General features: G+C 62.0%; 53 protein-coding genes (1 of these 53 only partly in view). 22 read left to right on the forward strand and 31 right to left on the reverse strand.

What is annotated here, in order from left to right; all coding sequences use genetic code 11:
* Together AB8A33_RS25285 and AB8A33_RS25290 are read right to left on the reverse strand one after the other, a co-directional pair.
* On the reverse strand, positions 1–880 hold the 5' end (the start) of the coding sequence (locus AB8A33_RS25285) for an amylo-alpha-1,6-glucosidase (protein WP_439095306.1). Its footprint begins 1,322 nt before the window's first position; only the first 880 of its 2,202 coding nucleotides appear in the window; the start codon lies at positions 878–880; its stop codon lies beyond the left edge, outside the window.
* A 75-nt stretch (positions 881–955) separates the two neighbouring features.
* The gene (locus AB8A33_RS25290; RefSeq protein ID WP_439095307.1) at positions 956–2,722 is read right to left on the reverse strand and encodes an ABC transporter ATP-binding protein; all 1,767 of its coding nucleotides are present in this window, start codon (positions 2,720–2,722) and stop codon (positions 956–958) included.
* Positions 2,723–3,024: 302 nt separating this feature from the next.
* On the opposite strand from AB8A33_RS25290, the gene AB8A33_RS25295 reads away from it, so the two are divergent.
* The 4 genes from AB8A33_RS25295 to AB8A33_RS25310 all read left to right on the forward strand — a co-directional run bounded on the left by AB8A33_RS25295 (position 3,025) and on the right by AB8A33_RS25310 (position 7,074).
* Positions 3,025–4,089 carry a glycosyltransferase family 4 protein gene (locus tag AB8A33_RS25295; RefSeq protein WP_439095308.1) on the forward strand — a complete coding sequence of 355 codons (1,065 nt, stop codon included), beginning with the start codon at positions 3,025–3,027 and terminating at the stop codon, positions 4,087–4,089.
* Between the two features lie 186 nt (positions 4,090–4,275).
* On the forward strand, positions 4,276–5,859 hold the full coding sequence (locus AB8A33_RS25300; RefSeq protein ID WP_439095309.1) for a Na+/H+ antiporter: 1,584 nt from the start codon (positions 4,276–4,278) through the stop codon (positions 5,857–5,859).
* Positions 5,860–5,971: 112 nt separating this feature from the next.
* Entirely contained in the window at positions 5,972–6,721 is a 750-nt protein-coding gene (locus AB8A33_RS25305) for a glucose 1-dehydrogenase (RefSeq protein WP_439095310.1), read from the forward strand.
* 173 nt (positions 6,722–6,894) lie between these two features.
* On the forward strand, positions 6,895–7,074 hold the full coding sequence (locus AB8A33_RS25310; RefSeq protein ID WP_439095311.1) for a hypothetical protein: 180 nt from the start codon (positions 6,895–6,897) through the stop codon (positions 7,072–7,074).
* A 7-nt stretch (positions 7,075–7,081) separates the two neighbouring features.
* Here the strand turns inward: AB8A33_RS25310 and AB8A33_RS25315 are convergent, their stop codons facing one another.
* The 10 genes from AB8A33_RS25315 to AB8A33_RS25360 all read right to left on the reverse strand — a co-directional run bounded on the left by AB8A33_RS25315 (position 7,082) and on the right by AB8A33_RS25360 (position 18,305).
* On the reverse strand, positions 7,082–8,446 hold the full coding sequence (locus AB8A33_RS25315; protein ID WP_439095312.1) for an FAD-containing oxidoreductase: 1,365 nt from the start codon (positions 8,444–8,446) through the stop codon (positions 7,082–7,084).
* A gap of 114 nt (positions 8,447–8,560) precedes the next feature.
* Positions 8,561–9,556, reverse strand: a complete 996-nt coding sequence (locus tag AB8A33_RS25320) for a branched-chain amino acid ABC transporter permease (RefSeq protein ID WP_439095313.1) — start codon at positions 9,554–9,556, stop codon at positions 8,561–8,563.
* Entirely contained in the window at positions 9,553–10,419 is an 867-nt protein-coding gene (locus AB8A33_RS25325; protein WP_315840182.1) for a branched-chain amino acid ABC transporter permease, read from the reverse strand. The genes AB8A33_RS25320 and AB8A33_RS25325 overlap by 4 nt, the downstream gene beginning before the upstream one ends.
* A 12-nt stretch (positions 10,420–10,431) precedes the next feature.
* Entirely contained in the window at positions 10,432–11,136 is a 705-nt protein-coding gene (locus AB8A33_RS25330; protein ID WP_439095314.1) for an ABC transporter ATP-binding protein, read from the reverse strand.
* Positions 11,129–11,848: an ABC transporter ATP-binding protein gene (locus AB8A33_RS25335; protein WP_439095315.1), complete on the reverse strand. Its 720-nt coding sequence runs from the start codon at positions 11,846–11,848 to the stop codon at positions 11,129–11,131. The genes AB8A33_RS25330 and AB8A33_RS25335 overlap by 8 nt, the downstream gene beginning before the upstream one ends.
* Before the next feature lie 45 nt (positions 11,849–11,893).
* Positions 11,894–13,138: an ABC transporter substrate-binding protein gene (locus tag AB8A33_RS25340; protein WP_439095316.1), complete on the reverse strand. Its 1,245-nt coding sequence runs from the start codon at positions 13,136–13,138 to the stop codon at positions 11,894–11,896.
* A gap of 209 nt (positions 13,139–13,347) precedes the next feature.
* Positions 13,348–14,295, reverse strand: coding sequence for a glutathione S-transferase family protein (locus AB8A33_RS25345; protein WP_439095317.1), 948 nt, complete (start codon positions 14,293–14,295; stop codon positions 13,348–13,350).
* A gap of 19 nt (positions 14,296–14,314) precedes the next feature.
* On the reverse strand, positions 14,315–14,524 hold the full coding sequence (locus AB8A33_RS25350; protein ID WP_439095318.1) for a hypothetical protein: 210 nt from the start codon (positions 14,522–14,524) through the stop codon (positions 14,315–14,317).
* Positions 14,525–14,657: 133 nt separating this feature from the next.
* On the reverse strand, positions 14,658–15,938 hold the full coding sequence (locus tag AB8A33_RS25355; protein WP_439095319.1) for an MFS transporter: 1,281 nt from the start codon (positions 15,936–15,938) through the stop codon (positions 14,658–14,660).
* An 84-nt stretch (positions 15,939–16,022) separates the two neighbouring features.
* Positions 16,023–18,305, reverse strand: coding sequence for an FdhF/YdeP family oxidoreductase (locus tag AB8A33_RS25360; RefSeq protein ID WP_439095320.1), 2,283 nt, complete (start codon positions 18,303–18,305; stop codon positions 16,023–16,025).
* Between the two features lie 186 nt (positions 18,306–18,491).
* Here AB8A33_RS25360 and AB8A33_RS25365 point away from each other — a divergent pair, with 186 nt between their 5' ends.
* The 3 genes from AB8A33_RS25365 (at position 18,492) to AB8A33_RS25375 (ending at position 22,060) form a co-directional block, all read left to right on the forward strand.
* Positions 18,492–19,604 carry an alkene reductase gene (locus tag AB8A33_RS25365; RefSeq protein WP_439095321.1) on the forward strand — a complete coding sequence of 371 codons (1,113 nt, stop codon included), beginning with the start codon at positions 18,492–18,494 and terminating at the stop codon, positions 19,602–19,604.
* A gap of 80 nt (positions 19,605–19,684) precedes the next feature.
* Positions 19,685–19,876 (forward strand): hypothetical protein, encoded by a 192-nt coding sequence (locus AB8A33_RS25370; protein ID WP_081422070.1) that lies wholly within the window; start codon positions 19,685–19,687, stop codon positions 19,874–19,876.
* Positions 19,877–19,972: 96 nt separating this feature from the next.
* A complete protein-coding gene (locus AB8A33_RS25375) occupies positions 19,973–22,060 on the forward strand; it encodes a molybdopterin-containing oxidoreductase family protein (RefSeq protein WP_439095322.1) in 2,088 nt (695 codons plus the stop codon).
* Between the two features lie 237 nt (positions 22,061–22,297).
* Here the strand turns inward: AB8A33_RS25375 and AB8A33_RS25380 are convergent, their stop codons facing one another.
* The 3 genes from AB8A33_RS25380 to alr form a co-directional block, all read right to left on the reverse strand.
* A complete protein-coding gene (locus AB8A33_RS25380; RefSeq protein ID WP_439095323.1) occupies positions 22,298–23,935 on the reverse strand; it encodes a GMC family oxidoreductase in 1,638 nt (545 codons plus the stop codon).
* Between the two features lie 171 nt (positions 23,936–24,106).
* Complete coding sequence (locus tag AB8A33_RS25385) at positions 24,107–25,360, reverse strand: D-amino acid dehydrogenase (protein ID WP_439095324.1); 1,254 nt, start codon at positions 25,358–25,360, stop codon at positions 24,107–24,109.
* Positions 25,357–26,520, reverse strand: coding sequence for an alanine racemase (gene alr, locus AB8A33_RS25390; protein WP_439095325.1), 1,164 nt, complete (start codon positions 26,518–26,520; stop codon positions 25,357–25,359). The genes AB8A33_RS25385 and alr overlap by 4 nt, the downstream gene beginning before the upstream one ends.
* Positions 26,521–26,673: 153 nt before the next feature.
* Here alr and AB8A33_RS25395 point away from each other — a divergent pair, with 153 nt between their 5' ends.
* Positions 26,674–27,150: an Lrp/AsnC family transcriptional regulator gene (locus AB8A33_RS25395; RefSeq protein ID WP_068737711.1), complete on the forward strand. Its 477-nt coding sequence runs from the start codon at positions 26,674–26,676 to the stop codon at positions 27,148–27,150.
* Between the two features lie 47 nt (positions 27,151–27,197).
* Here AB8A33_RS25395 and AB8A33_RS25400 read toward each other — a convergent pair whose 3' ends face one another.
* Positions 27,198–28,823 carry an ABC-F family ATP-binding cassette domain-containing protein gene (locus tag AB8A33_RS25400; RefSeq protein ID WP_315840170.1) on the reverse strand — a complete coding sequence of 542 codons (1,626 nt, stop codon included), beginning with the start codon at positions 28,821–28,823 and terminating at the stop codon, positions 27,198–27,200.
* A gap of 88 nt (positions 28,824–28,911) precedes the next feature.
* Entirely contained in the window at positions 28,912–29,820 is a 909-nt protein-coding gene (locus AB8A33_RS25405) for a LysR family transcriptional regulator (protein ID WP_439095326.1), read from the reverse strand.
* A gap of 165 nt (positions 29,821–29,985) precedes the next feature.
* On the opposite strand from AB8A33_RS25405, the gene AB8A33_RS25410 reads away from it, so the two are divergent.
* The 8 genes from AB8A33_RS25410 (at position 29,986) to AB8A33_RS25445 (ending at position 38,636) form a co-directional block, all read left to right on the forward strand.
* Positions 29,986–31,038, forward strand: coding sequence for an ABC transporter substrate-binding protein (locus AB8A33_RS25410; RefSeq protein WP_439095327.1), 1,053 nt, complete (start codon positions 29,986–29,988; stop codon positions 31,036–31,038).
* A complete protein-coding gene (locus AB8A33_RS25415) occupies positions 31,038–32,495 on the forward strand; it encodes an amidohydrolase family protein (protein ID WP_439095328.1) in 1,458 nt (485 codons plus the stop codon). The genes AB8A33_RS25410 and AB8A33_RS25415 overlap by 1 nt, the downstream gene beginning before the upstream one ends.
* Positions 32,496–32,702: 207 nt before the next feature.
* The gene (locus tag AB8A33_RS25420; protein ID WP_439095329.1) at positions 32,703–33,752 is read left to right on the forward strand and encodes an ABC transporter substrate-binding protein; all 1,050 of its coding nucleotides are present in this window, start codon (positions 32,703–32,705) and stop codon (positions 33,750–33,752) included.
* Positions 33,753–33,820: 68 nt separating this feature from the next.
* Entirely contained in the window at positions 33,821–34,612 is a 792-nt protein-coding gene (locus AB8A33_RS25425; RefSeq protein WP_439095330.1) for an SDR family NAD(P)-dependent oxidoreductase, read from the forward strand.
* 14 nt (positions 34,613–34,626) lie between these two features.
* Complete coding sequence (locus AB8A33_RS25430) at positions 34,627–36,054, forward strand: dihydroorotase (protein ID WP_439095331.1); 1,428 nt, start codon at positions 34,627–34,629, stop codon at positions 36,052–36,054.
* A 4-nt stretch (positions 36,055–36,058) separates the two neighbouring features.
* Positions 36,059–36,901 (forward strand): ABC transporter ATP-binding protein, encoded by an 843-nt coding sequence (locus AB8A33_RS25435; protein WP_439095332.1) that lies wholly within the window; start codon positions 36,059–36,061, stop codon positions 36,899–36,901.
* Positions 36,898–37,674, forward strand: coding sequence for an ABC transporter permease (locus tag AB8A33_RS25440; RefSeq protein ID WP_439095333.1), 777 nt, complete (start codon positions 36,898–36,900; stop codon positions 37,672–37,674). The genes AB8A33_RS25435 and AB8A33_RS25440 overlap by 4 nt, the downstream gene beginning before the upstream one ends.
* Before the next feature lie 14 nt (positions 37,675–37,688).
* Positions 37,689–38,636 carry an acetamidase/formamidase family protein gene (locus tag AB8A33_RS25445; RefSeq protein WP_439095334.1) on the forward strand — a complete coding sequence of 316 codons (948 nt, stop codon included), beginning with the start codon at positions 37,689–37,691 and terminating at the stop codon, positions 38,634–38,636.
* Here AB8A33_RS25445 and AB8A33_RS25450 read toward each other — a convergent pair.
* The 4 genes from AB8A33_RS25450 to AB8A33_RS25465 form a co-directional block, all read right to left on the reverse strand.
* Positions 38,633–39,652, reverse strand: coding sequence for a carbon-nitrogen hydrolase family protein (locus AB8A33_RS25450; RefSeq protein ID WP_439095335.1), 1,020 nt, complete (start codon positions 39,650–39,652; stop codon positions 38,633–38,635). The genes AB8A33_RS25445 and AB8A33_RS25450 overlap by 4 nt on opposite strands.
* Positions 39,653–39,841: 189 nt before the next feature.
* Entirely contained in the window at positions 39,842–40,153 is a 312-nt protein-coding gene (locus AB8A33_RS25455) for a hypothetical protein (RefSeq protein WP_439095336.1), read from the reverse strand.
* 132 nt (positions 40,154–40,285) lie between these two features.
* Positions 40,286–40,843: a helix-turn-helix domain-containing protein gene (locus AB8A33_RS25460; RefSeq protein WP_439095337.1), complete on the reverse strand. Its 558-nt coding sequence runs from the start codon at positions 40,841–40,843 to the stop codon at positions 40,286–40,288.
* Between the two features lie 254 nt (positions 40,844–41,097).
* Positions 41,098–41,301, reverse strand: coding sequence for a hypothetical protein (locus tag AB8A33_RS25465; RefSeq protein WP_439095338.1), 204 nt, complete (start codon positions 41,299–41,301; stop codon positions 41,098–41,100).
* A 24-nt stretch (positions 41,302–41,325) separates the two neighbouring features.
* Here AB8A33_RS25465 and AB8A33_RS25470 point away from each other — a divergent pair, with 24 nt between their 5' ends.
* The 4 genes from AB8A33_RS25470 (at position 41,326) to AB8A33_RS25485 (ending at position 45,155) form a co-directional block, all read left to right on the forward strand.
* Entirely contained in the window at positions 41,326–42,615 is a 1,290-nt protein-coding gene (locus AB8A33_RS25470) for a sensor histidine kinase (protein WP_439095339.1), read from the forward strand.
* Positions 42,608–43,249, forward strand: coding sequence for a response regulator transcription factor (locus AB8A33_RS25475; RefSeq protein WP_439095340.1), 642 nt, complete (start codon positions 42,608–42,610; stop codon positions 43,247–43,249). The genes AB8A33_RS25470 and AB8A33_RS25475 overlap by 8 nt, the downstream gene beginning before the upstream one ends.
* 99 nt (positions 43,250–43,348) lie before the next feature.
* A complete protein-coding gene (locus AB8A33_RS25480; RefSeq protein ID WP_439095341.1) occupies positions 43,349–43,714 on the forward strand; it encodes a response regulator transcription factor in 366 nt (121 codons plus the stop codon).
* A 136-nt stretch (positions 43,715–43,850) separates the two neighbouring features.
* Complete coding sequence (locus tag AB8A33_RS25485; protein ID WP_439095342.1) at positions 43,851–45,155, forward strand: PQQ-dependent sugar dehydrogenase; 1,305 nt, start codon at positions 43,851–43,853, stop codon at positions 45,153–45,155.
* 63 nt (positions 45,156–45,218) lie between these two features.
* Here the strand turns inward: AB8A33_RS25485 and AB8A33_RS25490 are convergent, their stop codons facing one another.
* On the reverse strand, positions 45,219–46,712 hold the full coding sequence (locus tag AB8A33_RS25490) for a CoA-acylating methylmalonate-semialdehyde dehydrogenase (protein WP_439095343.1): 1,494 nt from the start codon (positions 46,710–46,712) through the stop codon (positions 45,219–45,221).
* A gap of 98 nt (positions 46,713–46,810) precedes the next feature.
* Here AB8A33_RS25490 and AB8A33_RS25495 point away from each other — a divergent pair, with 98 nt between their 5' ends.
* A complete protein-coding gene (locus tag AB8A33_RS25495) occupies positions 46,811–47,698 on the forward strand; it encodes a LysR family transcriptional regulator (RefSeq protein WP_439095344.1) in 888 nt (295 codons plus the stop codon).
* 12 nt (positions 47,699–47,710) lie between these two features.
* Here the strand turns inward: AB8A33_RS25495 and AB8A33_RS25500 are convergent, their stop codons facing one another.
* The 9 genes from AB8A33_RS25500 to AB8A33_RS25540 all read right to left on the reverse strand — a co-directional run bounded on the left by AB8A33_RS25500 (position 47,711) and on the right by AB8A33_RS25540 (position 56,545).
* Positions 47,711–48,157: a CoxG family protein gene (locus tag AB8A33_RS25500; protein ID WP_439095345.1), complete on the reverse strand. Its 447-nt coding sequence runs from the start codon at positions 48,155–48,157 to the stop codon at positions 47,711–47,713.
* A 28-nt stretch (positions 48,158–48,185) separates the two neighbouring features.
* On the reverse strand, positions 48,186–48,890 hold the full coding sequence (locus AB8A33_RS25505; protein WP_439096058.1) for an ABC transporter ATP-binding protein: 705 nt from the start codon (positions 48,888–48,890) through the stop codon (positions 48,186–48,188).
* A complete protein-coding gene (locus tag AB8A33_RS25510) occupies positions 48,883–49,638 on the reverse strand; it encodes an ABC transporter ATP-binding protein (protein ID WP_439095346.1) in 756 nt (251 codons plus the stop codon). The genes AB8A33_RS25505 and AB8A33_RS25510 overlap by 8 nt, the downstream gene beginning before the upstream one ends.
* Positions 49,635–50,558 carry a branched-chain amino acid ABC transporter permease gene (locus AB8A33_RS25515; RefSeq protein ID WP_439096059.1) on the reverse strand — a complete coding sequence of 308 codons (924 nt, stop codon included), beginning with the start codon at positions 50,556–50,558 and terminating at the stop codon, positions 49,635–49,637. The genes AB8A33_RS25510 and AB8A33_RS25515 overlap by 4 nt, the downstream gene beginning before the upstream one ends.
* 80 nt (positions 50,559–50,638) lie before the next feature.
* Positions 50,639–51,505 (reverse strand): branched-chain amino acid ABC transporter permease, encoded by an 867-nt coding sequence (locus tag AB8A33_RS25520; protein ID WP_439095347.1) that lies wholly within the window; start codon positions 51,503–51,505, stop codon positions 50,639–50,641.
* A gap of 18 nt (positions 51,506–51,523) precedes the next feature.
* Entirely contained in the window at positions 51,524–52,774 is a 1,251-nt protein-coding gene (locus AB8A33_RS25525) for an ABC transporter substrate-binding protein (protein ID WP_439095348.1), read from the reverse strand.
* Positions 52,775–52,803: 29 nt separating this feature from the next.
* On the reverse strand, positions 52,804–55,176 hold the full coding sequence (locus AB8A33_RS25530; RefSeq protein WP_439095349.1) for a xanthine dehydrogenase family protein molybdopterin-binding subunit: 2,373 nt from the start codon (positions 55,174–55,176) through the stop codon (positions 52,804–52,806).
* On the reverse strand, positions 55,173–55,685 hold the full coding sequence (locus AB8A33_RS25535) for a (2Fe-2S)-binding protein (protein ID WP_439095350.1): 513 nt from the start codon (positions 55,683–55,685) through the stop codon (positions 55,173–55,175). Before AB8A33_RS25535 ends, AB8A33_RS25530 begins: the two co-directional genes overlap by 4 nt.
* Positions 55,682–56,545, reverse strand: a complete 864-nt coding sequence (locus AB8A33_RS25540) for an FAD binding domain-containing protein (protein WP_439095351.1) — start codon at positions 56,543–56,545, stop codon at positions 55,682–55,684. Before AB8A33_RS25540 ends, AB8A33_RS25535 begins: the two co-directional genes overlap by 4 nt.
* Positions 56,546–56,695: 150 nt before the next feature.
* Between AB8A33_RS25540 and AB8A33_RS25545 the strand changes: the two genes are divergently transcribed.
* Positions 56,696–57,367, forward strand: coding sequence for a TetR/AcrR family transcriptional regulator (locus AB8A33_RS25545; protein WP_439095352.1), 672 nt, complete (start codon positions 56,696–56,698; stop codon positions 57,365–57,367).
* Positions 57,368–57,501 lie beyond the last annotated feature (134 nt).

Below are 57,501 nucleotides of genomic sequence, written 5' to 3' on the forward strand. Positions count from 1 at the left end.
GCGGCGTATTCGTCATCAGGATACTGAGATCGGCCATCGCTTGGCAGAGCACCTCGTTGAAAATATCATTCGAGGTCTCGACCGTCGCCGCGCCCTTACTGAAATTGCGCATCTCGCGGCGATGCGCGAGCAGCCCACGAAAGAACGGCACAGGCTTGTGGCCGACTTCGGCGTTACAACTAGCGGCAACGAACAGCGACGTCGTTTGCTGCGGCTTCAGCTCGAAGTGGTAGGTCGCGGTGTTGGCCGCGAGCCGCGTCGGGCGCGGATCGAAATGCACCATCGTGCTGAGTGGCTTGCCGTCGAGTCCGGTATATTCCAGCGCAACGTCACTGGGGCCGACCAGGCGGCTCGTGGCGATGCCGCGATGCTTGCGTTTTTCGCCGCGCACCTCGAACAGATCGGCAAAGTCATTGTCGAATGTGAGCGTCAGATCGAAACTGGCGCGGTGTTCGCCGTGATTTTGCAGGCCTATCCGCTGATAGGCCGCACCACGCCACAGGAAGACCGTGCGCACGATGTGCAGCATATCTTTCTGCAACACGAGGCGGCCGTTGCGATAGATATCCGGATTGGTCAGATCGACGGTCAGCGACGAGTTGTCATCGCGCAGATTCGAGCCGAGCAACAGCGGCTGAACGTCATTCAGCGCCAATTCCAGCCGCGCGAGATAACGCGTATCGGCATTGAACAGGCCATCCGGCCCACCTGCGGACGCACCAATGTCACCATGGCTGTCGAGCACCACGAACGTATCGTCGTGCTTGAGCGCACGCCGCGGACGCGACGCAGGACCGGTCATCGGAATGTAGAACGGCGATTCGACTGCCTTTTGATCGGCGATAGCGTTCAACTTGGTCGCGGCGGCTTCGATGGGCATGGATGACCTCGGCCGGTTGTAAGGTGAAGACAGGCACGAAGATAAACGCAGCGCCTGGAGAGGATAACTGAGTCGTCAGGCTGCGTGCTGCGCGAGACGGCTCATTTCCTGTGTGACGAGTTCCCGATACGGCCCCTCGCCCTGCATCAGATGATCAGGTTTGCCGTCCTCAATGATCTTGCCGCTCTGCAGCATGACCACGCGATCGAAATTGCGCAGCGTCGCGAGGCGATGCGCAATCGCAATCACCGTGCGACCACGCATCAGACGCGCCAGCGCTTCACGGATCGCCTCCTCCGATTCACTGTCGAGAGCAGCCGTCGCCTCATCCAGCAGCAGAATGGGCGCGTCCTTCAGGAAGGCGCGTGCAATGGCGATGCGCTGGCGCTGCCCGCCGGACAGTTTGACGCCGCGGTCCCCGACCATGGTGTGAAGACCTTCCGGCAGCGTCTCGACGAAGTCGCAACGCGCCGAAATGGCTGCACGCAATACCTCATCATCCGTCGCCTCGGGGCGTCCGTACCGGATGTTCTCCATGATGGAGCGATGGAACAGTGAGATGTCCTGCGGCACCACGGAGATCGCATGACGCAGGCTGTGCTGTGTCACGCGTGAAATATCCTGGCCATCGATGGTGATGCTGCCATCCTGCACATCGTAGAAGCGCTGCAGCAATACAAACAGGCTCGACTTGCCGCCGCCGGACTGGCCGACAAGGCCGACCCGCTGGCCGGCATTGAGACGCAACGTGAACTTGTCGAACACCTGCAGGCCACCGGGATAACGGAACGAGATATTGTTGAAGGCGATCGCTGCACCTGACTTCACCAGCGGCTCGGCCTCGGGATGGTCGCTGAGCTCATGCGGCACCAGCAATGTGGACAGCGCCTCGGACAAGCGCGCAACATGTTGCGTGACATCCACGAGCGCCACCGCAAGATCTCGCGTCGCATGCAGGATCGAGAGACCGAGCGTACAAATCAGAACGACGTCGCCGGTGCTGGCGCCACCGCGCTGCCAAAGCATGATCGCCCAGGCGAGTAGCCCGATCGTCAACGCGACCGTGATGGCCGCATGGGTCAGGCGCAGACGCTCAAGATAGCGCAGGCTGCGACCGCGGGCGTTCAGCTCGCGATCGACCGTTTCATCGAAGCGGTCATGTTCGAAGCTCAATCCGCAGAATGCGCGGACCAGCGGCATATTGTTGATGACATCGACCATTTCGCCATCGACGGCTGCCGCCTTGCTGGCGAAGTCGTCATGCAGTTTCTTGCCGGCCGCGGCCATCTTGAACATCATCACGACCACCGCGCCCGCCACGACTGTCAGTCCCGCCGCCATCGGCAGGCTGACGGTTCCAATCAGCAGGATCGCCGCGAATGTCGCGACGCAGGGCGGCAACACGTTCCAGACAAACATGTTTTCCACGGTGAAGACCGCGTTGGACGTTGCCGTGATGCGGCTGGTCAGCATGCCGGGCAGCCGATCCGAGAAGTAGCTCGGTGCGTGCCCGGTCAGATGGCGAAAGATATCGCGCCTGAGATCGCCGGTGACGCCAACAAATGTGTAGCTCGCGGTCCAGCTGGCCACGCGCCACAGGAACATGTCTGCCGTGATCAGCGAGATCAGAACGCCAAATGCGATCCAGACAGCGTTACCGGCTCCCGAAGGTCCCGATGAGAGGCCATCGACTAAAAATTTAATCCCATATTGCGTGCCCACCGAACAGGCGACGGCAGCAAGCACGGATATCAGGATGATCAGATGCGATGCAGAACGCATCCTGATGTAGCGCATCACGAAAGCGAAGGGGCGATACGCATATCCGGAAAGACTGTCCATGTGATTGTCAAAACCCGTTGAATAAGAACCAGAATCTCGACGGACAGCGTCCCCGCCCGCTGATGGAGATGATGCCATCCCGAATTTCCCACGCTCTCGCCATCTCTGCGCAACATTCGGGCAGCATTAACACTCCGGAAACCGTGGTTGAACGTGATGGCATCAGCAAGACCACAGTGTGGACGAACTACGCAGATCACATAGGAACCTCGCAGATGCGAGAACGTTCCAGCTTCAGGCATACCGGTACCGACACGTCGTCGCTGAAGTTGTTCATCACTTCCAACATGGGAGATATGTAAATGCGCATCGCGCAAGTTGCTCCGCTGACAGAAGCCGTTCCGCCGAAGCTCTATGGAGGCACGGAACGTGTCGTGCACTGGTTGACCGAGGAGCTGGTGGCGCAGGGGCACGATGTTACGCTCTTCGCCAGCGGCGACTCCCAAACGTCAGGCAAGCTCGACGCCGGATGGCCAAAGGCGCTGCGGCTCGATGGCTCTGTCCGCGATCCCAACGCACTCCATATGGAAATGCTTGAGCGCGTAAGGCAGAAATGTGACGACGACGAATTCGACGTTCTTCATTTCCATCTCGACTACTATCCGTTCTCGCTTTTCTCCCGTCAGCCCACGCCATTTCTCACAACGCTGCACGGCCGCCTGGATCTGCCGGAACATCAGCCGACCTTCACGACCTTCTCCAAGATTCCCGTTGTTTCGATTTCGAATGCGCAGCGCCGCCCGGTACCGCAGGCGAATTTCGTGCGCACGATCTATCACGGCCTTCCCGAGAAACTGCTGACGCCGCAACCTATCACGCCGAGCTACCTCGCCGTGCTCGGGCGAATTGCGCCCGAGAAGGGCGTCGACCGCGCGATCAAGATCGCCATCCGCGCGGGCATCCCGCTGAAGATCGCGGCCAAGATCGACCGCGCGGATGAGGACTATTACGAGCAGGTCGTTCGCCCGCTGATGGACCATCCGCTGGTCGAATATATCGGCGAGATCAGCGACCGCGAGAAGCCGGAATTCCTCAGCGGCGCCTATGGCCTGTTGCTGCCGATCGACTGGCCCGAGCCGTTTGGCCTGGTGATGATCGAATCCATGGCCTGCGGCACACCCGTCATCGCCTATAACCGCGGCTCGGTGCCGGAGATCATCGACGAGGCTCTGACCGGCTTTATCGTCGAGGACGAGACCAGCGCGGTCGCGGCGGTGGGACGTCTCGGGGGCATGGACCGCACGGCGATCCGCAAGCAGTTCGAAGCCCGCTTCACCGCCCGGCGCATGGCCCTCGATTATGTGGCTGCCTACCGGAGCATGAGGGAGCAGAAGGTGCCGCTGCGACTGGTCAGCAGCGCGGAGTAGTCTGAAGCGCATGGAAAGCATCAAAGGGCGGCCCGTCGGGTCGCCCTTTTTGGTGCTGGCCTGCCGCAAAATTACCGGCCCGCTGTACAGCCCGCGCGGCATTTGCAAGATAGATGACAGACATCAGATCACGGCATTGGCCCGAATCGACGTCCGACCGTTTTTCTCGCATTTCGACAGGCCTTCATGACCGCCGTTTCCCGCTTCGAAATCATCCTGCTCCTGATGGCTGTCATCGTTTTGCTCGATATGATCGCGCGGCGTTTTCAGCTTCCGCGCGCGGCTGCGCTCATCCTCGGCGGGATCGGCTTCGCGCTGATCCCCGGCACGCCGGATGTCGAAATCGACCCCGAACTGGTGCTGGTGCTGTTTCTGCCGCCGCTGCTGATGTCGAGCGCCTGGTTCACATCCTGGCGGGATTTCCGCGCCGATCTGCGCATCATATTGCAGCTCGCCGTTGGCGCCGTCTTCTTCACCACCCTCGTGGTCGGCGTAGTCGCGCATCTGGTGATGCCGTCGCTGCCTTGGGCCGCCTGTTTTGCGCTCGGCGCCATCGTCTCGCCACCGGACTCGGTGGCGGCCAAGGCCGTGCTGCAGAGCGTGCCGCTCCCGCCGCGCATCATCGTGCTGCTGGAGGGCGAGAGCCTCGTCAACGACGCATCGGGCCTGGTGCTGCTGCGCTTCGCCATCGCGGCGGCGCTGACCGGCTCGTTCAGCGCCACCGCGGCCACCGTGAGTTTCTTCTCGGTCGCGATCGGCGGCCTACTCGTCGGCATCGTCTTCGCCTTCGCCGCGATCCTGGTGATCAAGCGCATCAAGGAAATCGACCTTGCTATCGCCTGGACCTTCCTGGTCGCCTGGATCTCCTATATTGCCGCGGAAAAGCTGCACGTCTCCGGTGTGCTGTCCACCGTCGCCTGCGGCATGATCCTCGGATGGAAGCAGCACGAGTTCTTCGGCGCTGCGACGCGCACCCGGGCCACCGCGGCGTGGAGCGTCGTCGTATTCGTGCTGGAATCTCTGGTGTTTATCCTGATTGGGCTGTCGCTGCGCGGCGTGCTGTATCGCCTCGGCGGCTATGACGCGGTGGTGGCGCTGCTGCCAGTGACAGGCGCAATCATCGCCGCGGTGATCCTCGCACGCTTTGCCTGGATGTTTCCCGGCACCTATCTGCCGCGCATGCTGATGCCGAAGCTGCGCGCTCGCGACCCTGCTCCGCCATGGACGGTGCCGTTCATCATGAGCTGGGCCGGATTGCGCGGCGTGGTCAGTCTTGCTGCCGCACTGTCACTGCCGGAGCAATTTCCCGGCCGCGATGTCATCCTGGCGATCACCTTCGCGGTGATCCTGGTAACCGTCCTTGTCCAGGGCTCGACGCTGGCGCCGATTGTGCGCCGTCTGATCAAAACCAGCAATGTCCGCACGCCACATCATTCAAAACTCAGCGAAGCGCAGGCGCGCGCGCGGGTTGCGACCGCGCAATTTTCTGCCGTCGAGAAGGCGTCACGCAATGATGACGGCACACATCGCCATCCGCGCCTGTTCGAGCAATATACCTATCGCAAGGGTGCAGCAGCACGCTATGCCGAAGAGGCTGAAACGTTGTCATCCCAGCGCATCGATCACTTCACGACGGTGCTGGCCGCTATCGAAGCCGGCCGTGCAGAGCTCCTGAAGATGCACCGTGCGGGCGAAATCCACGACAGTGTGCTGCATTCTATCGAGGAAGGCCTCGATCTCGAAGAAGTCAACGCAAGACGCTTCCTGTAAGGGCCACGCTTCCTTTAGCAGCCATTCGCTGTGGCGGCTTCACAGCCGCCACCATCGGCTCTAACCTTGATCGTCAAGCGCCAGACAAGGCGCGAAATCCGGGAGAAACAACATGCGACTTCAAGGCCTATCCACCATCGTCACCGGCGGCGCATCGGGTTTCGGCGCCGAGATCGCCCGGTCTTACGCGCGCGAGGGCGCCAAGGTCGTCATCCTCGACCTGAATGCCGATGGCGCGAAGAAGGTTGCGGCCGAGATCGGCGACAGCGCAATCGCCCTTGGGGGCAGCGTCACCAGCAAGGCCGATGTTGATGCCTCGGTGAAGCTCGCGGTCGAGAAATTCGGCAAGCTCGACGTCGTCGTCAACAATGCCGGCTGGACCTTTCGCAACAAGCCCTTGCTCGAAGTGACCGAAGAAGAATTCGACAAGGCGTTCGACATCAATGTGAAATCGATCTTTCTGATGACCAATGCCTGCGTGCCCGTGATGAAGAAGCAGAAGAGCGGCCGTATCATCAATATCGGGTCCACCGCCGGCGTCCGGCCGCGCCCGGGCCTGACCTGGTACAACGCCACCAAGGGCGCGGTGAACCTGATGTCGAAATCGATGGCCGTGGAACTGGCGCCCGACGGCATCCGCGTCAATTGCATTGCGCCAGTGATTGGCGAAACCGCGCTGCTGGAATCCTTCATGGGCGTGCCGGATACGCCAGAGAACCGCGCCAAGTTCGTCGGGACGATCCCGCTCGGCCGCATGTCACGTCCGTCCGATATTGCCAATGCCTGCGTTTATCTGGCGGGCGAGGAATCCGAGTTCCTCACCGGCGTGATCCTGCCAGTGGATGGCGGGCGGACAATCTAGAACGAGGAAATTCATAAACCATCGAATCCGGTCAGATTCGATTTACCAATCGCGTTAAGCAGTTCACCGGCCATTCATGCGATGGTCGCGTCATGATCGAGGGATACACCTCGGCAGGGAAGGCGTCAGGGTCAGACCGGTCAACGGTCTGGCCCCTCTCTTTGGGGATCGGCATGGCACAAAAGAAGAAACCGGCTCCGCGCAAAAAAACTGCTGCGCCCGACGTGGCTCACCCCGCTTCTGCGGTCGTGACAATGGCAGCCCGTAATCTGATCAATATGGCGATTGTGTCCGCATCCTGCGCAACCACGTTGTTGACGCTAATGGCCGTGCTCAAGTTCCAGACCGCCTGAGCAGCGATCACTTCATCTCGTTGAGCAGCGTCGGGATCAGTTCCGACACCGTCGGATGGATCGGCACCGCCCATTGCAACTGGGTATAATCGGCGCCGGCATTCATGACGTCGAGGATGCCATGGATCGCCTCGTCACCTCCGGTGCCGAGAATGGCAGCTCCTAGAATCTTCTTCGTCTCAGCGTCGACCACGACCTGCATCATGCCGGCGGTCTCGCCCTTTTCGACCGCACGCCCGACATGAGTCATCGGCCGATTGCCGATCAGCAATTTCTTTCCTGTGGCCTTTGCCTGAGTCAGCGTCATGCCGACGCGGCCAAGTGGCGGATCGATGAACAGCGCATAGCCAGGAAGCCGATCGCTGACGCGGCGGTTTGCACCATCGAGCAGGTTCGCAGCGATAATCTCGAAGTCGTTATAGGCCGTATGCGTGAAGGCGCCGCGGCCGTTGCAATCCCCCATGGCAAAGATGCCGGGCACGTTGGTGGCGAGACCGTCATCGACCTTGATGTAGCCGCGGGCATCCACCGCGACGCCAGCCTTGTCGAGACCGAGATCGTCGGTATTCGGACGACGCCCGACGGCGAGCAACACATCGCTGCCGACAATCTCCGGCGCACCTTCGGTGCAATCGACGCCGACTGCCACGCCATCGGGATGCGGCTTGAAGGTGATGCATTCGGCATTGGTTCGGATATGGATGCCTTCGGCGAGCAGGATATCGCGGATCGCCTCTGAAATCTCGGTATCTTCGCGCGAGACCAGATGCGCGCCCTTCTCGACCACCGTCACTTCGGCGCCGAAACGGCGATACATCTGTGCAAATTCAAGCCCGATATAGCTGCCGCCGATGACCACCAGATGTTTCGGCACGCGATCCAGCTGCAGGATTTCTGTATTGGTCAGATAATTGACATCGTTGATGCCCGGCATATCCGGCACGACAGCCCGCCCACCGACATTCAGGAATATCTTTGGCGCCGTCAGCAACTCATCGCCAACACGGATCGTATCCGCGGATTCGAAGCGCGCATGGCCGTTGATGACCGTGCATTTGTCCATGCCGCGCAACCAGCCTTCGACGCCGCTCCGCGAGTCATGGATCACCTTGTCGGCGCGCGCCTTCACGCGTGCCATGTCGATCCGAACGGGCGCATCGATCATGACGCCATAGTCGGCGCCGCGGCGTGCAAGATGAGCGGCATAAGCGCTGGCAACCAGCGTCTTGGTCGGTTTGCAGCCGGTATTGACGCAGGTGCCACCAAACAGATGACGCTCGATGATCGCGACCGACATGTCTGCGGATGTGAGCCGACCCGCGAGCGAAGGTCCGGCCTGCCCAGCCCCGATGATGATCGCGTCGAAGCGCATGATTTTAGCTCCCAACCGGCAGAGGCAATGCTCCGCCGTGGCGAGAGACTAGCGTTGGAAACGGCATCAGCCAACGCATGACCGAAGTTCCAGCGCCGACAGCTCCCGAGCCGCTTAGGGCTTGCCGGCTACCGCAGGGCCGCGCCAGCGCGCCCACAGCCGCTCAAACAGCGGCAGCAGCCCACGCGGCGTGACCAGAATGACGGAGATCACGACAATGCCGTAGATGAAGTAATGCAGGCCGGGCAGCGTGCTGCCGAGCTTACCACGCAGGATTTCGCCAAGCGGCACCAGCAGCAATGCGCCTAGCGCGGGACCATAGGCACGGCCGAGCCCGCCGACCGTGGCGAACAGCACGATCTCGATGGTGATCACGGGCGAAATCAGCAGATAGGGATCGGCGAAAGTGAGGTAGCGCACATAAGCCGTACCGACGACGGACGCGAGCATCGCCGAGATCACCATGGCGGTGATCTTGTAGCGCAGGATGTTGACGCCAATCGCCTGCGCCGCCTTCTCGTTGTCGCGGATGGTCCGCAGATAATAGCCAAGCGGCGAATTGAGGATCGCGACATTGACCAGCACGCAAATCGCGGCCAGCCCCAGCATCATCCAGAACGCGCCGTGGCCACCGCCGAACTGGAACGCCAGGAAATTACCCGTGTCCTTCGGTAGCAGCAGTCCAGACGCACCGCCGAGGAAGTCCCAGCCCTCGACCACGATGCTGCCCATTTCCGCAAAGGCCAGCGTGATCAGCACGAAGGAGAGATGGCCGAGTTGAAAGCGGAAGTCGATCCAGGCGATGACGGCGCCCAGGATTCCAGAGATTACCGCCGAGATCACGAGACCCAGCCACATATTGATGCCGAGCTTGAGCAACAGCGCGGCCGAGAACATCGATCCGATGCCGATGAACAGGCTGTGCGCCAGCGAGATCTGCCCGGCCATGCCGCCGACGATGTTCCACGACGAAGCCAGTGCCACATAGACCAGCGCGAGCGTGAGAATATGGACGTAATAGCTCGACAGCACGAAGGGCATGATGGCGGCGATGACTAGCGCGCCCCACCAGATCGGCGACGCTAGCGTTTTGTAGAATTCCTCTCTCATCGTGCCGAGCTCCAGGTCAGGCCCTTCGGGAGAAACAGCATGATCGCCACGAAGATGATGTAAGGCAGCAGCAGGCCAATCGGGCCGTCGAGATAGATCGTGCCGAAGGCCTCAGCCATGCCGATGATCAGACCCCCGAGCATGATGCCGACGAAATTGGTCATGCCGCCGAGCACCACGACCAAGAGCGTGATCACGGTGTAGCGCAGGCCCTGGGTCGGCTGGATCGGCGTGCCCGGCAGCAGCAGCGCGGCAGCCAGCGCGAGAATGCCGATGCCGAGCGCGAAGGTCAGCACCTGGACGCGACCGACATTGATGCCCATCAGCGCTGCGGCATGGGCATTCTGGTGCACGGCGCGGATCGAGCGGCCAAAATCGGTCGAGCGCAGCATGATGTAGAGGCCGATGGCGAGCGCGAAGGAGACGACAAAGGCCACGATATGCGGCACCCGCAGCACCACGTCACCGAGAATGATCAGCTTGGATTCGACGAAGGAGGGCGTCCGCGCCGGCTCGCCGCCGAACACCATCAGGATGCCGTTCTGCAGCACCAGGCTGAGACCGAGCGTCAGCTGCACCACCATCAGGAACTGATGCCCGACCATCGGCCGTATCAGGAAGATGTAGACCAATGCGCCGATCGCGGTCATCAGCGGCACCGTGATGATGATGGACACATAGGGGTCCATGGCGAAGGCGGAATACAGCGCGAGGCACATGAACATGCCGAGCGAGATGAAATCGCCATGCGAAAAGTTGACGACGCCCGAGACGCCGTAGACGAGCCCCATACCCAACGCCAGCAAGCCATAGGTGGCGCCGATCAGAAGGCCTTGGGCGAGAGCCTGATAAAGTTCGGTCACATCACTCTCCGATCACAGACCAAGATAGGCGCTGCGGGTGCGCGGATCGTTCTTCACGGTCTCCGCATCGCCCTCGACCGCCACCTGCCCGCGCTCCAGCACGTAGCAGCGCCTGGCGTGGCGCAGCGTCAAATTCAGATTCTGCTCCACCAGCAGGATCGTCAGCCCGTCGGCGTGCAATTTGTCGATGATCTCGAAAATATACTGCACGAACAGAGGCGACAGACCGAGCGAGGGCTCATCGAGCATCAACAGCTTGGCCTCCGCCATCAGCCCGCGGCCGATCGCCAGCATCTGCTGCTCGCCGCCTGACAGCGAGCCGGCACTCTGGGTCAGCCGCTCGCCGAGCCGCGGAAACAACCCGATGACTTTTTCCATCTGCTGGGGGCGATGCTTGCGCGCATGCGCATTGATGCCGCCAAGCAGAAGGTTTTCGCGGATGCTCATTTCCGGAAACACCAGACGGCCTTCCGGCACCTGCACGATGCCGAGTTCGACACGCGCCTGCGGCGTCAATTTGCTGATGTCTTCGCCGAGAAACAGAATGCGCCCGGATATCGGCTTGACCATGCCGGACAGTGCATTGATTAGCGTGGTCTTGCCGGCATTGTTGGCGCCGAGCAGGCCGACGATCTCGCCCGCAGCGATCTTGACATTGATGTCGCGCAGCACCGGCACGCCGCCATAGCCCGCGACCAGATTATCGATCTCAAGCATCGAGATGATCCCCGAAATAGGCATCGACGACGCGCTGATCCCGAAGGATCTCGTCGGGCGTGCCTTGCGCGATCTTCTCGCCGAAATTGATGACCACCATCCGCTGCGCCAGCCGCATAATCACCGGCATCACATGCTCGACCATCACGATGGTGACGCCCTGCTTGTTGAGCTCCTCAATGATCGCGATCGGCGCGGCGGTCTCGGCCATGGTCAGGCCGGCCATCACTTCGTCGAGCAGGATGCAGCGCGGATCGGTAGCGATGCACTTCGCCAGCTCCAACAGCTTCTTGTCCTGCAGCGACAGCGTCGCCGGCGTCTTATGTTCCTTGCCGCCGAGGCCGACGCGCAACAGCGCCTGAGCCGCATAGTCGATCGCCTCGCGCATCGGCCGGCGCGTCAGCGCCGCCGTCGTGACCACATCGAGTGTCGTCATATCGGCGAAGGACTGCACGATCTGGAACGAGCGCATCAATCCGCGGCGCACCAGCCGATCGGGTGACACCCCGATGATACTTTCGCCGTCATAGACGACGTCGCCGGCGCTCGGCGGAATGAAGCCGGAGATCACACCGAACAGCGTGGTCTTGCCGGCGCCGTTCGGGCCGATGATGCCGAGAATCTCGCCCTTCTCGACTTCGAAACTCACCGCATTGAGCGCGACCAGCCCGCCAAACCGCCTGGTGATGTTGGAGACTTCCAGAAATGCCACAGCCGTCCACTCTTTATGTTGCGCTCAGTCTTACTACAGCGCCGATCAGGACTTCGGCCGCGGCGGCACCTGGGCAAATTCCTTCGGGAATACGACTTGCTGATCCTGCTCAGGAGTCCATTGGATGAACATCGCAGAACCATCCTTGAGCAGACGGTCTTCCGCGAATTGCAGGCCTTTCGGCTTGGCAATGTAGAGGTTCGGATCCCCCGCCGAGATGTTGACGTTCTTCAGCGCGTCAAGCAGCGCCTCGCTCTGCAGCGACTTGGCATTCTCGAGCACCTGCTGCAGCACGCGCGCCGCCTGGGCGTATTGCACGGCGCCCTGGCCGATTTTTTCGAGCTTGGCGACATCGCGCAATTCCGTGACGATCTTCTGCATCGAGTCGATCTTGGCGCCGGCGCTGAAGCCGGTCATGCCGAACAGGTTCTTCGTCAGCACGGCCTTGCCGATCTCGGGACCGAGATCCTTCCAGAGCGACAGATCCGAATAGCCGCCGGTGCCGCCGCAGAAGATGCTGCCGTGATAGTTCAGATTGTAACGCGCCTGATGCAGCAAGATGCCGTCGCGCGGCGTCACGAGGCCGACAACGACGTCCGGCTTGAGCGAGCGAATACGAACCATGGCCGCGGTCTGGTCCTGCGCACGAATATCGAGCGCAGCTTCGCCGATGATCTGGATGCCGCTGGCCTTCAGTTTCTCGACCAGAAACTTGTTGGACTGCTGGCCGGCTTCGTAATTCGAATAGGCCATGACAGCCGTCTTGATCGGAAACTTGAAATCGTCACGCAGCGAGATGACGAAATCATGCATGGTCTGCGCATAACCGCGATCATAGGGATATCCCAGCGTGAACATGTAGTTCGACTGCGATCCGCCGGCCCAGACCGACAGCGTCGGAATCTTGGCTTCGTCGACCACCGGCGTCAACGCCAGCATCTGTGCGCTGAGAATGGTGCCGGTCAGAAGCTGCACCTTTTCCTCGGTGATCAGGCGCCGTGCTTCGGCAGCAGTGCGCGCCGGCTGGCTGGTATCGTCCGCCAGCACCAGCTCGATCCTGGCACCTCCCTTGCTCTTGATACCGCCCTCGGCATTGATCTTCTTGATGATGTATTCGAACGCCGGCTGGCCTTCCTGCGCATAGGCCGCAAGACCGCCGCTCATCGAATTGACCATGCCGATGCGGATCGCCGGCTCGGCGGCGCCGGCACCGCGAATGAACGGAGCAGCGATCGGCCCTGCCAGAACAGCTGAGGCACCAAGTCCAAACGTGCGGCGGGTCATGGTCATGTCATATCCTCCGATGCACAACGTCGCTGAAACGGCGTGCTTTCTTGTTCTGTTACTGGGCGCTGAAGTGTCGAACACTGCGGTACAGATTGGGAGTCTGCATATCGCAGTCAGGCAGCGTTTTTTGGACTTAGCCGCCTTTGCGCAGCTGCGTCAAATTGCGGCGCAAGGAAATCGCGAATGAGGGCCATGCATCCGCGATGGGGCTTTCACAGTCGAGCAATCGCAAAGCCTGCACGCGGAAAATGTACAACCGTCGCGCCGACATCGGGATCCTCACGCCGCAAAGCGATGCTGTCACGTCCGCCAGAAACAAATGCGCCGATGACGGGATCGAAACCCCAATCGGTCGGCGTGACCGATATCATCGTGCCTTCCGCAAAGGGACCATGCTGATCAGCCACACCGTCATCGTAAGCAGTACGAGACGTCGCCACAGGTTGGCAAAGCCGCGCCGTCTCCAGCGCTTGCTCGGGTGACAGATCCTCAACCTTGCCGTGCCCCAGCGAAGCCACCCGGTCCATCCACGCAAGGACATGCGGATGCTCGGCAAGACCTTCGCTTTCGCCAAGATTGCCGCGCGCGTACCAGAGCGGGTGGTAGACGGCGATGTCGGCAAGTGACGGCGCGTTGCCGAGCAGGAATGCGTCGCCATGCGCAAGCCAATCGCTGAGCCAGACGAGATGAACGCGAAACTGGTCACGCAACGCTGGAAGCAGCTCACGCATCTTCGCGCTGTCCCAGCCATCGAACTTACCTGACGTGAAACTCGCGCGATCAGCATGCAGCTCCGGCGGGAAACGATCGCCGTTCAGGCCAAAGACCAGCCCAAGAACATTGGCAAAGAGCGTGCGATCGGCCCAGGCCGCGATGATATCGGCCTGACCGCGCGTGCCCACCGGATAAAGCGTCGGCTCGGGAAAACGTTGCTCAAGCTCCGCGAGAATGCGGCGCGTATCGCAATAGACGTCTGCGCCGATCTGCAGCACCGGAATGCGGCGATAGCCTCCGGTGAGCGGCACAAGCTGTGGCTTCGGCGCGATCCGCGGCTGGATCACCGAGCGCCAAGACAGACCCTTCAATCCGAAGGCGACGCGCACCTTCTCGGCAAACGGCGAACGCGGATAGTGATGCAGAACAAGATCGGTCGCCGTCACTGCATCCCTTGCCCGTCAGCTATGTCGCATGCACCGCCGTCATCGCGCCGGCGGAATACATCGCCTCGAATTCGGCAATCGGATGCGGAAGTCCATCCGGACCGGTGATCTCAACATCCCAGCTGCCGTCATCGAGCAGCTCCCTGGCCTTCTTGACAGCTCCGGCCGCGTTGTCGCGGCGGAGTGAAACAGTCCCTGACGTATCGGTTCCCCTGACGAAAAACGGCAAGTCACGTCCTCCCTGTATGAGGCGCCCCGCAATGCGAGACCGCGCGCGACATCTTGATCGCGTCACTCCGCGCATCAGACCACAGGACTCACGGCAATTCCAGCAACTTGCCGTCGCAATCATCATGAACCTGTTATGCAGTCCCGCGCTGCGCTGCGGGACGCGTCAACACGAAGAAGACGAGTGTGCAGACGGTCAGGAATACCGCCATTGAGATTAAAACTGCGGGCAATCCCCAAGCGGCAGCGATCGGACTGGTAGCCGATTGCATCACGGCGGTGCCGAGGAAGAACGACAGGTTTGCCGCAGAGAGCGCCTTGCCAATATTCTCGGCAGCAACGACCTGGCGGATCATCGCATAGACGAGCGGCTGCATCGCCACGAGAAGGCCGATGACCACAAGCAGGCCGGTATCGACTGCCACCGGCATCACTGGCAGGCCGAAAAGCGTGGCCAACGGATAGCCCGGTGCACCGAGCGCCATCACGAGCAGCAGCGCAGCGGCACACAAATGGACCGTAAACAGCAGCGCGCGGCGATGACCGAGCTTGCGATCGAGCAAGCCCGACAGCGCCGGCCCAATCACCAGCGCCACCGTAAACAACGCCAATACATTGCCAGCCTCTATCCGCGATAGTCCCTTGATATTCATCAGCCAAGGGCCGGCCCAAAGGCCACGCAACACGAGCTGAACCGCCAGCGACACGAAAGCGAGGATCACGATACCGCGCACCGCGCGGGAGACACCGAGTTGCAGAACCGAAACCATCTCACCCAGGAGCGCGCGCTGTTGGCCTTCGGGACGCGGCGACGGGACAATAACCGCGATCAGCATGGCCACGACAATAGCCGCTGCCGCCGCAATCCAGAAGCCGGCGCGCCAACCCCAATGCTCGACGACATAAGCCAGCGGACTGGCCGACAAAAGCAGCCCCGCATTGCCGAATGACAAAATGATGCCGGACCACAGACCGAACTGCGCTGGTGTCAGCCGCTTGGCCGCGAGCGTCATCGGGCACATCAGCATGCCCGACGTCGCCATGCCGATCGTTGCCTGCGACACGAAGAACGACAGCGGCCCGGTCGACAGCGCCGCGATCGCCGCGCCGCAGACCGTACCGGCGAACAGCACGAGCGACACCGTGCGGATGCTGTAGCGATCCAGCGCGACGCCGACCGGGATCTGCAGGAGCGCGAAGAAAAAATGATAGGCCGAAGTCAGTGCGGCCAACGTCTGCGGCGTAACGCCGAGATCGGTCGACATCAAATCGATCGCGACCGCAGGCGTGGTGCGCAGCATGTTGGACAGCACATGCCCGCAGGTCAGAATGAGCATGGCGGCCACGAGGGCCACGCTCACGGGCGGATCGATGGCAACGGGCTTAAAGGCAGAAGAGTCGGCAGCACTGGTCATGGCGCTCGCCTACGCGGAAACACGGCGCTCATCAACCGCCACGAAAGCCGTGGCGGTCATGCTCTCTCAATGCTGCGGTGCAGCTTAAGCTGCAGATGCCTCGATCCGGATCGGGATCGATTTGTAAGCCGGCGTTCCCGACTTCGCATCATACTGGTCGAGCGACACGAGCACATTGGCCTCGGGATAATAGGCCGCGACCGATCCTTGCGGGATGTTGTAAGCCACCGCCGTCACCCGACGCAACGCGCGCGGCGTGCCGTTCGGACGGTCCAGCACGATGTCGATCAGATCGCCGTGGCTCAGTCCGCGGCGGGCGAGGTCCTGCTCGTTGACGAACACCACATCGCGCCGCCCGGTGATGCCGCGATAGCGATCGTTCATGCCGTAGATCGTGGTGTTGTACTGGTCGTGGCTGCGCAGCGTCGTCAGTGTCAACGCGGTCTCGGCGGGGCCGTCCTCATAGAGGCCGGAGAAAACCAGGAACTGCGCCTTCTCGCTCGGCGTCAGCCACTCCCGTTCCGAGGCGGCGTTGCGCAGCCGGAAGCCACCCGGCTTCTTGATCCGCGCATTGTAATCCCCGAATGCCGGAAAGACCGACTCGATGGCGTCGCGGATCTTGCTGTAGTCGGCGACGTAGTCCAGCCACTTCACCTTAGTATTCGGCAAAGTCGCGATGGCCATATCGGCAACGACCGCGGTTTCCGATTTCAAATGCTCCGACGCCGGTTTCAAACCGCCGCGCGAGGCGTGCACCATCGACATCGAGTCTTCCACCGTCACCAGTTGCGGCCCGGTCGCCTGCACGTCGATCTCGGTACGGCCAAGGCATGGCAGGATGATCGACTCCTTCGCAATCAGAAGATGCGAGCGATTGAGCTTGGTGGCGATATGCACCACGAGATCGAGGCTGCGCATCGCCGGATAGGTTTCCTCGGGATCGGACATCGCCACCGCGAGATTGCCGCCAAGACAGATCAATGCCTTCGAACGTCCATCGCGGATTGCCTTCACAGATGCGACGGCATCGTGACCATGCGCACTCGGCGGCTTGAAGTTGAAGGTACGTTCGATACCGTCGAGCAGCGCGGCGTTGGGTACTTCGGTGATCCCCACGGTGCGGTCTCCCTGCACGTTGGAGTGCCCGCGCAGCGGCGAGATGCCGGCGCCGGGACGGCCGATGTTTCCGCGCAGCATCAGGAGATTGGCGATCTGCTGCACGTTACCGGTGCCATGGCGATGCTGGGTAATACCCATGCCGTAATTGATGATCACGCTCTTGGCCTCGGCGTAGATGTTGCCGAGGTTTTCGATATCGGCGCGCGGCAGGCCCGACGATTTTTCGATCGCCTCCCATGAGGTCGCGTCGAGATCCGCGAGCAGCGTCTCGATGCCGTTGGTGTGTTCTGCGATGAAGGCGCGGTCGAGCACGCCGGGACCGCCTTGGGCCAGGCTCGCGACGTCGAGCGCTACGACGGTCTTCATCATGCCCTTCAGCACGGCAATGTCGCCACCGACCTTGACCTGGTAATAGGTCGACGAGATCTGCGTGGAGCTCAACGTCAGCATTTCCGCTGGATGCTGCGGGGATGTGAACCGTTCCAGCCCGCGCTCGCGCAGCGGATTGATTGAAACGATGGCAGCACCGCGCTTGGCGCATTCGCGCAGCGTCGTCAGCATGCGCGGATGATTGGTGCCGGGATTGTGCCCGATGCAGAACACAGCGTCCGCATGGTCGAAATCCTCCAGCGTCACCGTGCCCTTGCCGACGCCGATGGATTCCGGAAGGCCGACGCTGGTGGCCTCGTGGCACATGTTGGAGCAATCGGGGAAATTGTTGGTGCCGTATTCGCGCACGAACAACTGATACATAAAGGCTGCTTCATTAGAGCAGCGGCCCGACGTGTAGAACTCGGCCATGTTCGGATCGGGCAAAGCGCGCAGGCCCGCACCGATCCGCGCCATCGCATCTTCCCATGAAATCGGAAGATACTTGTCGCTAGCCTGATCATAGGCCATCGGATGGGTGAGACGCCCCTCGTTTTCGAGGTCGTGATCATGCCATTCCCAGAGTTCGCTCACCGTATGGGCCGCAAAGAATTCCGGCGTCGTACGCTTGGCCGTTGCTTCCCACGACACCGCCTTGGCGCCGTTCTCGCAGAACTCGAATGACGACGTATGCTTTGGATCGGGCCAGGCGCAACCTGGGCAATCGAAGCCGTGCGGCTGGTTCATCGTCAGGAGGCCGTGCGTTTCGTTGACGACTGCCATCTGTCCGCGCACCGCGTCGGCCACCGCCTTCAATGCGCCCCAACCTGCGGCGGCACCTTTATAGTCTTCGACGCCCTGAACCTGCTTCTTCGCCATCGCGATCCATCCTTCGTCGTCAGGGCCCATATGGCCTAATTCCGCCTCGTAGCATTAAAGGCTGCATTGCTGCGAATAGATGCCATCAACTTTGATTGACCGAGGCTGCGCTGTATTGAACGATGCGAATGTCGGGACACCTCTCGCGAACGCTATCGCCCGATTGATATTTTGAATGGAGCGCCGATGACGTCTTCTTCCCTGTTCCAGCCGCTGCAAGTAGGCCCGTATCGATTGAGCCACCGCGTCGCGATGGCGCCGCTGACGCGCATGCGCGCCGAGAAGACATCTCTAGCTGCATGGACGCTCAATGCCGAATATTACGCGCAGCGCGCGACCGAAGGCGGACTGATCATCGCCGAGGCGTCGCAGGTCATGCAGGAAGGACAAGGCAACCCGAACACGCCGGGCATTTATTCGAAAGAGCAGATCGCCGGCTGGCGTCAGGTCACTGACGCCGTACATGCCAAAGGCGGCATCATCTTCCTGCAGTTGTGGCATGTCGGCCGTGCCTCACATTCCTCGTTCCAGCCCGGCGACGGGCTTCCGGTGGCGCCGTCAGCCATTGCGATCGACGCTATCACGCGGACGGCTTCAGGCGAGACGGTATCTTACGAAACACCCCGCGCTCTGGAGACCAGCGAGATTCCCGGCATTATCGACGCCTACCGGCAGGCCACGCGCAACGCCAGGGAAGCCGGCTTCGACGGCGTCGAGGTGCACGGCGCCAACGGCTATCTGCTCGAACAATTCCTGCAGACCCGCAGCAATCAGCGCACCGACCAGTATGGTGGCTCAATCGAGAACCGCGCCCGCCTGTTGCTCGAAGTGACCAATGCCGTCATCGGCGCCTGGAGCGCGGATCGTGTCGCCGTCCGCCTGTCGCCCTATGGTGTCTCGAATGACTCCGGCGAAGCCGATCCGATGCCGCTCTACAGCTATGTGGTCCGTGAGCTCGACAAACTCGGCCTCGCCTACCTCCATTTCGTCGAGCCGCGCACCAGCGGCGTCGGCCGCGCGGAAGTGTTTCATAACAATGTGCCGAAGGCCTATGAGCTGTTCCGGCCGCTGTGGAAGGGCGTGCTGGTCACCGCCGGCGGATTCGACGGCACCTCCGCCGAGGAGGCCGTCGCTTCCGGCAATGTCGATATCATCGCCTTCGGCCGCCCGTTCATCGCCAATCCGGATCTGCCGGAGCGTATCAAGCGCAAGGCGCCGTTCACGCCTTATAACCGCGCGACGTTTTACGGCGGCGACGTGGCCGGCTATACCGACTACCCGGTCATGGGCGCAGGCTAGGCTGCGGATTATTCAATAGAAAGCACTTCTGGCGCGCTATAGTCTGTGTACGGCCCGTAGCGGGTCAGGAGTATCGCCCCATGGATTCCACCCTGTCAGCCGCCGAGCTCGACGATCGCATCGCCATCCTTCGCGACAATATCCGGCAGTTGATCGAGCAGGCCACCGCGGCTTCCGGCGAGAGCAACGAGGAGCGCACCGCGGATCGGCTGGCTCAGCAGAATGAGGAGCTGGACCGGCTGATCGCCCAACGCGACGCCTTGGGCAAATAGCGGAGACGACCACGGACTGGAGGCCTGCCCGGTTGTCGGGCGGGATGCGTAAAACCACGGCTTTTCCTCCAGTAAACTTTTGGCTAGCTTGGCTGCATGAATGTTCAAGCCAAGATCGACATCAAGCACTCCACCTGCCCTCATGATTGCCCCTCCGCCTGCGCCCTCGATATTGAGGTGATTGGCGGAAACACGATCGGCCGGGTTCGCGGCTCCAAGGAGCAAAGTTATACCGCCGGCGTGGTCTGCGCGAAGGTCGCGCGCTATGCCGAGCGCATCCATCACCCCGAACGGCTGATGTACCCGATGCGCCGCACCGGGCCGAAGGGCTCCGGCCTTTTCACCCGCATCACCTGGGACGAGGCGCTCGACGAGATCGCTTTGAGGTTCAACGAGGCCGAGCGCGACTTCGGTGCGGAGTCGGTGTTTCCCTATTACTATGCCGGCACCATGGGTCTGGTGATGCGCGATGGCATCAACCGCCTCGCCAATGTGAAGAAATATTCGCGCTTCTACTCGACGATCTGCGCAACAATCGCCTGGGCCGGCTTCGCCGCGGGTACGGGCAAGGTAGCCGGCGTCGATCCGCGCGAGATGGCGAAGTCGGACCTGATCGTCATCTGGGGCACCAATCCTGTATCGACGCAGGTCAATGTGATGACCCACGTCTCCCGCGCCCGGAAAGAGCGCGGCACCAAGCTGGCGGTTGTCGACATCTACGACAACGACACCATGAAGCAGGCCGATATCAAGATCCTGCTGCGACCCGGCACCGACGGTGCCTTCGCCGCCGGCGTGATGCATGTGCTGTTTCGCGACAACCTTGCAGATCGCGACTATCTCGCCAAATACACCGACCACTCGCCCGAGTTCGAGGCGCATCTGGCGGCGCGCACGCCGCAATGGGCCTCAGCCATTTGCGGCGTGCCGGCCGCCGAAATTGAGGCCTTCGCGCATCTCGTCGGCGAAAACAAACGCAGCTATTTCCGCCTCGGCTATGGCTTCACCCGCAGCCGCAACGGAGCCGCGCAGATGCATGCAGCGCTGTGCGTGCCCACCGTTACCGGTGCCTGGCAGCAGGAAGGCGGCGGCGCTTTTTTCAACAATGCCGCGATCTGGAAATTCGACAAGACACTGATCGAGGGCCTCGACGTGCTCGACGAGAGCGTTCGGCGCCTCGATCAGTCGAAGATCGGCCGCATCCTGACCGGTGACGCGGAGGCCCTGCATAACGGCCCGCCGGTCAAGGCAATGCTGATCCAGAACACCAATCCGATGACGGTGGCACCCGAGCAGGCCTTGGTGCGGCAGGGTTTTGCCCGCGAGGACCTGTTCGTCGCGGTGCATGAGCAGTTCATGACCGAGACCGCCATGATGGCCGATATCGTGCTGCCGGCGACCATGTTTATGGAGCACGACGATCTCTATTACGCCGGCGGCAACCAGCACATCTCGGTCGGCGCCAAGCTGATCGACGCGCCGGAAGAATGCCGCTCGAACCACGACGTTCTTCAGGGTATAGCCACCCGCCTCGGCGCGAAACACCGCGCTTTCGATATGCATCCGCGCGATATCATTGACGAGACGCTGCAAGTCAGCGGCCGCGGTGGCATCGAAGGGCTGGAGGCCGACAAATGGCGCGACATCCAACCGGATTTCCGCACCTCGCACTATCTCGACGGCTTCGCCCATGCCGACAGCAAATTCCACTTCAAGGCGGACTGGTCGAAAGTGCCGATGCCCAATGCTGGGCTGATGGGCGCATGGGACGAGATGCCGTCATTCCCCGACCACTGGGCGGTGATCGAACAGGTCGATGAGGCGCATCCGTTCCGCCTGGCCACCAGCCCGTCGCGCTCGTTCCTCAACACCTCGTTCAACGAGACGCCATCATCGCAGGCCCGCGAGGGTGCACCCAGTGTGATGATGCATCCGGTCGATGCTACGAGATTGGGAATCGCCGATGGCGATGCCGTGACGCTCGGCAACACGCGCGGCGAGACGACACTGACCGCGCGCATCTTCGACGGCTTGCGCCGCGGCGTGCTGATTGCGGAATCGGTTCACCCGAACAAGGCGCATATCGGCGGGCGTGGGATCAACATGCTGACCGGTGGTGAAGCCGTCGCACCCTATGGCGGCGCGGCGTTCCACGACAACAAGGTGTGGGTGAAGAAAGCGTAAGGAGAGCACAACACTCTCCGATGTCATCCCCGCCTAGCGCGCCGGAGGCGCGCGCGGGGCGGTGATCCATACACCTCAAAGTAAATGGTTAGAACGCGATCAGCGTAACTCTGCCGTTTCAACCATGCTCTCGGAAGTTATGGGTCCCCGCCCCGCGCGCGCCTTCGGCGCGCTAGGCGGGGACGACAACCGAGAGGGCAGAGCTCCGCCTCAATAGAGAGGGCAGCGCCCTTCCCGCTACCTCGCATCCTCCAAAATCATGTCCGACGCCTTCTCGGCAATCATGATCACCGGCGCGTTGGTGTTGCCCGACATCAGATCCGGCATGACCGACGCGTCGATCACACGCAGGCCTTCCAGCCCACGCACGCGCAGCCGTTGATCGACCACCGCTTTCGCGTCATTGCCCATCCGGCAGGTCGAGGTCGGGTGATAGACGGTACTGCCGCGCTGACGGCAGTAAGCGAGCCATTGCTCGTCGGTCACCGTGCCCGGGCCGGGCTCGACCTCCTTGGTCACGAAGGGCTTCATCGCCGGCGCGTTGAGCATGTTGCGCAGAATCTTCAGACCTTCGACATTCGCCGTGCGATCCGTCTCCGTGGCCAGATAGTTGATGCGGATGGCCGGTGGCACCGAAGGGTCGGCACTCTTGATGCGTAGTGAACCGCGGCTTTCCGGGCGCAACTGACAGACCGAGGCTGAAAAGCCGGAGAACGAATGCAGCTTCTCGCCCATTTTGTCGGTGGAGAACGGCAGGAAGTGGATCTGGATATCCGGCGACGCCATGCGCGGATCGGTCTTGAAGAAGGCGCCTGTGGTACCGGCAGCATAGGTCAGCGGTCCCGTGCGGAACGCCGCATATTGCAGACCCATCATCGCCCGGCGAACCGGATGATTGACGAAATCATTGAGCGTGATCTTCTGCGGACACTCCATCACCATGCGGACCTGCATGTGATCCTGCAGATCACTGCCGACACCGGGGGCATCGAGAAGGACTTCGATACCGTGCTCCTTGAGCAGATCAGCGGGACCGACGCCGGAGAGCTGCAGCAGTTGCGGTGAATTATAGGCGCCGCTGGAGACCAGCACTTCCTTGCGTGCGCGGGCCTTGCGCACCACGCCGTGCTGCTTGAATTCGATGCCGATGGCACGCTTGCCTTCAAACAGGATGCGTTGTGCCAGCGCTTCGGTCTCGACGCGAACATTGCCCTGCTTCAGCGCCGGGCGAAGATAGGCCCGCGCGGTCGAGGCACGACGACCGCCCTTTGTTGTGGTCTGGAACCAGCCAGCCCCTTCCTGCGTCGCGCCGTTGAAGTCGTTGTTCACCGGAATGCCTGTCTCGGCAGCTGCAGCGATGAAAGCTTCCGACAACGGATCGGGGCAGCGCGAATCCGACACCGGCAGCGGGCCGCCGACGCCGTGATACTCGCTCGGCCCGCGCGTCTGATTTTCCGCCTTCTTGAAATAGGGCAGCACATCGTCATAGCCCCAGCCGGCGTTCCCCAACTGACGCCAGCGATCGTAATCCTCGTGCTGGCCACGCACATACAGCAGCCCGTTGATGGAGCTGGAGCCACCGAGCACTTTGCCTCGCGGTTGGAAGACCGAGCGTCCATCGAGGCCCGGTTCGGGCTCGGTCTGGTACATCCAGTTGACGGTCTTTTCCTTAAACAGCTTGCCGTAGCCGAGCGGCACATGGATCCAGATATTGCGATCCTTCGGGCCGGCCTCGAGCAACAGCACCGAATATTTGCCAGAGGCCGACAGGCGATTGGCGAGCACGCATCCGGCGGAGCCGGCACCGACGATGATGTAATCAGCCTCAATGGCATCAGCCGACGCGCGATGCGCCGACGCAGTTTGACCGCTCATGTTTCCCCCGATTGTTTTCAGCAACTGAAAACGGAAATGACGGGGATGTAAATGGGCGCGGCCGGAAGCATGGCACGCATGCGGCTAGAATCGTCGCAATGCGAAAGCGGGAGACTGCGTGAGGTAAACCTCTCCCCGCTCTGCGCGGGGAGAGGTTTAAGAAAGCAAGCGTCAGGCGTAGCGGCTGATCGCCAGATCCTTGACATCCAGCTCCGGTGCCTTGCCAGAGATCTGGTCGGACAGCACGCGGGCGGTGCCGCAAGCCATGGTCCAGCCGAGCGTGCCGTGGCCGGTGTTGAGATGAAGATTGCCGAGATGCGTGGGGCCGACGATGGGCGGGCCATCGGGCGTCATCGGCCGCAAGCCACTCCAGAAGGTCGAGCGCGAGAGATCGCCGGCGGTCGGAAACAGATCGGTCACCGACTTGTCGAGAGGCATACGGCGCGGAGCGGTGGGCACCGGGTGATAATTGCCGACTTCGGCGGTGCCGCCGACGCGGATGCGGTCACCAAGGCGCGTGATTGCCACTTTGTAGCTTTCGTCCATGATCGTCGACTGCGGCGCGACGCTCTCGTCCGTGATCGGCACAGTGAGCGAATAGCCCTTCACCGGATAGACTGGCGCGTCGATACCGAGCGGACGCAGCAGCAGCGGCGAGAAGCTGCCAAGCGCCATCACGTAACTATCTGCGGTGAAGACACCCTTGTCGGTCGTCACCTGCGCGACCCGGCCGCCGGTGACATCCACGGACTTGATCGTGGTCTCATAGACGAATTTCACCCCAAGCCCGGCGGCGATCTTTTCCAGCCGCTGCGTGAACAGATGGCAGTCGCCGGTCTCGTCCTCAGGCAGGCGCAAGCCACCGACGAACAGATCCTGCACCCCGGCAAGGCCCGGCTCGTATTTCACGCAACCGGCGCGATCGAGCACCTCGTAGGGCACGCCATATTGCTTGAGCACGTCGATATCGCCGCCGGTGGCATCGAGCTGCGACTGTTTGCGGAACAGCTGCAGCGTGCCCTGACTGCGATCGTCATAGGTGATGCCGGTCTCGGCGCGCAGTGCGCGCAGGCAATCGCGGCTGTATTCGGCGATGCCGACCATCCGCGACTTGTTCAGCGCATAGCGTGCGCTTGTGCAGTTGCGCAGCATCTGCAGCATCCAGCGCCACTGGTGCGGATCGGCTTGCGGCCGCACCACCAGCGGGCCGTATTTGTCCATGATCCAGCCGAGCGCCTTTTTCGGCACGCCGGGGCCGGCCCAAGGCGATGCGTAGCCGGGCGAGACTTCGCCAGCATTGCCGAACGACGTTTCTAATGCCGCGCCGGGCTGACGGTCGATCACCGTCACCTCATGGCCTGCCTTGGCCAGATAATAGGACGTGGTGACACCGATCACGCCCGCGCCAAGAACCAGGACCTTCATCGCACCGTGCCTCCAGACCGGGCGGTCCACCGCACATCGATCTCATCCGAGTAAATTCTCTCATAGCGCTGACCCAGCGAGGTCAGCATTTCATAGCCAATGGTGCCCGCGGTTGCGGCCAGCGCATCGAGCGACTGATGCCCACCGATGATCTCCACTTGCGATCCCTGTGCCAACATACCGGGCGGCAGATCACCGAGATCGACGGTCAGCGAATCCATCGACACACGCCCGGCAACCGCCAGCCGCCGTCCGCGGAAATAGACCGCGCCGCCATTGCCGAAGGCGCGCTGCAAACCGTCGGCGTAGCCGATCGCCAGCGTCGCCAGCCGCGTCGGCTTCGTTGCCTGAAAATTCCAGCCATAGCCGACATGGGCATCAGCCTCGATCTCGCGGGTCTGGATCACCTGCGCGGTGAGTCGCACCACCGGCAGCATCGGATTGCATTGCGCGGGATTGGGATTGAGACCGTAGAGCGCGGCACCGGGGCGGACGAGGTCGTGATGGTACTCGCGGCCAAGGAAAATGCCTGAGGAGTTGGCGAAGGATTTTCGCGCGCCGGGAAAGCGCTTCGCAAGCGTCCGAAACGCCGCAAGCTGATACGCATTGGCCGGATGTTCCGGCGTATCGGCGCAAGCGAGATGGCTCATCACCACCTGGATATCGAGGGTGCTGGTGTCCACCCCCGAGAGATCAGCGAGCTCACGCGGCGACATGCCCAGTCGCGACATGCCGCTATCGACCTGAACGACCGCGGGCAGAATCCGGCCGCGTTGCCGCGCCTGATCCGACCAGGCCTCAAGCTGTTCGCGCGAATTGAGCACCGGAACGATACCGGCTTCGGCGCAATCGCGCTCGCCGCCTGAGGGCAGACCGTTGAGCACATAGATCGCGACATCGCGGGGCAGATGGGTCTGGAGATCCAGCCCTTCGTCGAGATGTGCCACGAAGAACGTGCGGCAACCGGCGCGATAGAGCGCGGGCGCGACGCGATCGGCGCCGAGGCCATAGGCGTCGGCCTTGACCACGCCGGCGCAGGTGACGCCGGGGCCGACCCGCTCGGCCAATAGCCGGTAGTTGCGTGAGATGGCTTCGAGATCGATGGTGAGCACCGCGCTCGCGTGCCGCGTGCCCGTTCCGCCTGTCCAAGGTGCCAGCATCACATCCCCCGCCACGAATGATCGCAACGGCAGTATCTCACCTTCCGCATGGCGCTTTACGGCGATTCCGGCCGCTGCTACGGTCATAAACGGTGATTATCGGCGTAAATTTACGTCCTTGTAGAGAAATCCTGCAAAACTTTGGCGAGAACCATGGCAAGCGACCTCGATTCGACCGACCGGAAGATCCTTCGCGAGGTGGTCCGGGATGCCCGGATCAGCCAGATGGCACTAGCGGAGAAAGTCGGCCTGTCACCCACCGCCTGTACTCGGCGTCTCACGGCCCTGGAAAAGAAGGGCGTGATCAAAGGCTATGCCGCCGAGATCGACGCGTCCGAACTCGGTTACATGATGACGGTGCACGTCCACATCACGCTCGACAAGCAGAGCGAGGACGCCCTGTCCGCCTTCGAGCGCGAGATCGCCAAATGCCCGGATGTCGTGTCGTGCTACCTGATGTCGGGCAATGACGACTATCTCGTCCATGTGCAGGCGCGCGACATGGAAGACTATGAGCGCATCCACAAGCAGCACCTCTCGCGGATGCCCGGCGTGGCGCGGCTGCATTCGAGCTTCGCGATGCGCAGCGTGGTGAAGCGCGGTGTCTCGGTGTCCGCGCTGACGGGCTGAGCTTGCTTAACCTCTCCTCGCTTGCGGGGAGAGGGAAGCAGGCGCGCTTAATTCGGATGCAAACCCGGCGCTTCCTGGCCGGTGCGTTCGACATATTCGGTATAGCCGCCGCCATATTGCTGGATGCCGTCCGGCGTCAGCTCAAGCACGCGGTTCGACAGCGCCGCGAGGAAGTGGCGGTCATGCGACACAAAGAGCATGGTGCCTTCATAGTCAGCCAGCGCCTTGATCAACATTTCCTTGGTTGCCATGTCCAGATGGTTGGTCGGCTCGTCGAGCACCAGGAAATTCGGCGGATCGAACAGCATCTTCGCCATCACCAGGCGTGCCTTTTCGCCACCGGACAGCACGCGGCAGCGCTTCTCGACATCGTCGCCGGAGAAACCGAAGCAGCCGGCGAGCGCGCGCAGCGTGCCTTGCCCCGCCTGCGGGAATGAGTCTTCGAGATTCTGGAAGATCGTGCGCTCGCCATCGAGCAGATCCATCGCGTGCTGCGCGAAATAGCCGAGCTTGACGCTGCCGCCGATGGTGACGTTGCCGTTGTCGGGTTCGGCCGCGCCGGTCACAAGCTTCAGCAGCGTCGACTTGCCGGCGCCGTTGATGCCCATCACAGCCCAGCGCTCTTTGCGGCGCACCGAGAAATCCAGCCCCTCGTAAATCGTGCGGCTGCCATAGGCCTTGTGAATGCCTTTCAGGCTGACGACGTCTTCGCCCGAGCGCGGCGCCGGCAAAAAGTCGAACGACACGACTTCGCGGCGCTTCGGCGGCTCGACGCGCTCGATCTTGTCAAGCTTCTTGACGCGGCTCTGCACCTGCGCGGCATGGGACGCGCGCGCTTTGAAACGTTCGATGAACTTGATCTCCTTGGCCAGCATCGCCTGCTGGCGCTCGAACTGCGCCTGCTGCTGCTTCTCGTTCATGGCGCGCTGCGCTTCGTAGAATTCGTAATCGCCGGAATAGGACGTCAGCGATCCCGAATCGATCTCCATGATCTTGGTGACGATGCGGTTCATGAATTCGCGGTCATGCGAGGTCATCAAGAGCGCGCCCTCGTAACCCTTGAGGAAGCCTTCGAGCCAGATCAGGCTTTCGAGATCCAGATGGTTCGACGGTTCGTCCAGCAGCATCACGTCGGGCCGCATCAACAGAATGCGGGCCAGCGCCACGCGCATCTTCCAGCCGCCGGACAGCTTGCCGACGTCGCCATCCATCATTTCCTGCGTAAAGGACAGACCGGCAAGCACTTCGCGAGCACGGCCTTCCAGCGCGTAACCATCGAGTTCCTCGAAACGCGCCTGCACTTCTCCGTAACGCTCGATGATGGTGTCCATATTGTCTGCCTGATCCGGATCGGCCATCGCCGTCTCCAGTTCCTTCAACTCGCCCGCGACCACGGCGACCGGGCCGGCGCCCTCCATCACCTCGGCGACGGCGCTATGGCCCGCCATTTCGCCGACATCCTGGCTGAAATAGCCGATGGTAACGCCGCGCTCGACCACCACCTGACCTTCGTCGGGCAGTTCACGGCCGGTGACCATCCGGAACAGGGTCGTCTTGCCGGAACCGTTGGGGCCGACCAAGCCGATCTTCTCGCCCTTCAACAGCGCGCCGGCGGCTTCGATGAAGACGATCTGATGACCGTTCTGCTTGCTGATATTGTCGAGGCGAATCATGGGAACTACGGGCTCACGGGACAGGATTTAGACCTGCCAATAAGGCATCCGGCCCCTGTACGGAAGGATATTTTGCACCGCAAAAGAACTAGGTGCCCGCCCGCATCTCGTTCAGGCTCTTCATCAGGATTTCCGCGAAAGTCGCCGCGGCTACCGGTAGCGTGCGACCGCGCAACTGGCACAGCACCAGATCGGCAGTGGGCACGTCACGGGTATCGATCGGGCGGCCGACCAGCCCCATGCCGAGGTTCCCAGTGGGAGCCCCGATCTCGATCTGGAACGAGATCATGTTGCAGCGGAACACCAGCCCGCGCAGCATCTCGAAGGAGTTTGATTCCGCGAGCATGTTGAGGCGCAGATCGCGCCGGGTCGTGACCTCATCGAGAATCTGGCGGCCGCTCAAAGTCCGATCCGGCAGGGCTGCGGGATAATCGACACAGTCGGAGAGGCGCAGCATTTTTTTGGCCGCCAGCGGATGATCTGAGCGGGTGATCACCACAAGACGCTGGGGAAGGCTGGCGATGACGCGCAGTGACGGCCACATCGCCGGACGATGCACCAGAGCGAGATCGACGTCGTAAGCCGCCAGCGCGGCCAGCGCGCGCTCGTGATCCATCACCTTGAGGTCGAACACCACTTTCGGATGCTTCTTCTGGAACGCGGCAACGCGCAGCGCCAGAAAATCCAGCGCCAGCGCCTGGCTGCAGGCGATCTGGATCGGACCGCGCCGCAGACCTCTGAGATCCTCCACCTGCGATCTCATCCGCTCGGCATCGGCAATCTGGCTGCGCGCGTAGCGCACGAACATCTCGCCGGCGGTGGTCAGCTTCACGCCCCGCGGCCGGCGCTCGAACAAAGGCGTGCCGATTTCGGCTTCGAGGTCCTGGATGCGCCGGTTCATCGCGGAAGGCGTCAAGTTGAGCAGTTCCGCGGCGCGGCGGATCGAGCCGGTGCGGGCCACTTCGACCACATGGGTCAGCAACCGCAGATGCCTCATTGCCCTCGCCTCTCAAGTGATGCCTTTTTTACACCGGTCACTGGAAAAGATAGCAGCAGATGTGACCACTCGAATAGGTCTATCGTGATTCACACAGGAAGATAGTCGCGAGAGCGACGCCGCCCACCGACCAATCATGTCACGTTTCGCAACAGGAAAGCATCGATGACCGAACACCGGGCACTTCGTGGATTACTGACGCTCGTGTTAGCCTTGGCCGTAGCCGCAGGAACACTCACTCTTGCCCAGGCTGCCGGGCCAACCAAAATCAAGTTTACCCTCGACTGGAAAATCCAGGGTCTGCATGCGTGGTACTACTGGGCGAAGGCCAAAGGGTACTTCAAAGATGAAAATCTCGACGTGACGATCGATCAGGGCGAAGGCTCGGCGGCGACCGTCACGCGGATCATGTCGGGCGCTTATGATGCCGGCTTCGGCGATATCAACGCCATCATTCAGAACGCCGCCACCAAGCCGGACGATGCACCGGTGATGGTCTACATGATCTATAACAAGACGCCGTTCGCGCTGCTCAGCAAGGCGGATGGACCGATCAAAACTCTCAAGAATCTCGAGGGATCCAAGCTTGCCTCGCCTTCCGGCAGTGCGTCGCTGAAACTACTGCCGCTGCTCGCCAAGCAGAACGGCATCGATTACAGCAAGATCAGCATTCTGCAGGTTTCGCCGGCCTTGCAGGAACAAATGCTGCTGCAGGGCCAGGTGGATTCGATCGCGGTGTTCGCAGCCACCAGCTATCTCAACCTGGTGTCGCTCAAGGTCGATCCCGACAAGGACTTCCGCTGGAACTTTTATTCTGACGCCGGCCTCGACCTCTATTCCAACGGCGTAATGGTGTCGCAGAAGCTGCTGAAGGAACATCCGGAGGCGGTGAAAGGTCTGCTGCGCGCCATTAACCGCTCGATCAAGGAAACCGTCCAGGCACCGGACGCCGCCATCGACCTACTCGCCACCGAGGAACCGCTGATCAAGAAGGATATCGAGAAGCGGCGCCTGACCTATGTCTACAACAACTTCATCAACACGCCAGAGGTCGGAGATCTGGGCCTCGGCGAGCTCGATCAGAAGCGCTTGGGTTCGGCGATCTCCACCATCGTCACCTCGTTCGAACTGCCGCGTACGCCAAAGCCCGACGAGGTGTTCAACGATACGTTCCTGCCGGCCAAACCCGACCGGATGCCCCCAACCATTGCGCCGTAATGATAACGACTCGCCCCACCGGCGCGCCGCATCGCATCACCTGCGCTCATGTGCTTGGCCCGGACGGGCCGATGCCCGGCGCGCAGGTGATCGCGCTGCAGGACGGCAAGATCCAGTCGATCGCGCCGACAACTGAAGCAGCAGAGCCGATCGTGGCGCTGCCCGCCTTGGTCAATGCCCACGACCACGGCCGCGCGGTCCGGACCAGCTCCATCGGCGCCGACGCCAAGCCGCTGGAGTCCTGGATCCACTATCTCGCATTGTTTCCTGCGGTCGATCCCTATGTAGCGGCCTGCGTCGCGTTCGCCAGCAGCGCGGTGGGCGGCGCCGGTATCGTCATGAACCATTATACCCGCGTGCAGGGCTTCACTGATCTGCCGACCGAACTGGCCGAGGTATCGCGCGCGGCACGCGATGTCGGCGTGCGCGCCGGCCTCGCCGTGGCAATGAGAGATCGCAATCCTTTGGTCTACGGTCCCTCGGAACCTGTGCTGGCAGCGCTGCCGCCGGACGTTCGGGCGGAGATCGCGCAGCGCTTCACGCGTCCGCCGCTGTCGCCGCGCGATTACATGACGCTGGTGGACGAGATTGTCTCCGCGGCCGATGGCCCGAAATTCGATGTGCAATATGGTCCCAATGGCGTGCAGTGGTGCAGCGACGCGCTGTTGCAGGCGATCGCCGAAGCCTCGGCACGCACCGGCCGCCGCGTCCACATGCATCTGCTCGAGACCAAGTATCAACGCCAGTGGTGCGACGCCAATTACCCTGGCGGCGTAACCCGCATGCTGGACGAGATCGGCCTGCTGTCCCCGCGGCTGACGCTGGCACATTGCGTCTGGGCCCGGCCCGATGAACTCGAACTTCTGGCCGAACGCGGCGTCGTCATTTCGGTCAATACCAGCTCCAACCTGCATCTGCATTCGGGCCTGGCTCCCATGACCCGGATGTGGACCGCCGGATGCCGGATCGCCCTCGGCATCGACGGCAAAGCATTCGACGACGACAACGATGCACTGCGCGAGCTCCGACTGTCACATCTACTTCATGCCGGCAGCGGTTTCGATCAAGTCGTGACCCGCCACCGGGCGCTGCATGAGAGCGTAAGCAACGGCCGCTTCGCCGTCACCAATATCGCCAGCGACGGCGGCCTGCGCGACCGCGCCGATGCGGACATGCTGCTGCTGGACTGGAACGCCCTCAACGACGACGCGCTGCGCAGCGATCTCGACCCGATCAATCTCCTGTTCTCGCGGGCAACCGCGCGCCATATCCGGGAGGTGATCGTCGCCGGCCACACTATCGTGCGCGATGGACATGTCACCGGGATCGACTTCACGGCCGCGCGGCAGGAGATTCTGGCGCAGATGCGTGCCGGCATGCCCTCTGGCGAGAACCTGGCTGGGGCCATCGCCGCGCTCGACAGCGTGATTACCGCAAGCTTTTGCGGATGCTGCTGACGCGCCTGCGCCTCGCGGCTCTGCAAGAGCCGGCCCGAACAACGCGTTATCTGGACAGCTCCGAGTGAGGCCTTTTTTGCACCGCTTAAGCAAAAGGATAGCAGCAGATAAGTTCACTCGGATAGGTTTAACTTTGCTCCTGAGGGCGCCGGAGGCAGAAACACCCCACCGGCCGATCGTGTCACTCTTCTCAACAGGAACACACCGATGACCGGACGCCATGCATTTCGTGGATTGCAGACGCTTGCCCTCACACTGACCGTGACGGTCGGATCGTTTGTCGCCGCGCAGGCCGACACCAAGATCAAGATGGTCCTGAACTGGAAGTATGAAGGTCCGCAGGGCATGTTCTTCCTCGCGCAGGATCGCGGCTATTTCAAACAGGAAGGCCTCGACATCACCTTCGACCAGGGTAACGGCTCCGGTGCGGCGGTGCCGCAGGTCGCCAACGGCGCCTATGACATGGGGTTCGGCGACATCAACGCGCTGATCGAACTCGCCGCCAGGAAGCCGGACGAAGCGCCGATCGGCGTCTACCAGATGTACAACCGCCCGCCCTTCACGGTGGCGGTGAAAGCCAACAGCCCGATCAAGACCCCCGCCGATTTCGTCGGGCGCAAGCTCGGCGGCGCCGCCAACGACGGCGCGCTGAAGCTGTTCCCGGCGCTCTGCGCGGCGACCAAGATCGACTGTACCAAGGTCGAGGTCACCAACATGCAGCCGAACCTGCGCGAACAGATGCTGATGAAGGATCAGGTCGATGGCGTGTTCGGCTACATCACCACCATCCGCTTCAGCGCCAGGCTGATCGGCATCGATCCTGAAAAAGAGATCCGCTTCATCAAGTTCGGCGACTACGGCATGGATCTGTATTCCAACGCCATCATCGTCTCCCGCAAGTTTGCCAAGGAAAGCCCCGACGCCGTGAAGGGCTTCCTCAAGGCGCTCAACCGCGGCGTCAAGGATGCCATGGCCGATCCGAAGGCCGCCATCGAGGCTGTGCAGAAGCGCGAACCGTTGATCAAGCCGGAGATCGAACGCGCGCGCCTGGAAGCCACACTGTCCGACGAAATGACTTCGCCGGAAATTGCAAAGATCGGCCATGGCGACATCAGCGACGAACGCATGAGCAAAGCGATCGATATCCTCGTCAGCGCCAAGGAACTGCCACGCACGCCGAAGGTCGGCGACGTATTCGACCGCAGCTTCATGCCGCCGCTGGCCGATCGCCCAACGGCCATCAAGGCCGCGATGTAACGCAAGGCCGCCCTGTGGACCGGGCGCCGCGGCACTCGGCTTCTCCTACACCACCGAAAGACAACCCCATGAAACTCTCCCTCGAAAATCGCGTCGTCATGATCACAGGCCCCGCCAAGGGGATGGGCGCTTCCATCACCCACGCCTTTGCCGAGCAAGGCTGCAAGCTGGCCCTGCTGGGCCGCGACACCTCAGCCATCGAGCCAGTTGCCGCCGAGGTGAAGGCCAGGGGCGGCGAGGTGATCGTCATCCCCTGTGATCTCACCCGATCCGAGCAATGCGAAGCCGCGGCTGAACAGACCAAGGCCAAATTCGGCCGCATCGACATCCTCGTGAACGTCGCCGGCGGCTCCGGGCCGATCGGCAAGACCGGCGTGCAGACCACGCCGGAGGAATTCGACGAGATCGTCACCCTCAACATGAACGGCTGCTTCCACACCATGCATGCCGCGTTGCCGACTATGATCGAACAGCGCTACGGCAAGGTGGTCAATGTCGGCGGCACCTTCGGCATGCGCGGTCGTGCCGGCCGCATGGCCTATTCGGCATCGAAATGGGGCTTGCGCGGCATCACTAAGAGCTTCGCGCTCGAGGTCGGGCAGTTCAACATCAACGTCAATTGCGTGGCGCCGGGCATGGTGGACGGCCCGCGCTTCCGCGAGAAGGTGTGCCGCGACATGGCGCTGAAGCTGGGCATTTCCGAAGCGGAAGCCGCGGAGCGCCACGCCATGGATTACGCGCTGCGCCGCGTCACCGTGGATGCCGATGTCGCCAATGCCTGCCTGTTCCTGGCCAGCGACGTCTCGCGCCAGATCACCGGTGTCGACCTGCCGGTCGATGGCGGCTGGGCGATGCTGTGAGCGGAGATCGTGAGATGAGCGACAAGGTCGATCTGGTCATCAATGGCGGCACCATCGTATCGCCCGATGCAAGTTACAAAGCCAGCATCGCCATCAAGGACGGCGTGATCCACGCCATCGGCGCGCCGGAGGCGATGCCGCCGGCAAAGCAGGCACTCGACGCCACGGGCCTTCATATCCTGCCCGGCGCGATCGACGTGCACGTGCATTTCCGCGATCCCGGCTATCCGCAGAAGGAAGACTTTGCCAGCGGCACTGCCGCGGCAGCCTTCGGCGGCGTCACATGTGTGTTCGACATGCCGAACACGCTGCCAACCATCAACAATGCTGAATCATTGGCCGACAAACACAAGATCGCGTCGTCAAAGGCTTACGTTGATTACGGGCTCTATGCGGTGCTCGGTGAAGACAGCATCGAACATGTCGGCGCCCTGATCGATGGCGGCGTGATCGGCTTCAAGCTCTATATGGGCAACACCTTCGGCCGCATCCCCTCGCCCTCCACCGGCGCCATGCTGGAAGCCTTCGAGGTCGTCGCACCGACCGGCAAGCGCATCTCGCTCCATGCCGAGACCAACACCATCATGGAGCGTCGCGAGGCCCGGCTGCGTGCCAGCGGTCGCATCGAGCCGATCGCGCATCTGGCAGCACGGCCCGCCGTGGTCGCGATCGAAGCCGTCGAGCGGGCGGCGACGCTCGCCGAGTGGACCGGTGCACGCATTCATGTGCTGCATATCTCGTCGGCTGCCGAATTGCGTCCGCTGGCCGAAGCCAAGGCGCGCGGCGTGGACATCACCGGCGAGACCTGCCCGCAATATCTGCTGCTCGACGAGACCGACTACGAAAAATTCGGCGGCGTCGTGCGCGTCAATCCGCCTGTGCGCGAAAAGCCGAACCAGCAGCCGATCTGGAACGCGCTAATGGACGGCACCGTGGACATGATCGCCACCGACCACGCCCCGCATTCCATCGAGGAGAAGACGCGCGAAGATATCTGGACGGTCGATTGCGGCTTCCCCGGCGTCGAGACGCAGATGCCGCTAATGCTGACCGAGATTAACAAGGGCCGCGCCACCATCAACGATTACGTACGCTGGAGCGCCGACGCGCCAGCCAAGGTTTGGGGCCTCTATCCGCGCAAGGGCACGCTGACCGTCGGCTCCGACGCCGACATCGCCATCGTCGACCTCAAGCGCGAATGGACCGTCGATGACGCGATGATCCAGTCAACAGCGAAAATCTCGCCATGGCATGGCCGCAAGGCCTCGGCGCTGCCGATTCACACCATCGTGCGCGGTCGCTTCGTGATGAAGGACCGGATCTTGCAGGAGGATGCGCGCGGCACCGGGCAATCGGTGCATGCGATCCAGCAGATGCCACCGGCCGCGCCTCTGAACACCGACTCGACTATGGCTGCCATCACCTCCGTGCAGAAAGCCTGACCCGATGAACGCACCGCTCGTCCACTCAAAGCCCCGCGCCGCGGACAACGTGATCGAGCTCGAAAAGGTGCGTGTCACCTTTGGCACGGCGAAGAATGCGGTGACCGCACTGGCGGAGACCTCGCTGCGCATCGACAAGGGCGAATTCGTAGCCCTGGTTGGGCCAAGCGGCTGTGGCAAGTCGACGATCCTCAAGCTTGTGGCAGGCACGCTCGCGGCGACGGAGGGTAACGTGTTCGTCGCCGGCCGCGAAATCGGCGCGGGTGCCGCACGGATCGGGATGGCGTTCCAGAATCCGACGCTGCTGCCGTGGCTGAACATACGCGACAATGTGATGCTGCCGCTCAAGATCGTGCCGCCGTTCAAGGAAGCGTTCGGCGCCAAGCGCAAGACCGAGTATCGCGACCGCGTCGAGACATCGCTCAAGCAGGTCGGCCTCGGCGGCTTCGGCGACAAATTTCCCTGGCAGCTGTCCGGCGGCATGCAGCAGCGTGCCTCGCTGTGCCGGGCGCTGATTCATGATCCGACCTTGCTGCTGCTCGACGAACCGTTCGGCGCACTCGATCAATTCACCCGCGAGGAGTTGTGGGAGATCATGCAGAACCTGTGGATCGAGAAGCGCCCGACGGTGCTGCTAGTCACTCACGACCTCAAGGAAGCCGCCTATCTCGCCTCGCGCATCTGCGTGATGCAGGCGCGGCCGGGTCGAATCGTGGATGACAGCGCGGTGCCGTTCGCGCGGCCGCGCACTATCGACGTGTCGTTCGAGCCGGATTTCGTCACACTGACCCAGCGCCTGCGCCAGCGCATCGTCGCGGCTCGCGCCGTTCAGGAGACCGTGTCATGAGCGAACGTCTGCGCCGCCAGATCATGTCCACCGCCTGCATCATCGGCTTCTTCGTGCTGTGGGAACTGCTGTGCCTGATGTTTCATGTCTCGGACATCGTACTGCCGCGGCCGAGCCAGGTGCTTGCGACGCTCTGGACGCGCTTCCCCGCGATCTGGCCGCATGCGCTGCAGACGCTGTACACAACCATGGTTGGGTTTGGCTTCGGCATCGCGATCGGCATTCTGCTGGGCATGCTGATCGGTTCGTCGAAGCTGGCCTATGACGTCGCCTATCCGATGCTGGTGGGCTTCTCGTCGATCCCGAAAGTTGCGGTGGTGCCAATCTTCGTGCTGTGGTTCGGCGCCGGCACGGTCCCGGCGATCCTCACGGCGATGATCATGTGCATCTTCCCCATCGTCGTGAACGTGGCCACCGGCCTCGCCGCCACCGAGCCGGAGTTGCAGGATGTCATGAAAACGCTGCGCGCGACCAAGCTGGAAATTCTGTGGAATGTGGGCCTGCCGCGCACCATGCCGTACTTCTTCGCCTCGCTGAAGGTGGCTGCGACGCTGGCTTTCGTCGGCACGGTGATTTCGGAGACCGTGGCCTCCAATCGTGGCATTGGCAATCTGATGATGATCGCGTCGTCCAGCTTCGATGTGCCGCTGGTGTTCGCCGGCCTGTTCATTCTGGCTGCATTGGGCGTCGGTTTGTATATTGTGTTCTCGCTGATCGAGGCGCGCGTCACCGGCTGGGCCGTGCGCAGCGACAGTTTCGCCTCCGGCGGCTGAACACAGGACATTCCATGACGCAGACACTACTTCCGAGCCCGACGACCGTTCATTGGGGTTATTTTGACGCCACGCTGAAGCCGATCGCCACCATCAATCCCGGCGAGACGATCATTATCACGAGCGTCAGTGGCACACGCGAGAACCTACCGACAGAAGCGGGCATGACCGTCCGCCCCGAACTTGTCGCCATCCTGGATGCCGTCACGCCAGAACTCGGGCCGCATATCCTCACCGGGCCTGTCGCCGTGCGGGGCGCCCAACCGGGTGACGCATTGCGTGTCGAGATCCTTGATGTCCAGCTTGCGGATGACTGGGGCTATACGCTCTTCAAGCCCGGCATGGGCACGCTGCCCGACGACTTCGACTATTTCCGCCGCGTCCATATCGGACTTGATCGGGCCAATGGCGTGGTGAAGACGCCATGGGGCATCACGCTAAAGGCGCAGCCGTTCTTCGGCGTGATGGGCACCGCGCCGAAACCTGCGGTTGGCCGGGTCAGCACGACCATGCCCTCACACTTCGGCGGCAATATCGATAACAAGGAGCTCGGCGCAGGTTGCGTCCTCTATCTTCCTGTCTGGACCGAGGGCGGCCTGTTCTCCTGCGGCGACGGTCACGCCGTGCAGGGCGATGGCGAAGTCTGTGTGACTGCCGTCGAAACCGGCCTCACCGGCACGTTCAAGATCGATCTCGTCAAGAATGCGCAGTTGGAGGCCCCCTATGCCGAGACGAAGGATCATCTCATCTCGATGGCCTTCGATCCCGATCTCGACGAAGCCGCGCGTATCGCGCTCCGCCGGATGGTTAGCATGATCGTCGCACGCACGACGCTGACACCCGACGATGCCTATATGCTCTGCAGTCTCGCCGCCGATGTCCGCGTCACCCAGCTGGTCAATCTCGACAAGGGCATCCACGTGATGATGCCACATGCGGTGCTGAACCAGTCGAAGCGCTAAACCGCGCGTTCGGCCGGCTCAAGCGCGATCTCTTCGTCGTCGATCTTGTCGACGAAGGTTGCCGGCACGAGGCGCTTGCGATTGATGGTCAGATCGAACACGTCAAAACGATTGTAGTAGCCAACCACATCGTGAAACTGCTTCGGCTCGATGCAGCGACGGAGGTCGAACTCTGCGTAAGCAATGCCTTCGTTGTCCTGCAGCATGTCGCCCAGCACTTCGCCGGTCGGATCGACGAAGAAGCTGGCGGCGCGCTGCGTGCGATCGATCACGTCGACCACGTCGGGATCCCGAGCGATCAGGAAGTCGCGCATGGCCTTGTCCATATAGCCGGCGGTGATGATGCCGAAGGCCTTGGCCTCGAAGGAATGCGCGCTGGCGCGAATGCGGTTGGCGGCGACGTTGTTGAAATTGCCGCCGCTGCTCGGGCGGCGCGTCGGCCACATCGGCGGCCAACTCGAAATATGGATCTGCTCGGCCTGCGCCATCAGCGTGTAGCGGGCCAGCGGATTGGTGTTCTCACCGCAGATGAGATTGCCGACACGGCCCACAGGCGTATCGGCGACACGGAGGCCGGCGCCGTCGCCGGCAGCCCAGATCAGCTTCTCATAGAAGGTCGGCACCAGCTTGCGATGATGGTTGAGAATGCTGCCATCCGGCCCGATCAGGACATTACTGTTCCAGATCAGACCGACGCTGACCGGCGAGCTTTCGCTGATCCCCATCGAAATAGTCACGCCAAGCGACCGTGCCTCGTTGCGCAGCGCCGTCATTTCGGGCCCCGCAATCGACACCGACTGCTCGGCCATCGTCACGAACAGATCGTGATTCTCGATTGGCGCCCACAGTGCCGCCCAGACCGGAAACGCCGGGATATAGGTTTCAGGAAAGGCGATCAGCTGCGCGCCTGCGGCAGCAGCCTCGCGGATGATCGAAATCGCCTTCGCCGTGGTGGCTGCGCGATCAAGAAATACCGGCGCAGCATGGACCGCAGCGACTTTAACCTGTGACGACATCGTCATTCTTCCTCTTGCATCGATGCAGCGACCTTTCTGGCCAATAGGACGGCCCGGAAACGTCGCTGAACCATGTTCGAGGAGGAACCTACCCATTCAGTGCCGCGGAACCACGGGGCATTTCTGCAACCCGGGGTGCACGGACCACCATGCTTCGAGGATCGAGCGGGCCTGGCTGGGCGCCTCGCTTCACCACGTCTGATTGCGGGAGTTGTCGCCGATGCCGTAGCCATAGCTGGTCGGCGCACTCGCATAGGAATCCATCAACCGCACCGCTGGAGCAGCGGACGGCACGGTCACGCGGGCCGGAGCATGGACACGCCGCGGCGCGCGACGGGCTGCGCCAATATCAGTGGAGAGCCGGGGATCCCCGATCCAGCGATAGGCCTTGTCGGATGCCGCCGAGCTTTCCGCCATGGAGGTCAACATCACGAAAGCCACGGACGCGGGCACCAAGAGCCACCGCCGGGCCGATTTCATCATCGTGCTGCGCGTAGACATTTGAGCGATCCTTTCATCAGGGTTGAGGGAACGAGATATCTTCGGGTGGAGCGTCGATGCGAACTAATCGTCAAAGGCGAGGACGATCATGCAAGCGTCCGCGGCCCGTTTCTGGATACTCCCCGAGGAGCATCACTGCTGTGTTGCGAGTGCGGACATCGTCACGTTGTCGCGGCGCCAGGCATTTGGACTGACGCCGGTCGCGCGACGAAACTGGCGGCACATGTGGGCCTGATCGGAGAAGCCGCAATCGATGGCGATCTCGCAGAGTGACTTCCTGCTGGATGTCATCAGCTCCATCGCGCGTGTCAGCCGGCGGGCAACGATATAGGCATGAGGGGACTGGCCAAAGGTGGTCTTGAACGCATTCGAAAAGTAACCGCAACTCAGGCGGGCAAGACTCGCGAGATCCGATACTTGGATGGCTTCATCCAGATTTGAATCAATGTGACGTTTGATCCGATCCACCTGCCAGCGCGCGAGGCCGCCCCGGGCGGGGCTGACTGGCGACGGCTGGGAGGGCGCCTCGAGCAGCGATGCGGCCTGCCTGATGCATCGAAGAGCCGCACCGACATCGGACCCGATTGCCTGCCGCGCATCTAGCAGCAGCTGGGCGACCGTCGTAGAACTTGCGTCAGACAATACACCGGCAAACGAGTCAGAATTCTGGGACTGTGAATCGAGCAGCATATCGGTCTCCTTCGGGTGGTGAATGCCATCGACATCGCGATGACTTCGACGATCCCAGGATGAGAGATTCCGGCCGCGCTAACCATTCTACGAGGATAGAGATTCAAGAAACAAAGGTAATCCCTCCCTATACCAAGGTTTATCCCGGGCGGGATGCCGTCGGCTTCGACGGACTTCACCATTCCCTGCAGGACGCATGCCCTGCCTCCTAATTTACGGCTCAAATGACCAGTTCTGATCGCGACCGACGATCCTCACAGCTGCCCATGTCTATTGCAGCGGCCACCCTTGCCGCAGGCATTTTCGCGTTCGACGCCTTCAGCACATTCGAGATCGCCGTCGCGGCGCTTTATATCGTCGTGCTGCTGATGGCGCTCCGTTTCACCAATGTCACGGGCATCATCCTGATCGCCCTCGGTTGCATTGGCCTGACAATCCTCGGTTATCTGATCGGCCACGCGAACGACCCTAATGAGGGAGCGATGCTGCGCGGCGCCGTCAGTGCGCTCGCCATTGCTATCGCTGCCGTGCTTTGTGTCCAGATCCGGATGGCGGATGCGAGGCTCCGACAGAGCGAAGAGCGCTATCGCAACATCTTTCAGAGCACGAATGTCGCCGTCTGGGAGCAGGACTTCACCGAAGCAGCGGCTGCCTGCGCGCCGATCCTGCAACAAGGCCTTTCCCGACTTCGGGACTACCTCATCGCCAACGAGGGTTTCCTCAAGCATTGCCTGTTTCTGGTGCGGACCATCGACGCGAATGACGCGGCAAAGCAATTGATCGGCGATCTCAACCAGAGGAACGTTCAGCAGTCCTGGGATGTGGCACTTGAGCCGGAGACTTTGACCACCTTTCGCGAAATTCTGCTCGCATTTCTTGCGGGAGAGAGTTCTTTCACGACTGAAGCGACCATCCGCGCCGTCAACGGGGAGTTGCGCACCACCATCGTCACGGCAACCTTCCCCACTGATCGATCTCGCTCCGTCCTGATCAATTCGCTTGATGTCACCGCCAAGATCGCAGCCGAGCAGGCACTCCAGCAGAGCATCGCGGAACTCACCCGTGTCTCGCGCATCGCAACATTGGGGGCCCTGACGGCGTCGATCGGCCATGAGGTCAACCAGCCACTTGCCGCCGTGGTGACCAATGCGGAGGCCGCCTTGCGCTGGCTGTCGCGGGAGCGGCCCGATCTCGGCGAAACCACGGCCTGCCTCAAGGAAGTCGTGCAGGAGGGCCGCAGGGCGGGCGACATCATTCACCGGCTGAGGTCCCTCGCCGTAAAGGGCGAGCTGGCGCGCGGCCAGGTCGACATCAACGCCATCGTCACGCAGGTACTGGCGATGGTCCAGCGCGATCTGGCACAGCACCAGATTGCGGCAGTCCTCGACCTGACACCCGACCTGCCCGCCATCGCGGGCGACGAAGTACAGCTTCAGCAGGTGCTGATGAATCTCGTCAACAACGCCGTCCACGCCATGAAGGCGACCGCAACGAAAGAACTGAAGGTGTGGTCGGCATTCGACACGGCACGAGGAATTCTCGTCTCGGTGCGCGATTCAGGATCAGGTATACCGGACGACCATATGCAACGCCTGTTCGCGCCGTTCTTTACGACAAAGGTCGAGGGAATGGGCATCGGCCTCTCGATCTCCCGATCCATCATTGAGTCGCATCACGGACGCATCTGGGCGGAACGAAACGAGAGTGGTGGAACCACCTTTCATTTCATGATACCGACAGCCACCGCAGAAGGACCCGGCAACCTTGCCTAACGACGTAGAAGCACCTTTGGTCGTCGTCGTGGACGACGAAGCCGCCATCCGCACTGCGGTTGGCAGTCTGCTGCGCTCGGTTGGATATGAAGTCAGCTTCGCCTCCTCGGCGGTCGAGCTTCTCGAGAGCGACATTCTCACCAGGGCCAGCTGCCTTGTCCTCGATATCCGGCTGCCGATCGTCAGCGGCCTCGATTTTCAGAAGCGTCTCGCGGATCTCGGCGGCAATACGCCCATCGTCTTCATGACCGGCCATGCCGATGTGCCGATGACGGTGCGCGCCATGAAGGCCGGCGCCGTCGACTTTCTCGCCAAGCCGTTTCGCGATCAGGAAATGCTCGATGCCGTCGCCGGCGCCGTGGAGCGCGACCGCAAGGCGCGGCAAGAGCGCGATGGACTGGCCGATATCAAGGAGCGTTTCGGCACTTTGAGTGCGCGGGAACGCGAGGTGATGGAATTTGCCACCGCGGGGCTGCTGAACAAACAGATCGCCGCAAAGCTGAACCTCAGCGAGATTACGGTTAAGATCCACCGCGGCAAGATGATGAAGAAGATGGATGCAAAATCCTTCGCCTCTTTGGTGCGCATGGCCGAGGCCATCGGCATGAAACCAGCCCCGGGTACCTCCCGATAAACCTCAGTATGATTTCGCTACACGGCGTTATTTGACAATATCCTGGGCGAAACGGCTCAACACTGGGGTCGCTGTCAAAGCCGCCGTGTGGAGATTGCGTTGAACTCTGAACATGCCATTGCCATCATCGACGATTCCTCGTCGGTTCGCCGCGCGCTTGAAAGCCTGCTGCGATCGCTGGGCTTTGTCGTCCTCAGCTTCGAATCCGCCGAAGCGTTTCTGACATCGCCGGTGGTCCGCGAGACGTCATGCGTGGTGACCGACGTCGAAATGCCCGGCCTCACCGGCATCGATCTCTATGAGCGCATGCGCTCGGACAAGAACCAGACGCCGGTCATTTTCATCACGGCCAATTCCGAAGAGAAAGTGCGCGCGCGACTGGGCAGCACGCCCTGCATCCTCAACAAGCCGTTCGAAGTCGACGAACTCGCCGCCCGCATCAACCAGGCCATCGCGGCGCCATAGCCGCACTGCTCTTCCGAAGATGCATGGCGCCGATCCCCCAATAGCGATGGGCTCACATGCCCAGCACGCCGTCACGCGAAGGTTTTAACGCGCGTAGGTGTCGGATAGTGTGCGCGCACTTACATGGGGGAATGATATGAGCATGTCCGGAATATTTGCGCGCGTCGTCGCGGTGATCGGCGGCGCGGCGCTGCAGTGGCGCCGCCTGCAGGGCAATACACACGCGCCCGCCTGGGGCAGCGCGCCGGTGGTGCCAGAGGCGAAGCCGCAAGGCGCCATCCCCACATTGAAGATGCCGACTGCCCAGGGCTGGGCCGCGGGGCAGAGACCCGTCGTCGCGCCCGGGCTCAAGGTCAACGCCTTTGCCACCGGCCTGAAACATCCGCGCTGGATCAATGTGCTGCCCAATGGCGACGTCCTCATCGCCGAGGCGACGCAGGTTGCCGGTCCCGTCCGCAACATGTTCGGCTATGCGATGCAGGCGACGATGCGGCGCGCCGCTGCGCTCGGCACCAGCGCCAACCGCATCACGCTGCTGCGCGACCGGGACGGCGACGGCGTCGCCGAGACCAGTCAGACCTTCATGGAGGGGCTTAACCAGCCGTTCGGCATGACGCTGCTGAACGACACATTCTATGTCGGCAATGTCGATGGTGTGGTGGCCTTCCCCTATGTGGCGGGCGCGGACAGCATCACAGCGCCGGGCAAGAAACTCACCAATTTCAAGTCGGGCGGCCACTGGACGCGGAGCATCCTGCCGAGCCCCGATGGCAGCAAGCTCTATATCGGCGTCGGCTCGCTGAGCAACATCGCCGAGAGCGGCATGGAGGTCGAAGAGGGCCGCGCCGCGGTCTATGAACTCGATATCGCCAGTGGCAAGAGCCGCATCTTCGGCGCAGGCCTACGTAACCCCGTCGGCCTCGCATGGGAGCCGACGACAGGCTCGCTGTGGACCGTGGTCAATGAGCGCGACGGGCTCGGCGACGAAACGCCGCCGGACTATCTGACCTCGGTGCGCGACGGCGGCTTCTATGGCTGGCCCCATTGTTACTGGGGCAAGACGGTGGACGACCGCGTGCCGCAGGATCCGGCGCTGGTCGCCACCGCGGTCACGCCCGATTACGCGCTTGGCGGCCACACCGCCTCGCTCGGCCTGTGCTGGCTGCCCGCCGGCACGCTGCCAGGATTTCCGGACGGCATGGTCATCGGCCAGCACGGCTCATGGAATCGCAGCACGCTCAGCGGCTACAAGGTAGTCTTCATCCCGTTCGTGAACGGCAAGCCGTCCGGACCGCCGCGGGATATCCTGTCTGGTTTCCTCGCACCCGACGAGAAAGTATCCTATGGACGCCCTGTTGGCGTCACCCTCACCCCGGACGGCGCGTTGCTGGTGGCCGACGATGTCGGCGACGTCATCTGGCGTGTGACAGGCGCCGCCTAAGGGCCGCGGAATAATCTGGCAGGCTCGTGGAGCACGCGATAGTTGCGCGCTCCACGCTCCGACCTACTTCATTGTTGGCATCACGAATTCCGGCCCCTGCGCAATACTGGTTGGCCAGCGGCTGGTGACGGTCTTCAGGCGGGTATAGAAGCGCACGCCTTCCGGCCCGTGCATCGAATGATCGCCGAACAGCGAGGCCTTCCATCCGCCGAAGGAATGGAATGCCACAGGCACCGGGATCGGCACGTTGATGCCGACCATGCCGACGCGGATGCGGTGCGCAAATTCACGCGCGACGTCGCCGTTCTGCGTGAAGATCGCGGTGCCGTTGCCGTATTCGTTGTCGTTGATCATGCGCGCCGCCGTCGCATAGTCCGGTGTCCGCACCACGGCCAGCACCGGCCCGAAGATCTCTTCCTTGTAGATCGTCATGTCCGGCGTGACATGATCGAACAGCGAACCGCCAATGAAATAGCCGCCCTCGTTGGAGCGGAAGTCCCGTCCGTCGACGACCAGCTTGGCGCCCTGTTCGACGCCGGAATCCACATAGCCGCGCACCTTGTCGAGATGCTGCTGGGTCACCAGCGGACCCATTTCGGATTCAGCATTGAAGCCAGACCCGACCTTGAGCGCACGAATCTTCGGCTCCAGCTTGGAGATCAGAGCATCCGCCGTCTTCTCGCCGACCGGCACCGCGACCGAGATCGCCATGCAGCGTTCGCCGGCCGAGCCATAGGCGGCCCCCATCAGCGCATCGACGGCCTGATCGATATCCGCATCGGGCATCACCACCATGTGGTTCTTGGCGCCGCCGAGCGCCTGGCAGCGCTTGCCGGTGCTGGTTGCGGTCGAATAGATGTAGCGTGCGATCGGAGTCGATCCGACGAAGCTGATGGCTGCAACATCGGGATGATGCAGCAACGCATCGACGGCTTCCTTGTCGCCATGCACGACGTTGAACACGCCGGCAGGCAGACCGGCTTCGGCCAGCCACTCCGCGATCAGAAGCGATGCCGACGGGTCACGCTCGGAGGGCTTCAGCACGAAGGTGTTGCCGCAAGCCAGCGCCACCGGGAACATCCACATCGGCACCATGACCGGGAAGTTGAACGGCGTGATGCCCGCGACCACGCCCAGCGCCTGACGAACGCCGTAGCTGTCGACACGCGTGCCGACATTCTCGCTGACTTCGCCCTTCAGCAACTGCGGCGCACCGACGGCGAATTCGACGACTTCGAGACCGCGCTGGATTTCGCCCTTGGCGTCCGACAGCGTCTTGCCGTGCTCGGCGGTGATCACCGCTGCGAGATCGTCGATGCGGTCTTCGCAAATACGCAGGAATTTATTGAGAATGCGGGCGCGACGCAGCGACGGCGTATCGGCCCAGCTCTCTGCTGCTGCGAGCGCGGCGGCAACCGCGGCACCCACTTCGGACGTGCTGGCAAGCCCCACCTGAGCCGTCTGCTCACCGGTGGCCGGGTTGAAAACGGGCGATGTCCGGCCGCTACGACCTGCCACCTGTTGTCCGCCGATATAGTGCTTGATTTCCGAAGCCATCGAACTCTCCTTTGATGCTCCAGCGGTCTTGCGCCGCTTCCCTGCCCCGGACAACGCGAAGTATTGCGGCTTCGATGTGCAGCAAATAAAGTCCGGCGATGGATTGGGACAAAGTTCGGATTTTCCTGGAAGTCGCCCGTACCGGCCAGATTCTGGGCGCCGCCAAACGGCTGAAACTCAACCATGCAACGGTGGCGCGCCAGCTCACCGCCCTCGAAAAAGACCTGAAGACAAAGCTGCTGAACCGGCAGACGACGGGCTCGTCGCTGACGCCATCGGGGGTTGCGCTGCTCGCGGCCGCCGAGCGCGCCGAATCCGAACTGCTCAAGGTGGGATCGCAGCTGACATCGGCCGCTGACAAGGTGGCGGGCACAGTGCGGATCGGCGCGCCGGATGGGCTCGGCAATTATTTTCTGGCAGATCGGCTCGGCGGCTTTGCCGCAGCCAATCCGGATCTGATTGTTCAGCTTGTGGCCCTTCCGCGCACATTTTCGCTAGCCAAGCGCGAGGCCGATATAGTCGTGGCGCTGGAGCGCCCCGATGAGGGCAAGCTGATCTGCACCAAGCTCACGGATTACACGCTGAGCGTCTACGCGTCAGAAGCTTATCTGGCCCGATCGACACCGATCCGCGAGCCCGGCGATCTCGCCGATCACCTGCTGATCACTTACATCTACGATATCATCTATAGCCGCGCGCTGGACTATGCATCGACCTTCAGCGAACTGATCACACGCCGGTTCGAATGCGGCAGTGTGGTCGGCCAGCTTGAAGCGGTTCGTGCCGGCCACGGCGTCGGCATCCTGCACGACTACGCCGCGCAGCTTTATCCCGAGCTGAGGCGCATTCTCCCTGCCAGCCGCTTCACCCGAAGCTACTGGCTCGTCTCACATCCCGATACGCACGACACCAGCCGGGTCCGCGAAGTGCGCCGCTATATCGTCGCCAAGGTGCGCGAGGCGCGCAGCCAGTTCGTCGTGCAATAGCGGGCTTCATACTCAGCTTGCAGAAACGACCGCGCCGAATTTGGTGAAGAACTCGCCGGCGAGCTTCTTGGCGGTGGCATCGATCAGACGCCCGCCGAGCTGTGCCAGCTTGCCGCCGATCTGGGAGTCGACCTCGTAATGCAGGATCGTCTCGTTATCGCCGGCGGCTTCCAGCCTGATCGCAGCACCGCCTTTGGCGAAACCGACGACGCCGCCATTCCCCTCGCCCGTGATCTTGTAGCCGTTCGGCGGATCGAGATCGCTCAACGTGACTTTGCCGCCGAACTTCGCCTTCACCGGTCCAACCTTGATCACCACCGTCGCCGTCATTTCGGTCGGCGAGGTCATGTCCAGCACCTCACAGCCCGGAATGCACTGCTTCAGCACGTCGGGATCGTTGAGGGCCGCCCACACCTTGTCGCGCGAGGCTGGGACCGTCTGGCTGTCTTTCATCTGCATGGGAATACCCTGTCTTCAAGCCAGCGCGTCAGACCGCGCAATAGCGTTCCTGAATTTCCTTGTCGGCGAGCAATGCGGCCGAGCTGCTTTCGTAGACGACCTCGCCCTGGTCCATGATCACCGCGCGGTCGGCAAGGCGTAGCGCCCATTCGACATTCTGCTCGACCAGCAAAAGCGTGACGCCCTGATCGCGCAATTTACGAAACAGCACGCCCATTTCCTCGACCAGCACCGGCATGATGCCTTCAGACGGCTCGTCGAGCAGGATCATCTTCGGCTTGGCGATGGTGGCACGCGCGATTGCCAGCATCTGCTGCTCGCCACCGGACATGGTGACGCCTTCTTGATCGAGACGCTCCTTGAGACGCGGAAAGCTCTCGGCGATCTCCTCGATGGCTTCGCGCTCGTCGATCTTGCCGGCGCTGGCGACAAGGCCAAGCTGCAGATTCTCGCGCACGGTGAGTCCGGGAATGATCCGGCGCTCTTCGGGAACGTAAGCGAGGCCGAGCCGGAACCGGTCATGCGCTTTCATCGACACCAGATCGTGGCCGTCGAAGGTGATGCTACCGGTGGTCTTCGACATCAGCCCCATGACCGAGCGAATCGTGGTGGTCTTGCCGGCGCCGTTGCGGCCGACGAGTGCCACGACTTCGCCCTGCGCCACCGAGATCGAGACCCCGTGAAGCGTATGGCTGGCGCCGTACCAGGCGTTCAGGTCTTTGGTTTCAAGCATAGCCATCGTTCTGTCCCAGATAGACGCGACGAACCTCGGGGTCCGTCTGAATGTCGCGCGGCGAGCCATCCGCAATCAGCCGCCCATGGTGCAGCACCAGGATGCGGTCGCTGAGGCCGAGGATCATCTTCATCTTGTGTTCGACCAGCAAAATGGTGCGCTCGGCTGCGAGCTTCTCCAGCAGCGCCACCATTTCCTTGGTCTCTTCCGGACCCATGCCTGCGGTCGGCTCGTCGAGCAGCAACACCTCCGGATTGGAGATCAGCGCAATCGCGATCTCCAGCGCACGCTGCTGGCCGTGGGCCAGAAACTTCGCGGTCTCATCACGCTTGGCGACCAGACCGACGGATTCGAGCGCCGCATCCGCCTTGGCATCCAGCTCGGTGAACTTGTTGCGATTGGTCCAGATATTGTAGCGCGAGCGGCTGGCTTGCGCTGCAACGCGGACGTTTTCGTGGACGCTCAGATCCGGAAAGATGTTGGTGATCTGATAGGAGCGCGCGATGCCACGATGCACGAACTCATGCTGCTTGGTGCCCTTGAGATCGTCACCCTTGAAGCGGATCGAGCCGCTGGAAGGCGTCAGCACGCCGGACAGCACGTTGAAGAACGTGCTCTTGCCAGCGCCGTTGGGGCCGATGATGGAGGTGACGCGGCCGGGTCGGAACTCGGTCGTCACGCCCTGTAGCGCGACGAAGCCGCCGAACCTCACTCCGATGTCGTTGACGGCGAGAAGCGGCGCGTTCATCGCATGACCCTTGTGAGAAATGTGCCCCAGATGCCCTTGGGCAGAAACAGCACGAACAGCACGAAGATGGTGCCGACGATGATCTGCCAGTGCGACGTCCACAGCGAGAACACGTCTTCCATCACCAGGAACACCAGCGCACCGATAAACGGGCCGAAGAAGCTGCTGGCGCCGCCGAGCAGCGTCATCATTACAATCATGCCGGACGACAGATAGTGCAGCGAGTCCAGCGGCACGAACGCCAGATGCAGCGCCGACATGGTACCGCCAAGTGCGCAGATCGTGCCCGACAGCGTGAATGCGAGCAGCTTGGTGCGCTCGACATTGTAGCCGCAGGTGCGGGCACGGCGCTCGTTCTCGCGGATCGCTTCGATGGCGGCGCCGAATGGCGAGTTGAGGATGCGCGAGACCAACCAGAGCGCGAGCGCCGCGAACACCATCAGCACGTAGTATTTATTGACCGGATCGAGAAAGTTGATGTCAAAGCCGAACAGGTTGATCTTGTTGACGGTGAAGCCGCGCAAACCGTTCTCACCGCCGGTCCAGGTCGAGGCCTGTAACGCGACGTAATAAACAAGCTGTGCGAGCGCGAGCGTGACCATCGAGAAGTAGATGCCGCGGGTCCGCGTCGACATGGCGCCCATGACGAAGGCCAGCAGCCCGCCGCCCAAGACGCCCATCAGCACCGCGAGATACCACGGCACGCCGAACTGGCCGATGGCGATGCCGGTGATGTAAGCGCCGGTGCCGACAAAGGCTGCGTGGCCGAACGACAGCAAGCCAGTATAGCCGAACAGAAGATTGTAGCCGACGGCGACAACGCCGTAGATCAGCACGTTGACCGCAAGCGCCTTCGACGGGAGCAGCCAGGGCAACAGACAAAGTGCGAGGATCGACAGTGGGACGCGATATTTGGTCATGAGCAATTTGAAACGCGCGGGTTTGCGCGCGCTGGTGGATGGGGAAACGGCAAGCACCGAGGATGTCATGGTCCGCTCCGTTACGCGAGTTTGCCGAACAGGCCCTGCGGCCGGATCAGAAGAACGATGGCCATCAATGCGAACATCACGATGGTCGCCATTTCCGGTGCGAACAGCGCGGTCATGCTGATCACGACGCCGACCAGAAGGCCGGCGATGATCGAGCCGACCAGCGAGCCGAGACCGCCGATGACAGTCACCACGAAGGCTTCGGCCAGCACCAGGGCGCCCATCTCGGGATTGACTGACCGCATCGGGCCGGAGAGCACGCCGCCAAGCGAAGCGAGCCCGACGCCGAGACCGAACACCAGCAGCCAGACCTTGCTGATATCGACGCCGAGCACCTTCATCATGGTGGGATCGCGCGCGCCGGCGCGCACGATCAGGCCGAACTTGGTCTTCTCGAGGCCGAGCCACAGCAGCATGACGACGAAAAACACAATGCCGACGACGAAGATGCGGTAGATCGGGAAGAAGCCGACGCCGAGATCCACGACGCCGGTCAGCAGTGTGGGGGTCGGGAACGGAATGCCGTCACTGCCGAACACGATCCGCACGCCTTCGACCAGGATGTAACTCAGCCCGAAGGTGAGCAGCAGCGGATCGTCGATCGACCGGCCATAGAGCGGACGGATCAGGAAATATTCGATCAGCATGCCGAACATGCCGATCATGATGGGGGCCACGAGGAGCCCCCACCAGAAGCTGCCGGTCAATGAGGCGACCCAAAGCCCGGCATAGGCGCCGACCATGAACAATGCGCCATGCGCGAAGTTCACCACGCCCAGCATGCCGAAAATGATCGACAGGCCGAGCGCGGTGATCACGAGGATCGCGCCGAGGGCAACTCCTGAGAAGAGTTGCATCAGGATGAGTTCTGTATCCATGGAAGGCGCGTGCTTTCGTTAGGCTGGGAAACCGAGTTCCGTGCAGCTACGCAGCACGGTCTCGGATGGCGCATCATTGGCGACGACGCTGAACAGATCGCTGTCGCTCTTCATATCGGCCTTCTTCTTGGACTCGAGCACGAGGACCGACTGCACCGACTGGTGATCGCACTTGCGATAGTACTGAGGCCCCTTGGCGACATCGTATTTCAGCGCTTCCAGTGCTGTGATCACCTTGTCGGTGTCGGTTCCGCCGGCGACCTGCATGGCCTGCAGCAGCGACGACACACCGGTATAGCCGTAAGCGCCGTAGTCGGTAGGGATCGCCCCGCCATTGGCCGCGCGATAGGCGTCGTTGAACGCCTTGGCGCTCGGCAGCGTGCTCTCGAGACCCCAATAGTAATTCGAACCGCCGACGACGCCTTCGAACACTTCCGGGCTGACCGCCAGCCGCTGGTTATGCAGCAATACCGGCACGACGATCTTGGACTGCTGCTTCAAGCCGAAATCAACCGCCTGCTTGATGGAGTTTGCCTGATCGCGGCCAAAGTTGCTGATGCACAATACGTCGGCACGCATCGAACGCAGACGCGGCATGAAGGTCGAGTAATCGGCGGCACCGAACGGATGCATGATTTCGCCGACGGTCTCGGCGCCGATCGCGGCCTGCGCGCGCTTGAAGCCGCGCAGCATTTCATGTCCATAGGCATAGTCAGCGACGAGATGGGCGACCTTCGTGCCCTTCTTGAAGGCGTGACGCGCCACAGCGCCTGCGGTCATTGTGGGATTCAACGCTTCGTGGAAGGTGTATTTACTGAAGTCCTTGACCTCGTTGATGGTGTCGGACTGGCTGATCGAGACATAGAGCACGCCGCGAGCGCGCGTCACTTCATTGACCGCGAGCTGCACTGCGCTGGACAGTGAGCCGACGATCGCATGGACCTTGTCCTTTTCGATCAATTCGAGCGTGCGCGTTGCCGCCTCGCCGCCATTGAGCTTGTCGTCGCGGACCAGCAATTCGACCTTGCGGCCGTTGACGCCGCCCTTGTCGTTGAACTGCTTGACGGCGAGTTCGGCACTCTTGACCTGATCCTTGGCTTCGGCAGCGAATGGGCCGGTCAACGGCGTCGGAAAGCCGATACGGATAGTGTCGTCGGCCGCGCGTGCGATCCATGGCATGGCGACGACGCTCGCGCCGGTGCCGAGCGCGGCCAGCACGTGACGACGCGAGATGTGATTGCGGGTGGTGCCTCGATTATCCCTAGTCATGATGTCCTCCGTTTGATTTGTTTTGTTGGTCAGATGTGTCCAAGCGCCTTGAGTATTCGCGCAGGTGTCATCGGCACCTGAGCGACCGTGCCTCCGAATGGCTTCATCGCATCATTGATCGCATTAAGCGCTGCCGCTGATGCCGCAGCCGTGCCTGCCTCGCCGACCCCCTTGGCGCCGAGCTGGGTATCCATCGTCGGCGTCTCGACATGGCCGATCTCGATATCCGGCATCTCGACCGCCATCGGCACGAGATAATCGGCGAGCGAGCCGTTGGTGAGTTGGCCGCTGTCCCCGTAGACGCATTCCTCGAAGAACGCCGCGCCAAGCCCCTGAACCACGCCGCCGCGGATCTGTTCATCGACCAGCAACGGATTGATGACACGGCCGCAGTCCTCGACCACCCATAGTTTGAGGATCTTGACCAGACCGGTCTCGACGTCGAGTTCGAGATGGCAGGCCTGGACGCCATTGGTGAAGGCGAAGGGATAGCCTTGCGGCGCATAGTGATGCGCGACCGACAGTTGCGCCTGCGTGCCGGGCGGCAACGTATCCGACCGGAAGTAGGCGATACGCGCGATCTCGGAGAGCTCCATGCGCCGTTGCGCCGTCGCGGCATCGACGATCCAGCTACTGTGGATGTCGAGCTTCTCCGGCTCGTCCTGCAGGATCGCCGCAGCCACTGCGAGCACATTGGCCTTCAGCTTCTTGGTCGCTTGCAGCGCCGTTTCGCCGCCGATGCCGGCGCCGCGGCAGGCATAGGTCGCACCGCCATAGGGCGTGGTGTCCGTATCGCCCGTCATGACCTTGACGCGATCGCGATCGACGCCGAGATGTTCGGCAACGATCTGCCCAATGATGGTTTCGGTGCCCTGGCCCAACTCAGTCACCGAGATCGAGCAATGGACATCCCCGGCCGGCGTAATCTTGACGATGGCGCCATCCTGCGACGAGATCCGCGCCCCGCCGACGCCATAGAAGGCCGGGCCGGGATTGGTGATCTCCACGAAAGTGGCGATACCGATGCCACGATAAATGCCCTTGGCCCGGAGCTCCGCCTGTTCGGCGCGCAGCCCGTCGTAGTCCATCATCGTCTTCAGCTTGGTGAGGCAGGCATGGTGCGACAGCGCTTCGAACTGGTAGCCGGTTGGCGACGTGCAGGGATAGGCATCGTCCGCAATCATGTTGCGGCTGCGGATATCGAACACGTCGTGCGCCGTCTTCTCGGCAATCATGTCCACCAGCCGCTCGGTGACCGTGCAGGCAACCGGATGCCCGACGGCCCGGTACTGGCTCATCTGAACCTTGTTCTGGAACACCACCTGCAGATCGGCGCGATAGTTCCGGAACGTGTAAGGCGCGCCCATCAAGCGATAGACCTGATTGCCTTCGACGACACTGGTGCGCGGATAGGCGGAGAATGCACCGATGCCGGTGACATCCTCCACATCCATCGCCAGAATATTGCCATCCGCATCCGCCGCCATACGGGCGCGGACGCGATGATCCCTGGCATGAATGTCGGAGACGAAGGATTCGATACGGTCGGCGACATATTTGACCGGGCGGCCCAACATCATGCTGAGGCCGACCACCGCCATGTCCTCATGATACATGTGCAGCTTCATGCCAAACGAGCCGCCGATATCCGGTGCGATCACACGCACGCTGGATTCGGGAATGCCGTAATGGCGCGCATAGATGTCCTGGAACTGATACGGCGTCTGCGTGGCGTGATGCACCGTCAGCTTCGCTTCGCTGGCGTCATAGTCCGCGATGATCGCGCGCGGCTCCATGGTCACCGCGGTATGACGGCCGAAATGGAATTCCTCTTCCACCACATGGGCGGCGCCGGCGAAGATGTCATCGACACCGCCGGTGTCGATCTTGCCGTGAAAGCAGAGATTGCTACCGAGTTCCGGCGAGATCACCGGCGCGCCTGGTTCGCGCGCAACGTCGATATCGACGACGGCGGGCAGTTCCTCGAAGTCGATATAGACGACCTCGGCAGCATCCTCGGCCAGCGCGCGCGTATCGGCAACGACGGCGACGACCGCTTGCCCGGACCATACGACCTTGTCGACAGGCAGCGGCAGTTGCGGCGGCGATTTCATGCCTTTGAAGTGATCCATGGTGCCGACCCATGGCGTGCAGAGCTTCGCAAGGTCCTCGCCGGTCGCGATCAGACGTACGCCGGGCATTTCACGTGCCGTCTGCGTGTCGATCGACAGGATGCGCGCATGCGCGTATGGGCTGCGCACATAGGCGACATGAAGCATGCGCGGCAACGTGATGTCGGTAACGTAGCGGCCGCGACCGGCCAGCAATCGCTTGGCATTCGGGCGCGGCACCGAGCGGCCGATATAGGAGTTCGGACGATCCAGTGGGGTTAGCACGCTCATGCGCCGACCTCCTCGGATGCCTGATCAATCACACCTGCATCGCGGTCGCGCGCGACCTTCTCGATGGCATCGACGATGGCTTCATAGCCGGTGCAGCGGCAGTAATTTCCAGATAGCGCTTCGCGAATTTCCTCACGCGTCGGCACGCCCGGCTGTGACAGCAGGCTATGCGCGGTCATCAGCATGCCCGGCGTACAGAAGCCGCATTGCAGGGCGTTGCGCTGATGAAATGCCTCCTGAAGATCGGCAATCGCAGTGCGCTCGGTGAGACCTTCGACGGTCTCGATGGCCGCCCCGCTCGCCTGCACCGCGAAGGTCAGACAAGAATGTACGACGCGGCCATCCAGAATAACCAGACAGGCGCCGCAAACGCCCATCTCGCAGCCGGTATGGGTGCCGGTCAGCTCCAGCGTCTGGCGCAGGAAATCCGCCAGCGTGACGCGCGGCGCGATGCTGTGCGACACCTCAGTGCCGTTCACCGTCATGGTGACATTGACGAGATCGCTCATACGTCCTGCCTCGCGATCTCGCCCAACAGTCGGCCAAGAAGAACGCGCGCCAGATGGCGCTTCATGGCAGGCGGCGTGTGCTCGTCTTCAGGCGGATCGAGGTCATCGCCGACGACGGCCTGCGCAGCAGCGATTGCAGCCTGATCCAGCGTCTTGCCGATCAGAGCTTCTTCCGCCTGCCGCGCACGCAGCGGCGTGCTGCCGACGGAAAAGAATGCGATACGGACATGCTCGACCGCGTCGCCAGAAAACTCGGCAAAAATACCACAACCGACCAGTGCGAAATCGCCGCGCCGACGCGCGAGCTCATGAAACGCCCAACGATGGCCGGGACGAACCACCGGCACGTGGATAGCGACAAGCAGTTCGCCCGGTTCGATCGCGGTCTGAAACAGATCGACAAAGAAATCATCGGCCGGCACCCGGCGCACGCCGTCGCGGCCAGCGATTTCAAGCTCGGCGCCGAGCGCCAGCGTCATGGCGGGAAATTCGGACGCGGGGTCAGCATGCGAAATGCTGCCGCCAAGCGTGCCCTTGTTGCGAATCGCCGGATGCGCCACATGCGGCGCGGCCTCGCTGTAAAGCGGCGCGTGCCGACGGATCAGCGGATCGCTCAGTACTTCAAAATGTCGGGTCAGCGCGCCGATACGCAGCCAGTCGCCCTGCAACTCGATGCCGCGAAGTGCCGGAATATGCGCGATATCGATCAGCAGCTCCGGCGCCTGCAAACGCAAGGCAAGCGTCGGCACGAGGCTCTGGCCGCCCGCGATATAGCTCGCGTCGTCCTGTGCATCCTCGAATGCCTTCAGCGCCTCCACCACGGTGGAAGCCCTCACATAGTTGAACGCCCTCGCCTTCAACGTCTTCTCCCTAAACGTCTCGCGGACGCCCAGTTGTGACCACTTGGTCTGAAATCTAGAACACGCCGGTTTCCCAGGGTCAACTTAAAATGACCATTTGGTCTCTTTTTCGAATTGAGCTATTCAGAACTCCCGCAACGCGAAGCAAAAATGGCAAAAAAGCCCATCAAATCAGCCGAAAAGCCACCGCGTCGCAACATGCGCGCGGCGGAGCGCGAGCGTTTCATCGTCGATGAGGCCGTTAAGTTTTTCGCCGAGCATGGCTTTGGCGGACAGACGCGCGAACTCGCCAAGCGCATGGGCATCACCCATTCGGCGATCTATCGGCACTTCCCGAGCAAGGAAGCGCTGATCGAACGCGTCTATGAAGAGATCTATCTCAGCCGCTGGTCGCCGTCCTGGGCCGGCCTGATCCAGGACCGCACGCTATCGCTTCAAACGCGGCTGTCGCGCTTCTATCTGGAATACGTCGAGCAGGTCTTCGAATACAACTGGGTGAGAATCTTCGTCTTCTCCGGGATGAAATCATTCGACATCACCAAGCGCTACCTTCAGATCGTCCGCGACCAGATCATCGAGCCCGCCTGCCGCGAACTTCGTCACGACCTGAAGCTGCCCTCAAGCGACCAGGTGCCGCTGTCGGAACGCGAAGTCGAAATGTTCTGGGGTTTGCACGGCCGCATCTTCTATATGGCCATCCGGCGCTTCGTCTACGACACGCCAACACCGGAGCGGCTCGACGACATCGTCAACGACGCGGTGAGGGTGTTTCTCGACGGCTCAAAACAGCTGATGCCTGAGCTTGTGCAATCGGCATCATGACGTTTGTAGCCTGCTGCGGCCACCCACCTTTGCGATTAGTGGGCGCTTGCTTCTTGATCTCATCCGAAAGCTTGCGATCCTGACAGGCATGCTTTGGGACCGGGGATTCGCCGAGGTCATTGTCGATCGGCCTG

The organism is Tardiphaga sp. 813_E8_N1_3 (assembly GCF_051811025.1).
Lineage (GTDB): Bacteria > Pseudomonadota > Alphaproteobacteria > Rhizobiales > Xanthobacteraceae > Tardiphaga.

What these genes read in the sequence shown, in the direction of transcription:
- AB8A33_RS25315 (WP_439095312.1), bottom strand. Translation starts at nt 8,446, where the DNA reads ATGCGCTTCGACGCGATCATCATCGGGGCTGGGCAGGCCGGACCTTCG.
- AB8A33_RS25425 (WP_439095330.1), top strand. Translation starts at nt 33,821, where the DNA reads ATGAAACTCTCCCTCGAAAATCGCGTCGTCATGATCACAGGCCCCGCC.
- AB8A33_RS25530 (WP_439095349.1), bottom strand. Translation starts at nt 55,176, where the DNA reads ATGAGCGTGCTAACCCCACTGGATCGTCCGAACTCCTATATCGGCCGC.
- AB8A33_RS25460 (WP_439095337.1), bottom strand. Translation starts at nt 40,843, where the DNA reads ATGCTGCTCGATTCACAGTCCCAGAATTCTGACTCGTTTGCCGGTGTA.
- AB8A33_RS25355 (WP_439095319.1), bottom strand. Translation starts at nt 15,938, where the DNA reads ATGACCAGTGCTGCCGACTCTTCTGCCTTTAAGCCCGTTGCCATCGAT.
- AB8A33_RS25470 (WP_439095339.1), top strand. Translation starts at nt 41,326, where the DNA reads ATGCTGCGCGGCGCCGTCAGTGCGCTCGCCATTGCTATCGCTGCCGTG.
- AB8A33_RS25365 (WP_439095321.1), top strand. Translation starts at nt 18,492, where the DNA reads ATGACGTCTTCTTCCCTGTTCCAGCCGCTGCAAGTAGGCCCGTATCGA.
- AB8A33_RS25370 (WP_081422070.1), top strand. Translation starts at nt 19,685, where the DNA reads ATGGATTCCACCCTGTCAGCCGCCGAGCTCGACGATCGCATCGCCATC.
- AB8A33_RS25520 (WP_439095347.1), bottom strand. Translation starts at nt 51,505, where the DNA reads ATGGATACAGAACTCATCCTGATGCAACTCTTCTCAGGAGTTGCCCTC.
- AB8A33_RS25495 (WP_439095344.1), top strand. Translation starts at nt 46,811, where the DNA reads ATGGATTGGGACAAAGTTCGGATTTTCCTGGAAGTCGCCCGTACCGGC.
- AB8A33_RS25490 (WP_439095343.1), bottom strand. Translation starts at nt 46,712, where the DNA reads ATGGCTTCGGAAATCAAGCACTATATCGGCGGACAACAGGTGGCAGGT.
- AB8A33_RS25330 (WP_439095314.1), bottom strand. Translation starts at nt 11,136, where the DNA reads ATGCTTGAGATCGATAATCTGGTCGCGGGCTATGGCGGCGTGCCGGTG.
- AB8A33_RS25300 (WP_439095309.1), top strand. Translation starts at nt 4,276, where the DNA reads ATGACCGCCGTTTCCCGCTTCGAAATCATCCTGCTCCTGATGGCTGTC.
- AB8A33_RS25455 (WP_439095336.1), bottom strand. Translation starts at nt 40,153, where the DNA reads ATGTCTACGCGCAGCACGATGATGAAATCGGCCCGGCGGTGGCTCTTG.
- AB8A33_RS25545 (WP_439095352.1), top strand. Translation starts at nt 56,696, where the DNA reads ATGGCAAAAAAGCCCATCAAATCAGCCGAAAAGCCACCGCGTCGCAAC.
- AB8A33_RS25415 (WP_439095328.1), top strand. Translation starts at nt 31,038, where the DNA reads ATGATAACGACTCGCCCCACCGGCGCGCCGCATCGCATCACCTGCGCT.
- AB8A33_RS25375 (WP_439095322.1), top strand. Translation starts at nt 19,973, where the DNA reads ATGAATGTTCAAGCCAAGATCGACATCAAGCACTCCACCTGCCCTCAT.
- AB8A33_RS25340 (WP_439095316.1), bottom strand. Translation starts at nt 13,138, where the DNA reads ATGACCATGACCCGCCGCACGTTTGGACTTGGTGCCTCAGCTGTTCTG.
- AB8A33_RS25435 (WP_439095332.1), top strand. Translation starts at nt 36,059, where the DNA reads ATGAACGCACCGCTCGTCCACTCAAAGCCCCGCGCCGCGGACAACGTG.
- alr (WP_439095325.1), bottom strand. Translation starts at nt 26,520, where the DNA reads ATGCTGGCACCTTGGACAGGCGGAACGGGCACGCGGCACGCGAGCGCG.
- AB8A33_RS25290 (WP_439095307.1), bottom strand. Translation starts at nt 2,722, where the DNA reads ATGGACAGTCTTTCCGGATATGCGTATCGCCCCTTCGCTTTCGTGATG.
- AB8A33_RS25430 (WP_439095331.1), top strand. Translation starts at nt 34,627, where the DNA reads ATGAGCGACAAGGTCGATCTGGTCATCAATGGCGGCACCATCGTATCG.
- AB8A33_RS25440 (WP_439095333.1), top strand. Translation starts at nt 36,898, where the DNA reads ATGAGCGAACGTCTGCGCCGCCAGATCATGTCCACCGCCTGCATCATC.
- AB8A33_RS25385 (WP_439095324.1), bottom strand. Translation starts at nt 25,360, where the DNA reads ATGAAGGTCCTGGTTCTTGGCGCGGGCGTGATCGGTGTCACCACGTCC.
- AB8A33_RS25525 (WP_439095348.1), bottom strand. Translation starts at nt 52,774, where the DNA reads ATGACTAGGGATAATCGAGGCACCACCCGCAATCACATCTCGCGTCGT.
- AB8A33_RS25295 (WP_439095308.1), top strand. Translation starts at nt 3,025, where the DNA reads ATGCGCATCGCGCAAGTTGCTCCGCTGACAGAAGCCGTTCCGCCGAAG.
- AB8A33_RS25500 (WP_439095345.1), bottom strand. Translation starts at nt 48,157, where the DNA reads ATGCAGATGAAAGACAGCCAGACGGTCCCAGCCTCGCGCGACAAGGTG.
- AB8A33_RS25305 (WP_439095310.1), top strand. Translation starts at nt 5,972, where the DNA reads ATGCGACTTCAAGGCCTATCCACCATCGTCACCGGCGGCGCATCGGGT.
- AB8A33_RS25485 (WP_439095342.1), top strand. Translation starts at nt 43,851, where the DNA reads ATGAGCATGTCCGGAATATTTGCGCGCGTCGTCGCGGTGATCGGCGGC.
- AB8A33_RS25320 (WP_439095313.1), bottom strand. Translation starts at nt 9,556, where the DNA reads ATGAGAGAGGAATTCTACAAAACGCTAGCGTCGCCGATCTGGTGGGGC.
- AB8A33_RS25505 (WP_439096058.1), bottom strand. Translation starts at nt 48,890, where the DNA reads ATGCTTGAAACCAAAGACCTGAACGCCTGGTACGGCGCCAGCCATACG.
- AB8A33_RS25410 (WP_439095327.1), top strand. Translation starts at nt 29,986, where the DNA reads ATGACCGAACACCGGGCACTTCGTGGATTACTGACGCTCGTGTTAGCC.
- AB8A33_RS25420 (WP_439095329.1), top strand. Translation starts at nt 32,703, where the DNA reads ATGACCGGACGCCATGCATTTCGTGGATTGCAGACGCTTGCCCTCACA.
- AB8A33_RS25535 (WP_439095350.1), bottom strand. Translation starts at nt 55,685, where the DNA reads ATGAGCGATCTCGTCAATGTCACCATGACGGTGAACGGCACTGAGGTG.
- AB8A33_RS25310 (WP_439095311.1), top strand. Translation starts at nt 6,895, where the DNA reads ATGGCACAAAAGAAGAAACCGGCTCCGCGCAAAAAAACTGCTGCGCCC.
- AB8A33_RS25395 (WP_068737711.1), top strand. Translation starts at nt 26,674, where the DNA reads ATGGCAAGCGACCTCGATTCGACCGACCGGAAGATCCTTCGCGAGGTG.
- AB8A33_RS25360 (WP_439095320.1), bottom strand. Translation starts at nt 18,305, where the DNA reads ATGGCGAAGAAGCAGGTTCAGGGCGTCGAAGACTATAAAGGTGCCGCC.
- AB8A33_RS25450 (WP_439095335.1), bottom strand. Translation starts at nt 39,652, where the DNA reads ATGTCGTCACAGGTTAAAGTCGCTGCGGTCCATGCTGCGCCGGTATTT.
- AB8A33_RS25380 (WP_439095323.1), bottom strand. Translation starts at nt 23,935, where the DNA reads ATGAGCGGTCAAACTGCGTCGGCGCATCGCGCGTCGGCTGATGCCATT.
- AB8A33_RS25405 (WP_439095326.1), bottom strand. Translation starts at nt 29,820, where the DNA reads ATGAGGCATCTGCGGTTGCTGACCCATGTGGTCGAAGTGGCCCGCACC.
- AB8A33_RS25400 (WP_315840170.1), bottom strand. Translation starts at nt 28,823, where the DNA reads ATGATTCGCCTCGACAATATCAGCAAGCAGAACGGTCATCAGATCGTC.
- AB8A33_RS25445 (WP_439095334.1), top strand. Translation starts at nt 37,689, where the DNA reads ATGACGCAGACACTACTTCCGAGCCCGACGACCGTTCATTGGGGTTAT.
- AB8A33_RS25515 (WP_439096059.1), bottom strand. Translation starts at nt 50,558, where the DNA reads ATGACCAAATATCGCGTCCCACTGTCGATCCTCGCACTTTGTCTGTTG.
- AB8A33_RS25510 (WP_439095346.1), bottom strand. Translation starts at nt 49,638, where the DNA reads ATGAACGCGCCGCTTCTCGCCGTCAACGACATCGGAGTGAGGTTCGGC.